Below are 57,671 nucleotides of genomic sequence, written 5' to 3'. Positions count from 1 at the left end.
ATTAATCGCGGCTCACAGTTTATGCTGGCGCTCAAGCCCGATTGTGTTCAGATCGAGCGGGAAGGGCAAGTGTATGTTTCCCGAAAGGTGCTTGTTGGGTTGGACGGCGGCAAACTTGCGACAGATAATGCTTATCAAGCAATTATCCATCCGTCTCTCGTTCAGAACCACCAATAACAGGAAATAGCGCGTATACTAATTTGGGGAGGGATGGGCTGGATGATGCTCGTCAAGTGGAAATTGGTCCTGCAGTTATATTATTATCGGGTTTTATTTTTATTCGGACTAAAAAGCGAACAGATTTATTATATTGGAGGAAGTGAAGCACTCCCGCCTCCCTTGACCCGTGAAGAGGAAGAGTACTTACTCGATAAGCTGCCTTCAGGCGATACGGCGATCCGGGCGATGCTGATTGAGCGCAATCTGCGTCTTGTCGTCTATATTGCTAGGAAATTCGAGAATACAGGCATTCATATTGAGGATCTTGTATCGATTGGAGCTATTGGCCTAATTAAAGCAGTCAACACCTTCGACCCTGAGAAAAAAATTAAGCTAGCAACTTATGCTTCACGTTGTATTGAGAATGAAATATTGATGTATCTGCGCCGAAATAGCAAGACACGGACAGAAGTATCTTTTGACGAGCCGCTCAACATTGATTGGGATGGAAATGAGCTGCTGCTCTCGGATGTGCTTGGGACAGAGAATGATACAATCTATCGCAATATCGAGGAGCAGGTTGATCGCAAGCTGCTGCACAAAGCGCTCGACAAGCTATCGGAACGCGAGAGGATTATTATGGAGCTGCGCTTCGGACTTGCGGATGGAGAAGAGAAAACTCAGAAGGATGTAGCCGATCTGCTTGGTATATCTCAATCCTATATTTCGCGTTTGGAGAAGCGCATTATAAAGCGTTTACGTAAGGAATTCAACAAAATGGTCTAAACACAGGCACAGCGCGGAGCTGCCTCAACGTTGTCTTGGAGAGGAATAAAAATGGGGTCCAAGGAGATAATGTACATTAATGTTTCTCCTTGGGAGGTAATCACGTTGACCCGAAATAAAGTCGAGATCGTTGGAGTGGATACCGCTAAACTGCCTGTCCTAACCAATACCGAAATGCGGGAATTGTTCAAAGCTCTGCAAACCCGCAACGAATTGGCAGCAAGAGAGAAATTAGTAAACGGCAATTTGAGGCTTGTGCTTAGCGTCATTCAGCGGTTTAACAATAGGGGAGAATTTGTGGACGATTTATTCCAAGTCGGCTGCATCGGACTTATGAAGGCGATAGATAATTTCGACCTTAGTCAAAATGTTAAATTCTCCACCTATGCCGTACCGATGATAATCGGAGAAATACGCCGTTACTTACGTGACAACAATCCCATTCGTGTATCACGAAGCTTGCGTGACATCGCTTATAAAGCGCTGCAGGTAAGGGATAGCTTAACGAACCAGAATTCACGCGAGCCAACGATATTCGAAATCTCCGAGGCTCTGAATGTACCGAAGGAGGATGTTGTATTCGCACTCGATGCCATTCAAGACCCGGTATCCCTATTCGAGCCGATCTATCATGACGGTGGAGACCCCATCTATGTGATGGATCAAATAAGTGATGATAAGAATAAAGATGTATCGTGGATCGAGGAAATTGCCCTTAGAGAAGCGATGCATAAGCTTAATGATCGTGAGAAAATGATTCTATCGATGCGCTTCTTCGAAGGGAAGACGCAGATGGAGGTTGCCGACGAAATCGGCATTTCACAAGCACAGGTATCCAGGCTGGAGAAATCAGCTATTCAACAGATGCAGAAGCATGTTAAGACGTAAGCGGTGCCGCAAGGCACCGTTTTTTTCTTACCGGGTAGAGGTTGGCTAAGGCAAGAGTATGAACAGCAGGCTGATTCAGCAGGGTGGATTGTTGGTTAATTGTATGTTAAGTCGTACTAAACCCTAACCAAGTGATCTGGCATGACTTGCATGCAGAGAGGATGTGAATGTATGCTGCTCACAAAACTGGCATCCATACTTATTAGCTGTTTAACCTTAATTCAAGTGATGGGTGGAAGCAGCGATCAGGCCCAGCCTGTATCTGCTGCCGAGCATTCTTCAGCACTCGTACTAGGCGACAACATCATTTACTCGGATGAAGGCCAGCCAACTATTTGGTACACAGAAGGCAAGCAGGACGAAGTCATTAGCGGTGATGAAGAATACCCTTCTCAGCCGATTATTGCTCCTAGCGGATCGAAGCTGGCTTTTATATCCCCCTTTGAATTTGAATTGGTTGGTGAGGTATGGTTGTATGAGCCTGGGAGGGGGAAAAGCCTGCTGATCTCCGAGGATGAACTGCAATATGATGAATCAGCTAAGCAGATACTCTGGCTCGACGAAGATCATCTGCTTCTGCTAACGGGCAACACCTATGGCACTATTACGTCTCATACAAAAGTGGAAGTATATGATCTTGCAGAAGATGAGCGCTATCCATTCATCCAGGTAGAGATGAATCAAGATATTCGTAACATCCGTATTCAAGACAATAAAGTGATTCTGCAGATCGCAACGTATGACGAGGAATTCATGAATGACACCGTTCAGACCGTTGAATACGAGCTTCCTCATGTAGAGGAGTAGGCTTATCTTCACGTAAAGCGAGCGATATCCAATACAATTCCGAGGCTCTCTATGAAGGTATAGAGAGCTTTTTTGTATTGTTTTCGCAAGTCATGTACATTTTGGGCTATTGTTACATATAGATAGTAGAAGAGGGCAAGTGAACCGATAATCCCGCTGGAAAAGTGGTGACTGGGAATGAAAATTTCTGATTTTCAAACGAAGGATGTTATTAATATCGTTGACGGGAAGAAGCTCGGACAGGTTAGTGATCTTGAGCTTGATTTGCGGCAGGGCCGCATTGATTCCATCGTCATTCCGCAATATACAAGGTTTCTGGGGATGTTCGGAGGCGGTGGTACAGAGGTCGTTATTCCATGGCGCAATATTGTGAAAATCGGGACAGACGTCGTGTTGGTTCGTATGGATGAAACGAAGGCACGGCCTGAGGAAGATGATTTGCACACCCGCTCATAACAGAGTAAACTGCTTAAAGAGGTGATGCCCATATGGAATCGTTCAAAGCGGTACAATCGGCGAAGGGACCTTCGCTTTTTTTGTTGTCTTCATGGATGGATAAAGATAAAGAAAAGAATCAGAATGAGGAAGAGCGGCTGACCGCTGGCTTCACTGGAAGAAGCGGCGGAGTAAGCGCAGCACCATGGTCTTCATTGAATGTTGGTCTCCACGTAGGGGACAGAGAGGCGGATGTCATTAGGAATCGGGAGCTCGTGACGGAAGCGATTGATTGGCCGTTTGAAGCATGGACTTCCGCTGAGCAAGTACATGGTAATGCCGTCTATCACGTAACCGAGGCTGATCGCGGTAGAGGAAGAGCATCACGTGAAACGGCAATTGCCGATTCAGATGCGCTAATAACGGATGTGCCAGGTATATTGCTTGCGTCCTTTTATGCGGACTGTGTTCCTCTGTATTTCTATGACCCGGAGCATGAGGCGATAGCGCTTGCGCATGCAGGCTGGAAAGGCACGGTGCTCGAGATAGCCGTTCAAACCGTACAAGCGATGACTGCCAAGTTCGGTACGAGGCCGGAGGCGCTGCTCGGAGCTATCGGTCCATCGATTGGCGATTGCTGCTATGAAGTAGACGGTATCGTCATTAATAAGCTGCAGGAGCTTCAGCAAAGCCTGCTGCAGGATCATGAAGTTTCTACAGATGCGCTGATGAGAATGGCGGAAAACGGTAAAGCTATGGTAAACTTAAAACAATTTAACCGACACATTATGATAAAAGCAGGAATTTTGCCGATTCATATCGAATTAACAGGTTGGTGCACTGGCTGCAGCAGAGAATCTTTCTTTTCTCATCGCATGGAAGGCGGTATGACCGGCCGGATGGCCAGCTGGATCGGCATTCGGGAGAGGTGAAGCAATTGATACTTACCTTACAAGACAGAATAGAAGAAGTAGAGCGGCGCATTACGGAGACTTGCCAGCGCAGCGGGCGAAGCCGTGAAGAAGTAGGCGTCATTGCCGTGACGAAATATGTCTCTTTGGACACAGCTGTAGAAGCTCATAAGCTTGGCCTGAATCACCTTGGCGAGAATCGGTGGCAGGATGCGCAGGCGAAGTGGGAAGCGATTAGCGGGCCAAGCGCCGACGCTGATCGCGAGGCAGGACAAGCCGTGTGGCATTTTATCGGTTCACTCCAAACGAATAAGGTTAAGGACGTCATAGGGAAATTTACATACATTCATTCACTGGATCGGCTGTCCTTGGCTCAGGCGATTGACAAGCGGGCGGCTCAGCTAGGAATCAAGGTTCCGTGCTTCATTCAAGTGAATGTGTCTGGAGAGGATTCCAAGCATGGCGTTGAGCCGGAGCAGCTGCATGCATTCATTACGGAATTAAGATCCCTCTCATCACTGGAGCTCATAGGGCTGATGACGATGGCGCCTCACGAGGCTGAAGCTGAGCAGACTAGACCGGTATTCCGGGCACTTAGAGAGCTTAGGGACGAGCTTAATGCACGTTCACCGCTTGAGAAACCAATAACTGAGCTGTCAATGGGAATGTCGGGAGACTTTGAGGTAGCGATTGAAGAGGGGGCAACTTGGATCAGACTTGGAACCATACTAGTGGGAAAAGAGGGATGAGCAATGAGTGTGATGAACAGATTCATGAATTTTCTAGGGCTTCAAGAGGAAGAAGAAGTGGTAGAACGTGAGAAAGTTGCGCAAGTAGAGGAACAAGATACTGAAACTTCTCCATTCGAGCCACGTAAGAGTACGAAGAGTAATAGTAATAACATTGTCAGCATTCATTCACAGAAAAATGTTCGCGTCGTGTTAAGTGAGCCCCGTTCGTATGATGAAGCTCAAGATATCGCAGATCATCTGCGCTCTCGCCGTGCAGTAATCGTTAATTTACAGCGCGTACGCAATGATCTGGCTATCCGTATCGTTGATTTCCTGAGTGGCACAGTATACGCTCTAAACGGAAGTATTTCGAAGCTCGGACCGAACATTTTTCTGTGCACACCGGACTCGGTAGAAATTCAAGGTGCCATTACGGAAATGCTGGCAGACGATAATGATTATACTAAAATGAGGTGACCTTGAGTTGTTTACTAACGTCTACACACTTGTAATGGGATTGCAAAATATTTACAGCTTTATGATTATTGGTTATGTGCTGCTGTCTTGGTTGCCTAATGCACGTGAGAGCTTCATCGGTGTATGGCTAGGTAAGCTTGTAGAGCCATACCTCGGTATATTCCGGAGATTCATTCCACCAATCGGAGGCATGCTCGATATTTCGCCGATCGTTGCTATCTTCGCTTTGCGTTTCATCGCATTCGGTCTGATTGCTGTGCTTGAGTTTTTGATTAACTTGTTCTAAAGGGAAGGGCTGTACATGAAACCAGTCATATATGAACATTTCCAGCCCGATGAGAAGCCATTCGTCGATCGGGCATGGGAATGGGTAGAGCGGTCCGCACAGCTTCATGAGCTGAAGCGGACCGATTTTTTGGACCCGAGACAAGCCCAGATTGTAACTATGCTCGTTAACCGGAGCGGGGATGTACAGCTGCGTCTTGACGGGGGATATACAGGAGCTGAACGCTGCAGAGCGATTATTGGTCCTGAATACCGATACTTGGATGATGAGCCGGCCGGCATTTCTGTACTAGCCGTGAATGGCGGTGGAGGAACGCAGCTCGAGCTCGATCATGGTGATTATTTGGGCGCTCTGCTAGGCCTAGGGATCAAACGTGACCGTATCGGTGATATTCATGTACATGATACATTCAGTCACATCCTCATTGCGGATGAGATTGCTGATTACTTGAACGTACATCTCAGACAAGTCCATCGTGTCAATGTTCTGACGGATATTGTACCGTTGTCGGCCCTTCAGGCCGTAGTGCCTGAGCTGCAAGAGATGGCCTTCACAGTCGCATCGATGCGTCTTGACGGGATAGCAAGTGATGTCCATCGGATTAGCCGCACCAAGATTGTAGATCCCATACGAGCGGGAAGATGCCGTGTCAATTGGAAGACAGAAGAGGATCCTTCCACGCAATTAAAGGCGGGAGACGTGGTATCTATCCAAGGACTTGGTCGGTTTAAGGTGCAAGAAGTCGATGGTGTGACAAAAAAGGGAAGAATTCGTGTAAAGGTTGGTAAATTTATTTAACCGTTTGCAGGATTTTGGGAGCAGTTGTCGAATCCTTTGCACAACGAATATTTCCGATTGCAGCCGTGAACCCGGCTATTACGTTGAGGAGGTGCACCAATGCCATTGACGCCATTGGACATACATAACAAAGAGTTTGGACGAAGATTGCGCGGATATGATGAGGATGAGGTGAATGAATTCCTCGACCAGGTCATCAAGGATTATGAATCGATCATCCGTGAGAATAAAGAGCTTCAGAATCAAATCCTCAACATGCAAGAGAAGCTGAATCATTTCTCTAATATTGAAGAGACCTTGAGCAAGACCATTATTGTCGCTCAGGAAGCTGCAGATGAAGTGAGAAACAACGCGAAGAAGGAAGCGCAGCTCATTATTAAGGAGTCGGAGAAGAATGCCGACCGTATTATTAATGAGTCGCTCTCCAAATCACGCAAAGTGTCATTAGAGGTCGAGGAGCTTAAGAAGCAAGCTTCGGTCTACCGTGCACGATTCCGTACGCTAGTTGAAGCACAGCTTGAGCTGCTCAGCCAAGATGGATGGGATACACTTGACGGAGGCTCGCAACAGGCATCATCGAATACGACATCTTCGTATTCCACAGAGCAGCTGCAACGGGGTTGATGGGCATTTGTCATTTGACAAGGCAGCAGCTATGAGCTATAAATAATAGTAAATGTATTAATAATGAGTGAAACTTCATTGACGAGAACAAGTACGTTTCCAAGTTTGTCCTTCAGAGAGCCGCGCGATTGGTGCAAGCCGGCGTTCGAACCGAGACCGAATATCATCTCCGAGAAGCAGCGCTGAACCCTTACAAGCATAAGAGCTTTCATTCTTATTGCTTATGGTCACTAGGTGCTGACGGTTTGTCCCCCGTTACAGGGACCGCGAATCGATGATTCGCGCCAAAGTGCCGTACGTATCTGGGCTTGACCAGTATACTTCGGAACAAGGGTGGTAACGCGAGCATGCCTCGTCCCTTCTACAGGGACGGGGCTTTTCTGTCTGTATGTAAGAGGTTTTTTTTGTAGAACATGGATATTCCAGGAGGTATGTAGCTATGCAACGCGTAGATGTCAAAGAAAAAGCAAGAGCTCGTGAGATGCGGGTACTGAAACAATGGGAAGAGAACGATACCTTCAAGAAATCGATTGAGAATCGTGTAGGCAAGCCTAACTTTGTATTCTATGAAGGGCCTCCTACCGCTAATGGCGCACCGCATATTGGACATGTGCTTGGCCGGGTTATTAAAGACTTCATTGGTCGTTACAAGACGATGACAGGCTACCGGGTGGTGCGTAAAGCAGGCTGGGATACGCATGGTCTGCCAGTTGAGCTGGGCGTTGAGAAGCAGCTTGGTATATCGGGCAAGCAAGAAATTGAGAATTACGGTATCGAGGAATTCATTAAGAAATGTAAAGACAGTGTCTTCGTCTACGAGAAGCAATGGCGTGAGCTGACAGAGGCTATCGCTTACTGGACAGACCTCGACAATCCTTATATCACACTCAAGAATGAATATATCGAGAGTGTCTGGCATGTGCTGTCCACGATTCACAGCAAAGGTCTGCTCTACCGTGGACATCGGGTAAGCCCATATTGCCCATGCTGTCAGACGACACTCAGCTCGCATGAGGTTGCTCAAGGGTACGAGGATGTGAAGGATCTGAGTGCTACGGCGAAGTTCAAGCTGGAAGGCACAGGAGAGTATGTGCTCGCTTGGACGACAACTCCTTGGACACTGCCGGCGAACACAGCACTTGCTGTTAATCCTGAGCTTGATTACATCCGTGCTTCCAAGGACGGTGAAGTGTACATCGTTGCGAGTAATCTGGCAGAGAGTGTACTGAAGGAAAATTATGAAATTCTGTCAACCGTGAAGGGTGCCGAGCTGGTTGGACTGCGCTACGAGCCACCATTCAGCTATGTATCGATTGAGAATGGACATTTTGTCATTGCAGGTGACTTCGTCAGTGATACGAGCGGTACAGGTATCGTTCATATCGCTCCTGCTCATGGTGAGGATGACTACAAGGTTGCCCGCCAGAATGGCGTTAGCATGCTAAGCGTCGTGAACACTGCAGGCCGCTATATCGATGAAGTAACAGACTTGGCAGGCCGTTTCGTGAAGGACTGCGATGTCGACATCGTGAAAATGTTAAGTGAACGCGGTCTGCTCTATTCCAAAGAGCGCTACGAGCACAGCTACCCATTCTGCTGGCGCTGCAAATCCCCGCTGCTCTATTATGCGACTGAGAGCTGGTTCATCGAAACAACGAAGGTGAAGGACCAATTGATCGCTAACAATAACACGGTAGACTGGTATCCTGGCCATATTCGTGAGGGACGCTTCGGCAAGTTCCTTGAGAATCTCGTCGATTGGAACATTAGCCGTAATCGCTATTGGGGAACTCCGCTTAATGTATGGGTATGCGAAGCAACAGGGAAGGAATATGCGCCTAGCAGCATTGCCGATCTTCGCGCTATGGCAGTAGATGAGGTGCCTGCGGATATTGAGCTGCATAAGCCTTATGTGGATGCGATCAAGCTGAAATCACCGTTCCAAGAAGGTGCGGTCATGATACGTACGTCGGAAGTGATCGACGTCTGGTTCGACAGCGGCTCCATGCCTTTTGCACAGCAGCATTATCCGTTCGAGAATGAGGAGCAGTTCGCTGATCAGTATCCGGCTGATATGATCTGTGAAGGGATTGACCAGACGAGAGGCTGGTTCTACAGTCTGCTGGCTGTATCGACGCTCTATAACGGCAAAGCGCCTTACAAAGCTGTTATCTCAACAGGACATATTCTGGATGAGAACGGACAGAAGATGTCCAAGTCAAAAGGAAATGTTATCGATCCTTGGGAAATTATTAATGAGTATGGTACGGATGCTTTCCGCTGGGCTCTGCTGGCAGACAGTGCGCCTTGGAACAGCAAACGGTTCTCCCGCGGCATCGTAGGCGAAGCGAAATCGAAGGTTATCGATACAATTGTGAACACACACGCCTTCTTCGCGCTCTATGCATCGATTGATGGGTTCGATTATTCGAAGCATGAAGAGAAGCCTTCGGCTAACAAGCTGGACCGCTGGATTCTCTCCCGTCTGAACAGCCTCATCAAGACGGTAATCAAAGGTCTTGAAGTGAATGACTTCCTGAACCCAGCCAAGTCGATTGAGACATTCGTTGATGAGCTGAGCAATTGGTACATTCGTCGCTCGCGTGACCGTTTCTGGGGAAGCGGCTTAACGGAGGATAAAGTAGCAGCTTATCAAACCCTGCGTCATGTATTGCTGACCCTGTCCCGAGTGATTGCTCCTTATGCACCGCTTCTGGCTGAAGATGTATACGGCAATCTGGGTGGAGAGGGCAGCGTTCATCTGGCGGATTATCCGACAGTTGATGAGTCGGCTATTGACGAGACGCTGGAGTGTGATATGGAGAGCGCGAAGCAGATTGTCGAGCTTGCACGCAATGTGCGTAACGAGACATCTATCAAGACGCGTCAACCATTATCTGAGCTTATCGTATCGCTGGACCGCGAATTTGACGTTGCAGGCTATGAGGACATTGTGAAGGACGAGATTAATGTCAAATCCATTGTCGTTCAGAATAGCGACAGCGGGTTCGTCGATTTCACCTTTAAGCTGAACCTCAAGGTTGCAGGGAAGAAATACGGCAAGAATGTCGGTCCAATTCAAGGCTATCTGAAGAGCCTCACGCCAGAGCAGACACGTGAAGCCATTGCTGGAGGAAGCGTAGCCTTCACGGATTCAGAAGGTGAAGCAATTGCCATTGCAATCGAGGAGCTGCTGGTGGAGAAGCAAGCGAAGTCAGGCTTTGCTTCAGCTTCAGGCAATGGTGTCACGGTTGCGCTCAACACAGATATTACACCTGAGCTTGAGCAAGAGGGCTGGGTACGTGAAGTTATTCGTGCGGTACAAGATATGCGCAAAAAGCTTGATCTGCCAATTGAGAAACGAATTGATCTCGTGCTTGACGTAGATGCTTCTCTACAAGCTGCATTATCTGCATTCCAGAGCGTCCTTCAAGACAATGTGCTGCTCAACAGCGCCCGGTTTGAATCGGCAGACGGAATGGAAAGAGTGCAATTGGGTGAAAAAGAAATCGGTATTCTTATTCGCGGTTAGGCATACAGAAGCTACTTATAGGGATATAGTATAAGGAACATGTACAAGGAAACGAGTGCCTTCTAGCAAGGCCTCGTTTTTTCCTTAGCAGGCAAGTAAATGCTGGCAAGCTGTAGTTACCTGCTTGCTCCATTATACTAAGGAGGCTGCTGTATGAAGCGAATAGGATCTGATCAAGACAATGAAAAAAAGAAGAATAGGACTCCTGTCCACGAGGATAGTATCGAGACCTCGCTGAGCAAGCTGAACCTTCGCCTGATCAAGGTAGCTGAAGACATGGAACGCACACAGATTGCTGACTATGTAGATTTGCTGAATCATCCATTCAAGCTGATCTGGCGCAACATTGTGGCAGGAACCGCAAGGGGAGTCGGAATCGCTATCGGGTTCACATTCTTCGCAGCTACGATTCTGTACGTGCTGCAAATTCTTGGTGCACTCAACTTGCCCATTATTGGAGATTACATAGCAGACATTGTTCGGATTGTTCAAATCCAGCTAGAAGGCAAAACATATTAAGGCGACGCATTGTGCGCCGCCTTTTCTTTTTCTACAAATCGGATTCCAATTCACTGTCGCCTTCACCATGCTCCATATACTCTTTATACTGCCTGTTGCGTATAACCGAGACATGTCTTCCCGTAATATCAGTAGCAACAAAGCTTTCCAGAGCCTCTACGAAACCGTCATTCTCGTCTGATTCAATGCCTACGTGATTATAATCGGTTACCTCGCGATTCTCAGACATGGCAGGTGAATCAGCGTTGCCCCATTGCTCGACAATCTGCCAAGCATCCTCTCCATCGAATCCATTGTAAGAATCATGCTCATCCATACTGCTTCTTCCGAAGGGCTGATGAAGCATCTCCTCTTCAATAGGGCGACGGTCAGATACTTGCTGGCGCGGCGCATGCTGAACACAGTACAAGGTGTCTGGAACAGCTTCAAGTCGTTCTAATGGAATATCATTGCCGCATGTACGGCAGGTTCCGTAGGAGCCATCATCTATGGCATTCAGGGCTGCTGTTATTCGAGCCAGATGCAGCTCCTCTTGCTCAATAAGAGCAATATCCTTCGCTCTCTCGAACATTTCGGTTCCGAGATCTGCTGGATGATTGTCGATAGGGGAGAGCTCGCCGGTATTATCCTTCAATGAGGCGACAAGACCATTATGATCATTGCCCTGCAGCCTGTGCTCGATATCTTGTCTATCTGCTTCTAATCGGCTGCGGAACTGTATGAGCTGTGCAGTCGTGGCAATCGTCATGGAGTAAGCACCTTCCTTATTCACTATAGTACGGCTATGCCGTTCACCTTGGGAGTTAGTGTTAGCTTCTGTCGTATTTTTCATGAAGGACTTCACTGGAAACATCACTCGCAATCCGACTGGCTGAGTAACAGCCCGTTATGCTACAATAGCTTGGGACAAACTAGGAGGGATACGATGCGTTTTTATTATTATTGGATTGCAGTTATCGTATTTGTTGTAGATTATATAACGAAGAAAATAATCGCGACTCAGCTTGAACTAGGTGAACAAATTAGCGTTATTGGAAATTTCTTCATTATTACCTCGCATCGGAACCGCGGCGCCGCCTTCGGCATTTTGCAGGAGCAAAGACTGTTTTTTATCATCGTAACGATAGTCATTGTAGCGGCAATTATCTGGTACATACAAGTCTCCCGTAAGACGAGCAAGCCATGGCTGCTTGTGGGCTTAGGACTTGTACTCGGCGGAGCAGTAGGGAACTTCTTGGATCGTGCGCTTTATGGTGAAGTAGTCGATTTCCTAATGTTCAATTTCGGCAGCTACACATTCCCCATATTCAATGTGGCAGACTCCGGTATTTGTGTCGGTGTCGTATTGATTCTGATCGATACGCTGCTTGCAGCTAAGGAAGACAAAAAAAGGTTGAGCAACAGAGAGGACAAGGATCAAAACGAGCATGAGCAACAGCCTATTTAATGAAAATGAAGAACTGATGGAATTTGTCGTAGAAGAGGAACAGTCCGGAGAACGGATTGATAAATATGTAACAGAGTGCGTGAATGACCCAGCCATATCACGCACACAGGTACAGGAATGGATCAAAGCAGCTGCCGTGGAAGTGAATGGTAAGGTTGTGAAGTCCAATTATAAAGTTTCTGCGAATGATCAAGTAAAGATTCAAGTGCCCGAGCCTGAGGATGCAGCTATCGTCCCAGAGAATATTCCGCTTGATATCGTGTATGAAGACAGTGATGTTATTGTCATTAACAAGCCTCGTGGTTTAGTTGTTCATCCTGCGCCAGGACATCCGTCAGGTACAGTGGTTAACGCTTTGATGTACCATTGCAAGGATTTGTCTGGCATTAACGGGATGGTTCGTCCAGGCATTGTACACCGAATCGACAAGGACACGACAGGACTCCTCATGATTGCGAAGAATGATCTTGCACATGTTTCCTTGGCCCAGCAGTTGAAGGAGCATACGGTAACTCGCAAATATATTGCCTTAGTCCACGGCAACCTGCCGCATGATCAAGGAACAATTGATGCTCCGCTGGGACGTGATCTCAATGATCGTAAGCTGTTCACTGTAACAGAGCACAATAGCAGACATGCGGTTACTCATTTTGTAGTAACAGAGCGATTAGGGGATTATACAGTCGTAGAGCTTCAGCTCGAAACAGGTCGTACCCATCAGATCCGTGTTCATATGAAATACATCGGGCATCCTCTTGCTGGAGATCCGATCTATGGACGCAATAAGACGGTTGCCTTGAAAGGACAGGCTCTGCATGCTGCCGTTATCGGCTTCAAGCATCCACGCAGCGGGGAATATATGCAGTTCGAGGTGCCAATTCCTGCAGATATGGAGCATGTGCTGAATTCGCTTCGCCTTCGTTAAGATGAACGCGATGATGCGCAAAAATGCAAACATTTCACCAGATCGTTCATTATGTCGAATGCAAAAGTAAGCTATTCTATAGCTAAATCGTATTGTAATGGCAGTGCAATGAGCTTTGCGTATCACGTGAATATCTATATTAAGGACAGGTGACTGAACATGACCAATATTAACCACAATTATTTGGAGCTGCAAGGCAGCTATTTATTTAGTGAAATTGCCAAACGTCGTACGAAGTTCGTTCAAGAAAATCCGAATGCAGAAATTATCAGCCTCGGAATCGGCGACGTAACACGCGGTTTGCCGGATGCTGTAACGAAGGCTATGCACGCTGCAGTGGACGAGCTTGCTGTTCCTGGCTCATTCCGCGGCTACGGCCCAGAGCAGGGCTATGATTTTCTCATTCAAGCCATCATTGAGAATGACTACAAAGCGCGCGGTATCGACATTCAATCGAACGAAGTGTTCGTAAGTGACGGCTCCAAGTGTGATGTCGGCAACATTCAAGAAATCTTCAGCCAAGACAGCATCGTTGCAGTCCAAGATCCAGTATACCCTGTATATGTGGACACGAATGTTATGGCTGGTCGTTCTGGCAAGTTCAATAAAGAGACGAATCGTTATGAGAATATCGCTTATCTGGAGTGCACAGCGGAGAACAACTTCACGCCTAGCCTTCCTGACCGCAAAGTAGATATCATTTACTTGTGCTACCCGAACAACCCGACAGGTATGACGCTGTCTAAGGCTGAGCTTAAGAAATGGGTCGACTACGCAAAAGAAAATAACTGCATCATTCTGTACGATTCAGCTTATGAAGCTTTCATCCAAGAAGAGGATGTTCCGCATAGCATTTATGAAATCGAAGGTGCCAAAGAAGTAGCGATCGAGTTCCGCAGCTTCTCCAAGACAGCCGGCTTCACTGGCGTTCGTTGTGCTTATACGGTCGTTCCTCGTGAGCTGAAAGGTCTTGATGCTAACGGAAATATCGTATTGGTGAATGATTTGTGGAACCGTCGTCACACAACGAAGTTCAACGGTGTATCCTATGTAACGCAGCGCGGCGCTGCAGCTATTTACTCACCTGAGGGCAAAGAGCAGATTGCAGCTCTTGTTGACTACTACATGACGAATGCTAAGATCATTCGTGATGGTCTGGCTTCCCTTGGTCTGGAAGTATTCGGCGGCGTTAATGCTCCTTATATCTGGCTCAAGACACCCAATGGCCTTGATTCATGGGCATTCTTCGATAAGCTTCTGTCTGAAGCGAACATCGTAGGTACTCCTGGTGTAGGCTTCGGTCAAAGCGGCCAAGGCTACTTCCGTCTTACAGCTTTCGGAAGCCGTGAGAATACAGAAAAAGCGGTAGAGCGTATTCGCAACCTATCATTGTAATAATTGACCAACAAGCAGCCGTTCTGGGTTCGTATACCAGATCGGCTGTTTTTTTGTGTATATAAGCAGCTGATGATGAGTTGGACTGGCAACGGAACAATTGGAAGTCTTCTGCATGGTTAATGCCCACCGTTCATTCGAATAATAAATCTATGAAGAGCAGGTAATATGATAATATTGGAGAATCTGGAAGAAAGGCGCTGTGAAGCTGATTAATTGGGCTCGAAGCCTTGACAACTTTTGTCGAACGTGGGATAATTCTATTGATATATGGCAGAACCTTTAACTCAGCCCTGTGAGGCTGGCAAGGTAGCGTGAATAACGAATCAGTCAAGCGTAGAATAGGATACCAATTGAGCCGCATCCTGCTGGGATAGCGGAGATTGGATTAAAGCCTCTGCGTGAGATTGATTTCAGGCTCCTTGCGTTCATTAGCAAGGAGCTTTTTTTTGCGAAAACCTTGTGTATGACGCGCTTGAATGGTTGGAATGGTGGAACGGATGGGAGGCAATGGAATGGCGGAAGATGAGTATCTAGTCTTAATGGATGAAACAGCAATTCGGCGAGCGCTCACACGTATAGCCCATGAAATTGTGGAGAAGAACAAAGGAATTGACAACTGTGTTCTGATTGGCATTCGGACAAGAGGTATTTATTTGGCCAGACGGATTGCGGATCGTATCCGTGACATCGAGGGAAAGCCGGTGGAAGTAAGAGAGCTGGACATTACTTCTTACCGCGATGATCGCAAGATCGGAATAGAGACGAATATCGAGATCGCAGCAGCAATCGGAGATCTGGACGGTGAGCCGTTCATGATTGAAGACAAACGCATCATTCTATGCGACGATGTCCTGTACACAGGAAGAACGATTCGGGCTGCAATGGACGCACTGATGGATTGCGGCAGACCGCAGAGTATACAGCTTGCTGTGCTGGTCGACAGAGGCCACCGCGAGCTTCCGATTCGTCCCGATTATGTAGGGAAGAACATCCCTACCTCCAAGCAGGAGGAAATATCCGTGCTGCTGACCGAAATCGATACATTGGATCAAGTTAATATCATACATCAGAGGGGGCAAGCCGGATGACAGTGACACAGTTGAAACAACGGAGTTTGCTCGGGCTTAAGGATCTTGGCAAGGATGAGATTGAATCCATCTTGAATAGGGCTGCTTATTACGAGCAGCATTCTACGAAGACACACACAGTCATGCAGGGTAAGTTCGCAGCTAATATATTTTTTGAGAACAGTACAAGAACAAGATTCTCCTTTGAAGTAGCTGAGAAGAGACTCGGGGCTGAAGTGCTTAACTTCTCAGCTGCGGTGTCCAGTGTGCAAAAGGGAGAATCCATCTACGATACAGTAAGAACGTTAGAGTCAATGGGCATTGACGTAGGCATCATAAGATTGAAGCCGATCGGGGTATTGGCAGAGCTTGCAACTAAAATCAAGGTTCCGCTGATTAACGCAGGTGATGGCAATAACGAGCATCCGACACAAGCACTGCTGGATATGTACACGATGCGCAATCATTTTGGACACTTAAATGGCTTGACGGTCTCCATCATTGGTGACATTCTTCACAGCCGTGTAGCTCGCTCGAATCTGTGGGCATTGCGTCAGATGGGGGCTGAGGTTCGATTCTGCGCACCGCCTAATATGCAAGCTCCAGAGCTTGATGCTCCTTACGTAAGCATGGAGGAGGCGCTTAAATCAGACGTTATCATGATGCTTCGGGTTCAGCTTGAACGCCATGAGAGTGGAATGCTGAACTCGGCTGAGAGCTACAGAGAGCATTATGGGTTAACTGTTGATCGCGCTAGCCGGATTGCTGACCATGCGATTATTATGCACCCGGCACCGATTAACCGGAATGTGGAGATCGATGATGAGCTGGTGGAGGCTCCACAATCACGGATTTTCAAACAAATGGAGAATGGCGTGCCGATACGTATGGCTGTCGTCGAACGGGCCCTTACTTAATTGTGTACAATACTTTATAGTAGGACAACAGGCTGAATAAATTCGGAGGGTGAACAAACAATGTCATTATGGATTATGAACGGTAGCGTATGGAACGAAGCCTCTGGAAGTGTTCAGAAACAGCACATAAGGCTGGAAGACGGTATAATCGCCGAGCTGGTAGATGGAGCAACTAACCCTGACACGGGTTCAGCTGAAGTGATTGACGCAGAAGGCAAGCTGATCTCTGCAGGATTTATCGATATGCATGTTCACCTAAGAGATCCTGGATTCGAACATAAAGAGGATATCGCGACAGGCACGAGATCAGCTGCCAAAGGTGGATTCACAACGATCGCTTGCATGCCGAACACGCGTCCGGTTATCGATACTCCAGAGACCATCAAATACATTTTGGACAAAAATGAAAAAGAAGGCATTGTAAAGGTTCTGCCTTATGCCTCTATTACGAAGAATGAGCTTGGACGTGAGCTGACGGATTTCGCAGCCCTTAAGGAAGCCGGCGCAATCGGATTTACGGATGATGGTGTTGGTGTGCAAAATGCCCAAATGATGAAGGATGCGATGACGCTTGCGCAATCGATGAACATGCCGATTATCGCTCACTGCGAGGATGATACCCTAGTAGTTGGCGGCTTCGTCAGCGAAGGAGCATTCTCCCGCAAGCATGGACTCAAAGGGATCCCGAATGAATCCGAAGCAATTCATGTAGGACGTGATATTCTGCTCGCAGAGGCAACTGGTGTTCACTACCACGTCTGCCACGTCAGCACGGAACAATCGGTTCGACTGATTCGCCTTGCGAAGCAGATCGGAGTGAAAGTAACAGCTGAGGTATGTCCGCATCATCTGCTGCTGTCGGATGAAGATATTCCAGGGTTCGACTCGAATTGGAAAATGAATCCGCCGCTGCGCACGCCGCGCGATGTGCAGGCTGTGATTGAAGGACTAGAGGACGGCACGATCGATATGATCGTAACGGATCACGCGCCGCATAGCGCAGAGGAAAAAGCTCGCGGAATGGAGCTTGCTCCATTCGGTATCGTCGGCTTCGAAACAGCCTTCCCATTGCTCTACACGAAATTCGTGCTGACTGGGAAGTGGACACTTGGCTTCCTGTTGGATAGAATGACGGCAACGCCGGCACGTGTCTTCGGTCTTAAGACTGGACGACTGGAGCAAGGCGCACCAGCCGATCTTACGATCGTCGAGCTGAATACAGAGCGTGAAGTAGATCCATCAACATTTGCTTCTAAGAGCAATAACACACCATTCGGCGGCTGGAAGCTTCAAGGCTGGCCAGTAATGACAATTGTGAATGGTGCTGTTGTCTGGGCTGAGTAATAGAAGTAAGCATAACATATAGGATTGTGCCCCTCATGTAGGCGGCGAAGCGAAACGAAAGACTTGAGGAGTGAAACGGATGCAAGCTAGATTATTGTTGGAAGACGGAACATTATTTACAGGACTTTCCTTCGGTGCTGAGACGCAAACGATGGGTGAAGTTGTATTTAATACAGGGATCACAGGCTATCAAGAGGTTTTATCCGATCCTTCCTACTGCGGACAGATTGTTACGATGACTTACCCGCTTATCGGGAATTATGGTATCTCACGCGATGATTTCGAATCCATTCGGCCATTTATCCATGGCTTTGTCGTAAGACGCCATGAGCCTACGCCAAGCAATTGGCGCGCGCAATATTCGCTTGGACAACTCCTGAAAGAATACAACATCCCAGGTATCAGCGATATTGATACACGGATGCTGACAAGAATTCTTCGCCATCATGGCACAATGAAAGGCATTCTAACGACAGGCAGCGAGCGTGTAGAAGAGCTTCAAGAGCGCCTTGGCTTGTCACCAATTATGACGAATCAAGTAGCCCTTACATCGACTAAGCATGTATTCTCTAGCCCTGGCAATGGAGAGCGTATCGTTCTTGTTGACTTCGGAGCGAAGAGCGGAATCTTGCGTGAATTGACTAAGCGTGGCTGTGATGTAGTCGTAGTGCCGCATGACACAACAGCTGATGAGATTCGTAAGCTTGCGCCGGACGGCATTCAGCTGTCTAATGGCCCTGGGGATCCGAAGGATGTTCCACATGCTGTAACCATGATTAACGAGCTGCTTGGCGAATATCCTATCTTCGGTATCTGTCTTGGGCATCAGCTGTTCGCACTGGCTTGCGGCGCAGACACAACGAGACTGAAGTTCGGTCACCGCGGCGGTAATCACCCGGTTAAAGATTTGGCAACGAATCGCTGCTTCGTTACTTCACAAAACCATGGCTATACGGTGATGGATGAAACGGTGAAGAGCACGGAGCTGTCGGTTACGCATATTAACAATAATGACGGTACGATCGAAGGACTGAAGCATAACATTCATCCAGCATTCTCGGTACAATATCACCCAGAAGCTGCACCAGGCCCATATGATTCCAGTTATTTGTTCGATGAGTTCCTGGAGATGATCCGCACGCACAAGACAAATAACCCGCAAAAGCCTCGTCAAGCCATTTTGGCTGAAACGTTGAAAGGAGAGCTTCAGTATGCCCAAAAATAATGAACTCAAAAAAATTCTCGTAATAGGCTCCGGCCCGATTGTTATCGGACAAGCGGCGGAATTCGATTACGCAGGCACACAAGCTTGCCAAGCGTTGAAGGAAGAAGGTTACGAGGTCGTTCTGATTAACAGTAACCCAGCCACAATTATGACAGACACGAATATGGCTGATAAAGTATATATTGAGCCAATTACGCTCGACTTCGTATCACAAATTATTCGCCAAGAGCGTCCGGATGGTTTGCTTCCGACTCTTGGTGGACAAACGGGTCTTAACATGGCGGTTGAGCTTGCTCGCGCAGGCGTTCTGGAGAGCGAGAATGTGAAGCTGCTAGGAACTCAGCTTACAGCTATCGAGAAAGCGGAGGATCGTGATCTATTCCGTGATCTGATGCGTGAACTGGAACAGCCTGTACCTGAGAGCGAGATTGTAACAACAGTTGAGGCTGCTGTACAATTCGCTAATGAGATCGGGTACCCAATCATCGTTCGTCCTGCTTACACGCTGGGTGGAACAGGTGGCGGTATTTGCGCTAACGAAGAGGAATTGCTGGAGACAGTTGCTTCCGGTATTCGTTACTCTCCGATCAACCAATGTTTGATCGAGAAATCGATTGCGGGCATGAAGGAAGTCGAATATGAAGTTATGCGTGATGCGAACGACAACTGTATCGTTGTCTGCAACATGGAGAACTTCGATCCAGTCGGCGTACATACTGGCGACAGTATCGTAGTAGCTCCTTCACAAACATTGTCTGACCGTGAATATCAAATGCTTCGCTCGGCATCATTGAAAATTATTCGTGCCCTGAACATCGAAGGCGGCTGTAACGTACAGTTCGCGCTTGATCCGTTCAGCTTCCAATATTATGTTATCGAAGTAAATCCACGTGTAAGTCGTTCGTCTGCACTTGCTTCCAAAGCAACTGGCTATCCAATTGCTAAGATGGCTGCTAAAATCGCAGTTGGCTATACACTTGATGAGCTGGTTAACCCAGTAACAGGTCAAACTTATGCGATGTTCGAGCCTACGCTTGATTACATCGTATCAAAAATTCCACGCTGGCCTTTCGACAAGTTCGTGAACGCGAACCGTAAGCTTGGAACGCAAATGAAAGCGACAGGCGAAGTTATGGCTATCGGACGTACCTTCGAGGAATCGATTCACAAAGCGGTTCGTTCGCTTGAGATTGGTGCACATCGCATTCACTTGAAAGAAGCTTCTTCACTTGAAGATTCCGTACTTCGCTATCGCATGGAGAAGCCGGACGACGAGCGCATGTTCCTCGTTGCTGAAGCTTTCAGACGCGGTTATGCACTGCAGGAGATTCAAGATATTACGAAGATTGACTGGTGGTTCCTAGACAAAATCGAGTCCATCATCCAGTTCGAAGCTCGGATTCGCTCAGAAGCTACCCTAACTCGCGAAACGCTGTATGAAGCGAAGCGCAAAGGCTTCTCGGACCGCTCTATTGCTGAAATTCGCTCAGAAGGTTTCCCTAACGGAAGCTATACGAACGAGCATGATATTCGTAAGTTCCGTAAAGAGCTTAGCATCAATCCGGTATACAAAATGGTTGATACTTGCGCAGCTGAATTTGAAGCAACTACACCATATTACTATTCCACTTATGAAGTAGAGAATGAAGTAACACAATCAAGCAAAGAGAAAGTGCTTGTTCTCGGTTCTGGTCCGATTCGTATCGGTCAAGGTATCGAGTTCGACTACTCAACTGTACACGCCGTATGGGCGATTCAGAATGCAGGATACGAAGCGGTAATCATCAATAACAACCCAGAGACAGTATCGACAGATTTCAGTACTTCTGACCGACTGTACTTCGAACCATTGTTCTTCGAGGATGTTATGAATGTTATTGAGCAAGAGAAGCCGATAGGCGTTATCGTTCAATTCGGTGGACAAACAGCGATCAACCTTGCGGCTCCACTTACAAAAGCTGGTGTGCGCATTCTCGGTTCAAGCCTCGAGAGCATCGATGCAGCCGAGGACCGCAAGAAGTTCGAAGCATTGCTTCGGGGTCTGAACATTGCTCAGCCTGACGGCAGCACAGTAACTTCTGTTGATCAAGCAGTTGCAACAGCGCAGAAGCTGGGTTATCCGGTTCTGGTTCGTCCATCTTATGTACTTGGTGGACGCGCTATGGAAATCGTATACTCCGATGAAGAGCTTCTCGGTTATATGGAAATAGCTGTTAAAATCAATCCGGAGCATCCGGTTCTGATTGACCGCTACATGCTCGGCAAGGAAGCAGAGGTAGATGCGATCTGTGATGGCGATACTGTCCTTATTCCTGGAATAATGGAGCATATCGAGCGTGCTGGTGTTCACTCCGGTGACTCCATTGCGGTATATCCGCCACAATCGCTGTCTGACGATATTAAGCAGCAGATCGTGGACATTACTATCAACATTGCCAAAGCATTGAAGGTCATCGGACTTGTCAATATTCAATTCGTTATTCATAACGAAAAAGTATATGTTATCGAGGTTAACCCGCGCTCATCACGTACGGTTCCGTTCCTAAGCAAAGTAACGAACCTGCCGATGGCGAACCTTGCTACCAAAGCGATTCTCGGCACGAAGCTTGCTGAGCTTGGTTATGTAGATGGCCTATGGCCGGAAGATAACTACGTATCGGTCAAAGTACCTGTATTCTCCTTCGCGAAACTGCGCCGCGTTGACCCAACACTGACTCCAGAGATGAAATCGACGGGTGAGGTTATGGGACGTGACGAGCAATACGCTAAAGCGTTGTACAAAGGTCTAATTGGTGCAGGTATGCGCATTCCGATGACAGGAACGATTATTGCAACGGTAGCAGACAAAGATAAAGAAGAAGCGACTGAATTGCTGAGAGGCTTCTACAATATCGGCTACAAAATTATGGCGACTGGCGGAACAGCTACAACTCTGCAAGAAGCAGGCATGATCGTTACGACGGTCAACAAGCTGAGCGAAGGCTCACCTAACATTCTGGACATGATTCGCGAAGGCGAGGTTAACATTGTTGTTAACACGCTGACAAAAGGCAAAACGCCTGAACGCGATGGCTTCCGGATTCGTCGTGAAGCAGTTGAGAATGGCGTCGTATGTATGACATCACTTGATACAGTGCGCGCGCTGCTGCGGATGCTTGAGACGATTAACTTCTCGTCACGCGCAATGCCAGTTCTACAACAGAAATAGAATTAGGAAGCACGGCCAGCGCCGGTTGCTTCGCCAATACGAGCCTTCAGGCTCACTTGGCGAAGCCGGCGTATGGCCGTTTATTACGGAAACGGGTTAAAAAAGGAGGACGGTCATATTATGGGACTGACACGAGAGCAAGCAGCAGGACGAGTAATGGTCGCGCTTGACTATGCCGATGCGGCTTCTGCCGAGCATCTGCTGAATGAGCTGCAAGGAATACCTTGTTACATGAAGGTAGGCATGCAGCTGTTCTATGCGGCTGGTCAGCCCTTCGTGGAAAGCTTGAAGCAGAAGGGCTACCGGGTTTTTCTTGATGTAAAAATGCATGATATTCCGAATACCGTTAAAGGCGGGGCGGGCAGTGTTACGAAGCTTGGTGTAGACATGTTCAACATCCATGCTGCGGGTGGCTCTGCCATGATGGAAGCAGCGCTTGAAGGCGTGGAAGCAGCATTAAGCACTGGACAGAATAAACCAACCGTTATTGCTGTAACGCAGCTTACGAGCACAAGCCTTACTGTACTTAACAATGAGATTAACATTGCGGGCACGGTTGAGGATGCTGTTCTGCATTATGCGAAGCTTGCCAAGCAAGCAGGACTTGACGGCGTAGTTGCTTCACCTGTTGAGGTTGAAGCGATCAAAGCTGCATGCGGTGCAGCCTTCCAGACAGTAACACCTGGCATTCGTCCAAGCTGGGCAGCAGCTAACGACCAATCACGTATTATGACACCTAGAGATGCGCTGAACCAAGGAACTGATTATATGGTAATCGGCCGTCCAATTACAGCAGCAGCTGATCCACGTGCTGCATTGGAATCAATTATTGAGGAGATGATCTAAGATGAGTGAAGTGACATTGACTAGCTTGCCGCGTGAGATCGCAACCAAATTGCTTGAGATAGAGGCGGTAGCACTTCGTCCGAATGATCTTTTTACATGGACCTCTGGTATCAAGTCACCCATTTATTGCGATAATCGCTTAACGATGGCTTATCCGCAAATTCGCGAGCTGATCGCTGATGGTTTTGCGGCAGTTATTAAGGAGCGTTATTCGGATGTAGATGTTATTGCTGGTACATCTACTGCAGGTATTCCTCACGCAGCTTGGGTTGCTCAAAAGCTGAACCTGCCTATGGCTTACATTCGTGATAAAGCCAAAGGCCATGGCAAGCAGAATCAGATTGAGGGGCGTATTGTTCCTGGTCAGAAGGTTGTAGTCATCGAGGATCTGATCTCCACAGGAGGAAGCTCATTGAAAGCTGGTCTTGCTGTACGTGAGGCAGGCGCAGAGGTGCTGTCTGTACTGGCAATCTTCACTTATCAATTCGACCAAGCGATTAACGCATTCGCTGCCGAGAACATGCCATTAGAAACCCTATCTAACTATACGGAGCTCATTCAAGCAGCAGTTGAGATGGGCAAAGTGCAGAGTGCAGATGTAGATACTCTGCAAGCATGGCGTCAAGACCCACAAGCTTTCGGTAAGTAGATCCCATATAAATACTAGTAAGAAGCAAGCTATCCGGATAAGATGGCTTGCTTCTCTTTGTTATATACAAAGAATTCGACAAAAAAATTGTAAAATGTATGATAGGTATCTTTTTTTCGTTCCGCTCATCCGATATAAATTAGTAGAAAACGATGAGAGCAGCAGGACAAAGGGGCGGAATATAAAAATGAGATTTAACTTAAAAATCAAACTAGCTATTGTCGGGGCAATACCATTAGTCATTTATTGTGCTTCAAATCTTTTTTTGGTAGGTGAAATAAAGAAGAATCTGGATCGCATGGTAGCTGGTATATACGAGACGGCAAGCCGAACGTCCTCACTAGTGTTGAATGCCGATCGTGATCTATATCAAGCTTATTCAGCTTATCAATTTCTGGAGTCAGGCCAATTAAGTGAAGCTGACAAGGCCAAATGGAACGAGGTGCTGACAACTAATATTCAAGAAGCTTCTGACCGACTTACTGAGGCTGGGAAGATTGCTGAGGAGAATCATATTATGGATCTTACCTTCGGTGAATCTGAGGCAACGATTAGAGAAGTTTCTGAACAATTCACCATTGATTTCTCCAAATGGACGGAAGTGGTGATGCAGAGCGCTTCTGGCTCCAATGTCTCGATGAATAGTCAGCAAATGTTCGATATGTTCACGGCAGCAAGAGCGGGACTAGATGACATTGGGGATATGCTGGAGCTGTATGCACAAGAACAGATTGATCTGAACTATGAGCAATATAATGAGACTAGAAACTCGATAATGATAGGGTTAGCGGGAATCATCGTGCTGTTGAGCGTTCTTATTATCTATTTGTCAAAAGTCATTATGAGTAATGTTGGCGGCATAATGCGCAAAACAAAGATGGTGGCGGAGGGTGATCTGACCGCCATACCTAGTGAGAAATATAGTAAGGATGAGCTTGGAGATATATCGCGCTCGGTTGACCATATGATTGAAGCGACAAAGCAATTGATATCTGACATTGCTGCCAATGCTACGGAAGTTCGTCAATCTTCTCAGCAGCTATCTACGGCATCGGAGGAGTCAGCAGCAGCCTCTGAGCATGTGGCGCATAACATTCAGGAGGTTTCCAGCAGCTCGGAGCTGCAAGCAAGAGGAGCAGAAGAGGTAGCCAAAGCAATTGAAGAGATGGCCGTCGGTATTCAAAGAATTGCTGAGAATACCTCTGCACTTGCGGATCATTCCAATGATACCTCAAGCGAGACGAACCAAGGGAATGTGTATCTGGAGCAGCTAGTTGAGCAAATGCTGCAGGTGAAGCAAGCTATGGATAAGCTGTCAGAAGTAATAGGAACACTGGAGAATCGTTCCCAAGAGATCGGAACCATAACAGAGAATATTACCGCCTTCGCGAATCAGACGAATATTTTGTCGCTTAACGCTTCTATTGAGGCTGCACGGGCAGGGGAGCATGGCAGAGGCTTCGCAGTTGTTGCTGAAGAGATTCGTAAGCTTGCTGCAGGTTCGCTTGAATCTGCACAAGGCATTCATCAGCTGGTTGTGGAGACACAGAATGAAATTGCTGGAGCATCTGTCTACATGAATGCAACGATGAGGGAAGTCGAGGCAGGCAGCGATAGAGTGAAAGAAGTCCAACAGAGTCTAACAGGAATTGCTGCATCGGTTAATCAGATGACAAGTCAGCTTCAAGAGAATGCGGCTATAACGGAGCAAATGTCGGCAAGCTCTGAGGAAGTATCTGCCTCGATTGAGCAATCGGCTTCAGCAGCATCGAGGAATCTGGAGAAGACAGAGAGTGTCGCTGCAGCAACAGAAGAGCAGTTGGCCCTAATGGACAATATCTCCTCTTCTGCTAAGCATTTGGATCAAATTGTAGGGGAGCTCAATCGCGTTATCTCCCATTTTAAAGTGAAATAAAGGGATATTCATAGAACTGAATTCGATGAACCCGTAAAGGGCTTAACGGGTTCAGTTTTTGTTTTTGTGCTAAGGAAGCTGACAAAAGAAATTTTTGGTGAAATTAATGTTAAAGTGTGTAACTTTTTGCATACATGGTACGTCTAACGTTAGACAATGAGAATTATGAAAGAGATAGGGGAGGTATTGCAACCGTTCATGGCAGCATTTATAGGGAAAACAAAGAAAAAGGACGGGCAACGGGCTGAAGAAGAATTACATAATGGTAAGTTACTTTCTGTGGTGAGTGTGGAGCGTACTTTCCAAGCAGGAGGTGCGCCGCTGCGTGTATTGAAGGGGCTCGATATGGAGCTTAAGGCTAATCAGCTCGTCATGCTTCGCGGCAGATCAGGCTCTGGCAAGACAACGCTGCTCAATTGCCTGGGAGGGCTGGATACACCAAGTAAAGGAGAAATATGGTTCAATGGAAGAGCCTTCCACAAGCTGAGTGACAATGATCGAACGTTAATAAGACGTAAAGAAATGGGATTTATCTTTCAAGCATTCGCGCTGATGCCGTTACTGTCTGCATGGGAGAATGTGGAGCTGTCGCTGCGAATGGCCGGAACCCCTCGGGGCCAATGGAAGGAGCGTGTTGCTCATTGCATGGAGCTTGTAGGGCTGGAGAAACGGATGCATCACCGTCCCTTCGAGCTGTCAGGCGGTGAGCAGCAGCGTGTTGCTATTGCCAAGGCCATTGCACATAAGCCAATTCTGCTATTAGCGGATGAGCCGACGGCGGAGCTCGATTCGAATATGTCCGCTCAAATTATGGCGGTTTTCCAGAATATTATCCGTACAGAGGAAGTTACGATTTGTATGACTACACACGATCCTACAATTTTGGAGGTTGCCGATCATGTCTATGAAATGGTTGACGGGAAGTTTATTTAAACATTCCGCTGTTATATTGCTATCTGCATCTTTATTATTCGCGAGTGGCTGCTCGCTGCTGCCGGACGAGGATGAAGAGGAGGTTCTGCCTTCCATCGCACCGCCGCAAATATCCAAGAAGCCAGAATATGAAGTTACTACGGCGACACTGGAGACTAAGGTACAAGTAATTGGGAAGCTCTTGTCCCTTCAAGAGGAGACCATCTATTTCACGCTTGATGGTCAGCATCTGAAGGAGCTCAATGTGAAATTGGGTGACAAGGTTGAAGCCGGTCAAACGATCGGTGAGCTGGATGTTGACTTAATGACACGGGATCTCCGCAACAAGCGCTTAGCCTTCCGCAAGGAAGAAGCGACGATGAAGGAGACTCTTCGCGGCAAGGATGAGATGGACCCGATTGAATTCGAGGGGTTGTCGATTGCCTTTGAAGAGAAGAAACAGGAAATCTCCGATCTGGAGGCGGAGCTTGGCAAGGCGGTTCTCAAAGCTCCATTCAGTGGAACGATCGTTACCTTGAATGTGAAGAAGGGCGACGCAATCAAAGCATATGCCCCTATTGCGGTTATCGCAGATACAAGCAAGCTATCGCCTGCAGCGAAATTAAGCAAGGATGAGCTGGCGAAGGTAGCCGTTGGCATGCCGATCGTCGCTGATTTCGGCAGTGCTGGCAAATTCAACGGAACAGTAAAGGTTCTTCCGGTTGCAGGTACTGACCAATCAGGCGGCAACAATGGCGGTGGCAATGGTGAGCCGGAGAAGGAGCGTCCTGAGGATTTCCTTATTGTAGACATCAAGGATATGCCTAAAAATTTAACACGCAATACTCCTATTTCGATAAGCATTATTACGAACAGAAAAGAAAATGTGGTTGTGATTCCGCCATCTGCATTACGCTCAATCGGCTCGCGAACCTATGTGCAGGTCGTTGATGCAGACGGCAAACGAGAGGTGGATGTAGAAGTCGGACAGCAGACCGCAACTCAGGTTGAAATTGTGCAGGGGCTGACGCCGGGGCAGAAAGTAGTAGGTCGATAACCTATGGGAATACCACTGTTTCGATTTATATTCCGCAAGATGTGGAATACGAGGTGGTTGACGCTTAGCACACTGGCAGGGCTAACCCTTGCAGTAGCATTTGCCACCAGTATTCCAATGTATGCGGACGGAGCATTGAAACGCGTTGTAGCTGAGACGCTGCAGCAGAAGAGCACTGGGCTTCCAGCAGGCTCCTTGCTAATGCGTTATCAATCGCCTGGGGCGGCCAAGACCGATCTCCCGTCGCTTAATCAGGTCAGTCAATATATTAAAGATGAAGTACCAAGTGAAATCGGGTTTCCATATGACACCTATGTGAAAAGCTACTCTATCCGTAGTGCTGACGTCATACCTGAGGATTCCACGAAGGTAGATGCTAGTCGCAGTCGTCAATTGACGATTATGTCTATGTCTGGTATTGAGGAGAAAACGGAGCTGGCACAAGGCCGCTGGTTCAACAAAGAGGCTGGAGACGGAGATCTGCTGGAAGCAGTCATGATTGAGGATGCAATGTACCGCAACGATATTCATATCGGTGATGTATTCGAATATCCAGTGTATGGTGGACTTGATTTGACGCTGCGCGTCAAAATCGTCGGTGCTGTTAAGCCGCTAAACGATACAGATCCTTATTGGTATCAAGGGCTGGAAGGCCTGATGAATACACTCCAGATAAGTGAATCAACTTTCTCTACTGCATTGATGGAGAAAGCAGGAATTCCGATTAATAACGCCAGCTGGTATTATGCATTTAATCTTTCTGAGATCCAGACGAGCCAGCTGTCACCGCTTGGCCGTACGCTTGAGCGCTTGAACATTGAGCTGTATCAGAAGCTCAAGGATACGAAGGTCGAAATTTCATTCGCATCTACGCTCAATGAGTTCAAGAAGCAGAGCTTGCAGCTGCAGACACTGCTGTTCACTCTCGCAGCGCCAATGATCGCAATGGTGTTTTACTTCATCGCTATGAATGCACGCCAATCCTTGGATAAACAGCGCAGTGACATCGCGGTATTGCGAAGCAGAGGCGCAGGAACAAGACAGATTATTTGGATTTATTTATTAGAAGGGCTGCTGCTTGGCGGGGTTGCGATTGTTATCGGTCCGTTAATCGGATGGTTTATGGCTAAGAGCATCGGTTCTGCTAACGGCTTCCTATCCTTCGTCAATCGCAAATCGATACCAATCGGCTTCTCGACTGATGCGATTATTGCCGGCGGCGCGGCTGTATTGCTAGCGCTTCTGTCGACGATTATCCCGGCAGTCATCTATGCAAGGTCATCAATCGTCAGTTACAAGAGAGATCTTGCTCGCTCGGACCGCAGTCCATTCTGGCAGCGCTGGTTCCTGGATGTTCTGCTTCTGGGAGCAGCTGGTTACGGCTGGTATATGTTCAATGAACGACAAATGCTGACCTTCCAGACGGGAATGACTACCGATCAGCTGAATGTACAGCCATTCCTGTTCTTCGTGCCCGCGCTTTCTATCTTTGCGCTTGGGCTCGTGTGTCTCAGGTTATTCCCTTGGCTGCTGAAGCTGTTCAATTGGCTCGGGCGTCGGTTCCTGCCGGTACCTTTGTATTTGACGCTAACCCAGTTGTCACGGTCTTCCAAGGGGTATTACCCACTTATGATTCTACTGATTCTAACGCTTGGTCTTGGCGTATATAATGCATCTGCGGCAAGAACAATTGAACTGAATTCAACAGAACGAACGTTGTACAAATACGGCTCTGACGTTATTATCACCTCTGTGTGGGAGGGCACGCCTGAGATTACGAATACAGGCGGTAATAACGGAGGAGGCAGTGGCGGTAACGGCGGTGGCAATGGTGGATCTGGCGGTTCAGGCGGATCTGGCGGCGGTGCTGGAGGTGGTGCAGGTGGCGGTGCAGGTGGCGGCGGTCAGACCGTACCAAGCCGCATTCTGTATAGTGAGCCTCCATTCGAGGTGTTCCGTAAGCTTGAGGGTGTTGAAGCAGCCGCGCGCGTGCTGCAGACCAAAGGCAATGTCGTCGTATCGGGCAAATCGATTGGTCAGGGGACAGTTATGGGAATCGATAATGTTGATTTCTCAAAGGTAGCCTGGTTCCGTAATGATCTGTTCCCGCAGCATCCTTATTATTACTTGAATAACCTAGGCATGTATGAGCAAGCCGCACTTATTCCATCGAAGGTTGCAGAGAAATTCCAACTCAAGACAGGTGACTTAATTTCTGTAGGATTCCCGGAAGGGATGCTTGACTTCGTCATCGTCGGCATATTGCCGTATTGGCCGAGTCAATACCCGGATCAATCACCGTTTATCATTACGAATCTGGATTATATATATGACCAGCTTCCGATTATTCCTTATGAGGTGTGGCTGAAGATGAAGCCGGATGCCAAGGTGGCTCCAATCATCGAGGAGCTGCAGAAGAATGGTATCGATCTAGCCACTGTCAAGGACGTTCGCACAGAGCTAATTACACAAGGGAAGCACCCGACTAGGGGCGGCGTATTCGGTATTCTAAGCCTAGGCTTCCTCGTATCCGTCATTGTCACATTGACCGGTTATGTGCTCTATTGGTTCTTCAACCTATCGGGTCGTGTTGTACAGTTCGGTGTGCTAAGAGCAATGGGACTGTCACGCAAGCAATTGACTGGCATGCTGCTGCTAGAACAGCTGTTCACTGCAGGGCTGTCTATTGGGCTTGGGGTGCTGATTGGTAAAGTAACGAGTATACTCTTCCTTCCATTCCTGCAGACAGCAGAGAATGTAGCAGATACCGTCCCACCATTCCGCGTCGTGTTCGATTCGAAGGATACGATGCAGCTGTATTTTGTAGTAGGCTTCATGATGCTGACTGGAGCTGCGCTGCTTCTCCTGCATATCCGCAGGCTTAAGGTACATCAAGCGGTCAAAATGGGAGAGGAGCGGTAGCATCTATGATCGATTGCGAAGGACTTGTCAAAATATACAAAACAGACGAACTAGAGGTTGTCGCTCTGCAGGGGCTTAATTTGAAGGTAGAGGATGGCGAGCTGATGGCCATTATCGGCAACAGCGGCAGCGGGAAGTCTACACTGCTCAACATTCTCGGCGGGCTGGATCATCCATCTGCTGGTACGGTGACCGTAGGACCTTGGAATTTGCTCAAAATTACAGAGGAAGAGCTGGTTAAGTACAAACGGGAAACCGTTGGCTTCATCTGGCAAAATAACGCAAGAAATTTGCTTCCGTATTTAACGGCGCTTGAGAATGTTGAAATGCCGATGATGCTATCCGGCAAGGTTGATCGCGCCTATGCGAAGCAGCTTCTAGAATGGGTAGGACTCAAGGAGAGAATGTACAACAAGCTCCATCAGCTGTCAGGCGGTGAGCAGCAGCGTGTCGCCATTGCGATCTCGCTATGCAACCGTCCTAGGCTTCTCCTTGCCGATGAGCCTACGGGCTCGGTAGATACAGCTACCTCTGATCTGATCATGGGCATATTCCGCAAGCTGAACCGTGAGATTGGCATTACAATCGTTATCGTTACCCATGATTTGACGTTAGCAGGCAAAGTCGATCGTGTAGTCGCCATACGTGATGGATTAACGAGTACAGAGTTTATTAAACGTAACCCGAATATGATTCCGGGTGGAGGTGAGGAACAGCATACAGGCAAAGGACTTCAAGCCGTTCATGAAGCTTATGTTGTAGTCGACCGCGTAGGTCGGCTGCAGGTTCCTAAGGAGTATTTGAATGCTCTCAATATTACAGACAAGGCAACGATGGAATTTGATGGTGAGCGTATCGTAATTACGCCGCCTAAATCATTGGGGGGTTAGGAACAAATGGATAATGGGGTAAAAGGGAAACAAGTGAAGAAATGGGTTGCACTCACTTTATTAATGACGATGGCCATAACGCTATTGGCAGCATGCAGCAAAGGTACAGAAAGCTCAAGTGAAACGAGCGTTGTGCGTATTGGGGTATTGTATGGCAGCTCTGATAATGATCCTTACTTCCGTCAGCAGTATACAGACATGTATGAAATGTTGAATCCTGGTGTCGAGTTCGAAATTGTGAACGCCATTAATTACAATGACCAACGCTATGAAACACCGGGACCAGACGGCAGCACGACACAGCCTGATCCTTATGAGAAGATGAAGGAGCTGCTGACTGGTCAGAATCCGGTTGACGTGGTTGTTCTGGATTACAGCATGCTGCGCCGTCTTACTCAGGATAACCTGCTGCAGCAGCTTGATCCGCTCATTCAACAGAGCAAATTCGACCTAAGCGATTATGTACCAGCTGTACTTGACGGTATCAAATCGGCTGGCGATAACAATATTTATGCACTAACGCCGACATTCACAGCTTCTGCTCTTTATTACAACAAGAAGATCTTTGCAGATGCAGGAATTGAGCCTCCTACTGATAAAATGACTTGGGATGATATTATCAACAAAGCTCGTCAAGTAAGCAAGGGTGAAGGTGCTGATCGTACGTTCGGTCTATCCATTAATCGCTGGGCAGGGGATGGCTTCTACGATACTCAGACCTATAGCGCTCCACTTCAGCTCAAGATGTGGGATGACAAAGGCGAGAAGATGCTTGTGAACACGGACCAATGGGAAGCTGTCTGGACTACAGTAGCTAATCTCTACAAGGAAAAAATCACACCAAGCCAAGAAGACATGAGTGCTATTCAAGAGAAAATTGCAGCAGCAAGCGGAGATTCCATGTATTATAACCCTGTCCAAGGTGATTTGTTCTTGGGTGGTAAAGTAGCGATGACGGTTGCCGAATACGGATATATTAATGAAATTAAAAACACGATGAACAACGCAACTAAAATTAAAGATTTCGAGCCGTTCGAGTGGGATGTCGTTACACCTCCTACCCATGCTAGCAATCCGAATGTTGGCGGCAATGTGTACTTCAGCCAGCTGATGGGTATTAATGCGAACGCACAAAATGCGGAAGATGCTTGGAAGTTCATTCAATTCACGAACAGCAAGGAATGGGCGGAGCTGAAATCCCGGAGTACGTATGAGCTTGTATCACGCAAGGAGTTTTTACAGCCTAAGGATGGAATGAGCTATAATGTTGAGGCATTCACAACACTACAGCCAATTCCACCACAAAGCTCTGATGCTGAGAAGCTGATGCGTGAGAAACAAGGCATCTGGGAAGCGCAGCAGCCAGCTTATGAACTATTCCAGCAAGTCATTAAGGGCGATAAAACTGCCAAAGAAGCATTGCAGGAATGGGAAACAAAGGGCAATGTCGTATTAGAGAAATTGAAGAACGCTCCAACGACTGGCACTGAAGGAGACGGAGGCGGCATCATAGAGCCTATGCCTCTGGAGGAGCCGGCAACTGATGAAGTTTCAGTGGAGGCCATAGCACGCTAGATCATGTAAGAAGACCCGTATAAGGCGCCTAAAGGCCTTATACGGGTCTTTTATTCATAGGGCCACCCTAAGTATACAAAGCTCTGGAGAGGTTAAATTAAGTATGGCAATTCTGCTTGATTTATCCGAGTTTGGGGTAATCTAAGTGGCGAGGGGGGATAGCAATCGTGAGATGGATCTATTGGGTCAGGCTGTATGAAACGAAGTTCCAAGCCGGCTGTCTAGTTCGAAGAATGGAGAATGATTGGTGGGTATATGGCTACGAATGCCCGCAGGAGATTGAAGTATTCCGTTCACGAAAAGGGCGCTATGGCGTTCGTTTTCTACCATAAATGCAAGGACAGCTCATCTGAAATGCACGTATGCAAAGGGTGCGTACATTTTTTTCTATATTAATTCAATAAAATGCTTGACTATATAATAGCGGATATTGTATATTAATTGATGTCGCCATTTCAAAAAGATGTTTTTACCAAATGGATACGTCGCGGGGTGGAGCAGCCCGGTAGCTCGTCGGGCTCATAACCCGAAGGCCGCAGGTTCAAATCCTGCCCCCGCAACCAACCTTTCGATTAAACGTCATTCGGACGTTTGCGAGGGCCCTTAGCTCAGTTGGTTAGAGCGGTCGGCTCATAACCGATTGGTCGGGGGTTCGAGTCCCTCAGGGCCCACCATTTGAAACAAACATCACACATGCCGGGGTGGCGGAACTGGCAGACGCACAGGACTTAAAATCCTGCGGTGGGTGACCACCGTACGGGTTCGATTCCCGTCCTCGGCACCATTCCTTTTACTGCTTACCTAATAGGTCAGTAAATACGAATCAGATTCACCCAAATAAGTACATGCATAGTCTAATAGTAAGGAATGACTTACTGGACTAACAAACCCCTTTCTCATGACTTGCATAAGTCAAGATGAAGGGGTTTTTACTTTATACATACTAGAGAAGAAGGCGGGAGTCTAACAATGGCAGCAAGCAAGCATTATGTTGTATGGGTTGGGAAGCAGCCGGGAGTGTATGGGACTTGGAAGGAATGTCAGGAGCAGGTCAACGGCTATCCAGAAGCCAAGTACAAATCCTACGAGACAAAGGAGCTAGCTGCTGCTGCGTATAGGGATGGCTGGAAGAGCCATTGGGGGCAAGGTAAATCTTCAAGTACAGGTTCAACTGCAAGCAAGGGGAAGCCGTCAATGGGCGTCAAGAAGCAGGCAGTGCCTGCTAGCGAGCAAGCTATTGATTACGACAGTATCTCTGTAGATGTGGGTACGCGCGGCAATCCAGGCCCGGTCGAATATAAAGGCGTTGATACACAGACTGGTGATATTTTGTTCTATGTAGGCCCTATACCGAATGGTACGAATAATCTGGGTGAATTTATCGCTGTGGTACATGCGCTGGATTATTTGAAGAAGAAAGGGAGTAAGCAGACCATCTATAGCGATTCCAGAACGGCATTAAGCTGGCTTCGTAACAAGAAGGTCGCCTCTACACTCAAACGAGATTCCTCAACAAAACAAATATGGGAACTGACAGATTGGGCTACGAAGTGGCTCCACACGAATAGCTATGAGAATAAGGTTGTGAAATGGAATACCGAAGAGTGGGGAGAAATCCGAGCTGATTTCGGTCGCAAATAGGAGGTAGTTACATTGGTAATTGCAACGGGGAATGACTGGGAGCAAGTGCTTGGAGATGAGCTGAATGAGCCTTATTATGAGCAACTGAACGCTTTTTTGACAGAGGTGTACGAGTCCAAGACGATCTATCCGGATCGATCACATATTTTTAATGCCCTTCAATGTACCTCCTATGAACAAACGAAGGTCGTCATACTTGGACAAGATCCGTATCATGGGCCTAAGCAGGCACACGGGCTTAGCTTTTCCGTACAGCCAGGTGTTAAGATTCCGCCATCACTCAAAAATATCTATAAAGAGCTTCATGAGGACTTAGGCTGTCCGATTCCAGAGCATGGATCCTTGCTCAACTGGGCTAAGCAGGGGGTGCTGCTCTTGAATACCGTATTAACGGTGGAAGAGGGAGCTCCGAGTTCCCATCAGGGACTTGGCTGGGAACGATTCACCGATCGCATTATTGCAGCACTGAATGAGCGTGACAAGCCTGTTGTGTTCATCCTGTGGGGCAAGCATGCCCAGCAGAAGGCAGGAGCTATTCAAGCGGACAAGCATTATGTTATCGAATCACCGCATCCGAGCCCGTTTGCGGCTCGTAAGGGCTTTTTCGGCAGCCGTCCGTTCTCAAGAACGAATGAATACCTACGCAGCATTGGAAGCCCGGAGATTGACTGGAGAGTCCCTGAAGTTGGAGAGACAGAGTGAATGGCTTTGAACATATTATTAACGAAACGAAAAAGCCTCTTATGCCGACTGGTCGGAATAAGAGGCTTTGGATTACTATTCAGCGCTGCTGCTGACTGGTTGATCTGGATTGAATAGCACAGGCTTAAGCGCCGCGTCTACATAAGTTACTACTTGGATGTCAGTGATAACCTGAGGATACATTTTATCAGGGTCAGGTTGAACAGTTTCGGCGTGGATTACAGCTTGACTATCCTCGAAGCTGATGGATACAATGCGAAGGCCATAACCAGGGTGAGGAGCTTGACCCGTAATCGTCACCTTGTTCACTTCATCATTAACAGCTGTAACATCAAGCTTTAAGTTCAAGTTCGGATGCTCCTCTGTCGTTACTGGCGGGGTGTCGCTTACGAATGCAAGCCCGTCATGGAGCCAAGCTGCAGCGTCTCCGCGCGTAATAGCTGTTGTTGGATAAAAGTTTTGTTTCTCATCTAGGCTCGCGATCTTGCTGATTAGAAGCTTCTGGATGCTGTCCATATAATCAGCATTGACATCCTTCTCGTCATTTATGAGCATGAACATCTCGATGAAAGCATAATCGCCTTGCTTGGCAATGGCTTTGAATAAATGATGGGCGAATTGCTCACGTGTCATTTCGTCTTCTGCTTTTACATCCTTCGGAATTTCCAATCCGTTGTAGTGTGCGATAATGATGGCATCAGAGTACCATGCGTCGTCCTTGAGATTGGTATAGTTGTCAGTGACCTTTGGCGCTTTGATGAAGCGCAGATTGTCAATGTTGAGGCCGAAGCCCTTGACCAGCATAGAGATGCCTGAAGCATAAGTCAGCTTGCCTCTAGAATTGAACTTGCCGTCCTTCTCGCCACTTAGTATACCTTGCTTCTGCAGTGCAGCAATTTTTTGTTCGTTCGGATCATTTTTAATGTCACTGAATGCCGAGACAGTCTGTCCCAGAGTCAAGATTAAGAGCGCAGCCATTACTAGAATAAGTAGTGGTTTTTTCTTCATGGGTATCACCTCTTCTGAAATTTTGCTATGCATGTAGTCTGACGGAGCACAGCGCCATATTGTTGCACAAAATTTAGCAAAAAATAAAAGACGGCAAGAATCACTTCCCTAGCAGGAGGAGATTCTTACCGTTCTAGCTTACACCTTAATGTCCAAATTGTTACCTACGTTCGGATTTACACTTGATTCCATCATTTTGATTAGTCCCTGACCTTGCTGCTCCATCTGCTGCTTGCCCATCGACAATACTTTAATAGAAGCTGCTTGCGACAATGAGGCTTGGCTTAGTGAAGTTGATAATGCTGCGATATCCATCTTGTCTGATCACCTCCAACCTCTATATCGGCAAATTCTGTATAGAGTTGAATGGGAGAAGGGAATCAATCGCCGCCGCCGCCGCCCCCGCCATCACTACCGCCCCCGTCGCTGCTGCTGCCATGATCGTGAGAGTGGTCGTTATGGTGGTGATGATGACCGTGATGCTTATCATGATTGCTCGCGGTCGAGTCTGAGAAGAAGAAGGAATCTTGTCCGCTGCGTCTTTTTCTGCTGGTATTCTTATTCCGATTGTCTTTCATGATTAGTGAAATAATAATCCATAAGAATGCGAATAGGAATATAATGATGAAGAATACATCCATAGGTAACCATCCTTATTCTTTATTTTGTTATATTTTACCTCATTAAAAAGGATATTCCTATAAGAAAATGGTGGAATCGATTAGAACTGCTTAGTCGGTATATGTAGTCGAAAAAAACGCTTGATTTCAATTATTAATTTATGGTATTATAATTTCTGTTGCAGGACGGTAGCTCAGCGGGAGAGCACTACCTTGACAGGGTAGGGGTCATGGGTTCGATCCCCATCCGTCCTATACCATTTCTCAATGTAAAACCCTTATTCTATAAGGGTTTTTTTGTTGTCTATAATTCCCGGAAAAACTCTCTAGGTTATTGGGGGGGCATATCAGGGGGCATTGCTTATGTTGCAAGACGTGTCCCATTTCACTATGAAGCTAAACGATATCGCCACTATAAGGTCGTCTAAGCTGATGTGTGCAAAAGCTAATGGTCTAAGTACTAAGATTAAGGAATGTGTCATAAAACTATCAGACAAGGTAAGAGAAGAATATGAACTAAAATACCAAAGTAGGTTTTCTTCATAAAATTGAGGTTAGCCTTATTTTAGTTTCATTTGTGACAGAAAGTGGGACATACTTCCTAATAGGATTTAAATTATTGAAGTGATAGTCGTAGGAGTCATTTAGGTATTCGCTTCTTTGAAAGTAATTTGTTTACTACAATGTCGTGTGAAAGTAAAAACATATTAAATACTATTAGGCTATTACCATCACTTAAAATTCATCTCTAACATATAATTATCTTAATTTCCTTTCAGGATGGTGATAAGCGTGGGTAAAGATGGATTAACTGGTCAGACTGGACTGACTGGATTAACTGGATTAACTGGTTCAACTGGACTAACTGGTCCAGCTGGTCCTCCGGGACCAGTGTTTGCATATGGATCATTATTTGCAGACAGTATAGAAAAGCAAGTAATCGTAGGGGCGAATCTAGACTTTCAATTTAGTGGCCCATCATCCAATATAATTGCAGATACTGCTACAAACTCCCTTACTCTTGTTAATGCAGGAGTATACCAAATTACATTTGATGGTACTTTTCAACAACTTACAAGTACACCTTTCATTTCCATGGCAATTATGAATGGCGTCACATTTATTGCACCGCCTTTCCAGGTAGTGTTGCCCGACAATACACTTACTACTGTTGCAGCTGTAAGGCAAGTATCTGTTGCAGCTGGTAATGCCATCTCCGTGCGGGTAGTGGTTCTTTCAGGAGGAACAGCCTTATATTCAAATTTATCTTTAACAGCTATCCGACTGGCATAATTCTTCTTTAAATCACCTCTTCCTGACAAAGAAAATTGCGTTTGGTTCTCATCGTGCACATCTTTGCACCGTCTTAGCACATATGCGCAGACTTGTTTGTGTGTCCAAACCTGTTTCCGTTGGGGGGCACATCATGTTCCAGCCAGATTGATAGATTCGGCTCTTATACGTTGCAAATGATTTTGCTTTGCGAGCTCAACAATTTCCCTTGGGATCTTCCATCTTGCAGCTGCTGCGATTGCTTGAGCATCGAGGAGCGGCGTCGTTGCCGCCCTCTCTGGCTCCCAGCGTGTTGATTCACTAGAGCATAAAAGGTATTGTCAGAAACTCCGTTTTGCTTTGCTACCTCTTGCCAGTGTACATACGACCGTTTATGGCGCGATGCTCTCGGCCAAGCAGTCCCGGGCAATCGCCTGCACCAAGTTCTCCTCCGGGTCCTGCTGGACCAGTTAAACCGACCATACCGGTCACGGCAGGTGGTCCAGGAGCCCCTGAGGTCCTGTCAATCCAGTAAGTTCAGTTAGTCCTGTTTCTCGCACAATCTATCACTCCCGTACTTTAATATTTAAAATAAATGTAAGGGAAATCTACGCTTAACCTTCCTTGTCTTCAACTAGCTCGTCTTGATCACTTCCCCAAATATAATCATAACCAGACTTTGGAGTAGTGTCTGTATCTTTTTATGACTATGATTTGATTCTTTGGTTCATCTAATTCTAAATCACTATCTTTTTCTAACCGGGTCATAATAATTCTCCTTTGTTTAAGTTTATCCAAAGTAATTTACCCGAGAGTACCTTTAAATATTCAGGCGATATCAGAAATACATGGAAGGAATCTTCAAAATGGACTATAAAAAGCTAACCACCGATCTCATAGAAGTCAATCAAACAGCCTTTGCACTAAGGCCACCGATATCAGTAAGACTGTTTGCCGGCGATATGTACAAGGACAATAATGATTAGATTCTATTGATTTAAGGCACACTCGTGTTGTGATGTTGCTGGAGATGCGTGAAACAATAGGAGAAAAGCCTTTAAATATGCGGTTTTTGAGCACATTAGTATTGGTAGGCAATGAGCGCCTCAATCTTGACACGGTAGGGGTCATTGATTCGATCCCCATCCGTCAGAAGCCTTGATAGACAAATAATATTACGAGGGTCTAACTTTAACGTTCAACAGAATAGTATTTTACATCATGAATGTTACTATCTAGTGGATGGCAGCAGGATAAGAGGGTTTGCCCAGAAGTAGATAGTTACTACTTCCAGGCAAACCCTTTTTAATACGCTTATTTACAGCAGTCTAAGACTGATGCGGGATATCGCATTTGTTCCGAATGAACTGAATCTGATTCTGGAGGCGATTGATTTCCTCTTGCTTGCTGCTGTCCGTATGCCCCTCGAAGGAGCTACTTCAAGCTGTTGCAACAGCTCGGGTAGATCGGAGGATGCGTTAGAGCAATTGTAGTCACTGCTGAGATTATCGACCATAAGCAAGTTGTCTCCATTTCGTAGGTATGGTGTTGAAGCTCGAAACCCGTAATAGTATGGGCGGGAGGAGCGATCATGATGCAAACTTGTGATTTTTTTGTGAACGGAACAAACAGAATGCAGTATGGAGAATCCTAGTCACGCATACATATATATAAGCCTTAAGAACTCGATGTTTACGAAGTTAGTTTTGCTACGCAAAACGAAGCCCATGCTTACGAAGTAAGTTTTGCTACGCAAAACGAAGCTCATGCTTACGAAGTTAGTTTTGCTACGCAAAACTTTGAGGAGGAGCTATATGGCAGAGGGATATGCTATTCTAACGATGTGGGTTATTGGTCTGTTAGGTGTTGTTGCAGTCGTAATCACTTGCACGGCAGAGCTTATTCGTAAAGATTCCTTCACCTATGATGAGCAGTTCGTATGGATGAGGAAGCTGCCACGCAAGGACTAGGACTAAGGAATGGATAAGTCTGCTGTGCGGATATATCGGTGACGGTATTGTCTGCTATTGCAGGCTTTTTTAATAGGCTTGAATAAGGATGAGGGGGGGCGGGCATGCTACTTTTTGATGCCATTCGGGCGGGTGTGCATATGACCTGTCCAACTAATAGGGAGAGTGTATACGGTGAGCCCATTCGAGAGTTCGAACGTTCAACGCGAACAGATTGTTGCCGTGCAAAAAAGCGGAGACGGGGACCTGACTTCATTCAAGACGTCCTCAGGCCGGATACTTGATTATCAGACAGCCCTTCAAGAAGTACAAGCTGGCCAGATCGCTGGCGTTAATGCATTCAAAGGAAGAGACGGAGAGACTTATATTCGCGGTGATGCGGATGGCGATCCAACAAACAACTTGGATCAGCTTCCACTATTCTAGCATAGGTTATATGGAGCGGGTGCTGCAGCGCTGGGAGCTGCTGGTGCCCGCTCTTTTTGGCATGCTATAGATCGTAGGTGAGATTCTGCTGGACGAACTGCATAGCGCCCGTATGTCCCTTGTATTCCTCCATAGTATCCCCGTAATGCATCAGCTTCACTTTTGATTGAATCGCTTCAGGCAAGGTCATAAGTTCTTCTAGGCTCGCATGTACGACGCCCGGAGACTGCAGTTGGCAGTCATGGAATATGGCCTGGACACCATTTGCCACCAGCTCCTCCAGAAGGGAACCGTTAAATTTCATATCCGCCGAATAGAAGAAAGTGCGATTGAATAGCAAGGAATAACTGTTCTTGTCTTCGATATGTTCAGTCCGAATCAGCTTCACAGACAATCCAGGGGCTATTGTGGCTTCCACATCTTCCTCTAGAGGTCTAACGTCAAAGAAATCCTCCAATGCGTTCAAAGGCCCCTGAGTTAACCCTCCTCTAAGCGTGTTCTCCCATAGCGGCTCCACCAGCGTTGAAGCGATGAATAAGACAGGCTTCTTGCCATGAACGAACATCATTTGGAAAGCATATTCTTCTAACCCGCCAACATGATCACCATGAATGTGGCTGATGAGAACGGCATCAAGCTCATGGAAGGAGAGCCCCTCTGTATGCAGTGCTCTCGGAAGCGTTATGCCGCAGTCCACCAGCAGCTTATAATCGTTAACTTCAATTAATGCGTTGTTATTGTTGTATTTTTTGGCAAAAGCACTGCCTGTCCCTAACATCGTGATCTTCATAACTAACCTCCGTCTATAATTATCTTATTCCAATGTATCAAATGTACGGAATCCATACAAACCCCAGATGCACATTCGCCCGGATGAACATATAATGCATTAGCGTTATGGCGGAGAGGGGCAGGAATAAGATGAGCAAAGGGAAGGGCAAGACCGCTAAGAAAAAAAAGGTGTCCAGTGACAGGAAGCAGTACCACTACAAATTAGTGCTCTCCAGCACTTGCGCCGTATGTAAAACACCTTGCGAGCGGGGAATTAGCTATTGGGAACGGATGAAGGAGCCAGGCGCGGTTGGCAAAGGAGTCCCTTGTGTATTGACTCGTACGTATGGGTAATAGAGACATTTCCCGGGAAAGCGCAGCAATAGGCAAGGTATGACAAATTCGGCGCGAATCGCAGCTTCAAAAAAGTTCAACGATTCGCGCAACTTTGAATGAAGCAGTGAGTATAACCTAACATCCAGACAAACCGGATGGAGGGTTTTCAGATATGAAGTACAAGAAAGTAGCTATCTTGCTTCTCTTGCTGTCGGTGTGCGGAGGAACCTTGATGTTCGCTGATGCGGCAACACAGAAGGTGCGGGTCATTCTCAACGGTGGTGAGCTTGATGAGGGCGGTATTATTGTAGACGGCAAAACCTATTTGCCGCTAAGGCAGATCGCAAGTGGTCTGCAGGCAGTTGTGAATTGGGACAATCAGAGTAAAAAAGCAACGCTATATAAGCCCAATGTGCATATGATTTTGTTCCAGGATAAGGTTGTATTCGGTAACGTAGATAAAGGAAATCGCTATACCTTCAATGTTCTCTCACAGATCGACAACTTAACGACCGCTGTATCAGCAGTTAAAGTATCCATTACAGACCCATACGGCACCGAGAAGGTTATTCAATCACAGACTGTGAATATTACCAAGGATAACTTCTGGTATCGTACCGAAGACATTAAGTACAACTTCGAGTATGCAGGCAAGTATGCGGTTCGATTTTATTTGAAGACTAGCTCCTCGGAAGATTGGACAGTCGTCTCTGAGAAGCTCATTACCTCCCAATAATGTTCGAATGCCTCTGGTGCTTCTATATGAAGAACTGGGGGTGTTTTCGTTTGACCGGACTACAGACTCATGGTACGATACGTAAGGTATGTATTTATAACTGAAATGGGGTATATCGCATGAGTGAACATCAACATGGTGCAGACTGCGGCTGCGGAGAAGATCATGATCATGAAGAGCATGTGTTCATAGTAACGGACGACGAGGGCCAGGAACGTGAAATGGTCATGGTGTATACGTTTGAATCGGAAAATAAAGTGTACGCGGTACTATTGGATCGCAATGATCCGGAAGCGGACGGCGTTATTTTCCGTATTGAAGAAGAGAATGAAGAAGCATTCTTGGTCGGAATTGAAGACGATGAGGAATGGGATCGCGTAACAGCGATTTATGAAGAGATTGCTCGCACAGAGAACGAATCCAAAGAGTAGTTAATTCTAAGCATTGAACAACACCTGCCATATACAGGAGTGCACACTAGCTGCATAATCCTCGTACAGGCAGGTGTTTTTTGTGTAAATTGATTATTTGCGCGGGTTATAATAAATCGTTCGACCATTGAACATCGTAAGTGCTGCCTGCAGCTGCTTAGCCAAGTATTTGCACAGCTCATTTGCCTTTGCTTTATCTCCGTGCGTAGCTTCCTCAGGCAGGACAACTTGTATCGTTGACAAGCTGTCCCCATGGCCCCAAATCATATATTTGTATAAAGGATTAGAGCCTTTCAAATAAAACCACCTGTCATCTTCCTTCGTTTCGATCGTGTAGGGGAAAGCCGCTTCAGAATAATTCCAATCGAGCTGCTTGCCAGTAAGAGCAGTCTGTTCACGGTATTGCAGCAGCTTCTCCTTCAACTGCTCCAGCGGGAGCTCGGTTACTGTGGAGCCTTGTACCAGCTTAATGAAAGCGCTCTGACTCATTCATCCCACCTCCAATCCCATCATAGCATGGGCATTCTTCCTTTTACAATAAGTGGAATCCTCTATCTGGGTATAAAATAACGCCGGCTGAGCTGCCTATGAATAGGCGGCTATAGCCGGCGTTATGCTGGAGTGTAATCTCATTTACTTAGGAGATGGCCGTTTCTTCTACAATAACTTTAACGAATTGAATGCTGCGGTCCTCCGGGCCTTTGACCGGCAATCCAACCTCAACATGATCCACAATGTAATCAATATTTTTCTGAGAAATAACTTCACCAGGCAGTAGAATCGGGATGCCTGGCGGATAGACATAGATGAACTCGGCAATAATCCGTCCGGCAGACTCCTTAAATGGCAGAACTTCTGTCTCTCCATAGAAGGCATCACGAGGTGTGAGTGACAGCTGTGGGATATCTGGAATTTTGACAACAAGCTCACGAGCTTCAGCGCCTTCATGGAAATGCTCGGACAGCCCGCGAAGCGATTCAATTAATTTATTGACGGAATCAGAGGTATCTCCAGGCGTAACTAGGCAAAGAATGTTATACATATCACTCATTTCGATTTCCACATTATAGTGATCACGAAGCCAGTTCTCTACCTCATAGCCAGTAACGCCAAGATGGCGGATGTGGATGGATACTTTGGTCGGGTCGTAGTCGTAAGTGGCTTCACCGCCCAGTATCTCCTCCCCGAAGCTGTGCAAACCTGGAATTTCATTGATCTGCTGCCTGGCGAATTCAGCAAGCTCGATAGCTTTCTCCGCAATATCATGGCCGTTAATCGCTAGGTTCCGTCTCGAGGTATCCAATGAGGCGAGTAGGATATACGAGGTTGAGGTCGTTGTCAGCATACTGATTATCGTCTGTATACGATGCGGATTAACGCGGCCTTTGCGCACATTCAGAACCGAGCTTTGTGTCATAGAGCCGCCCAGCTTGTGCACGCTCGTAGCAGCCATGTCTGCGCCTGCTTGCATTGCTGACATCGGCAGCTTCTCATGGAAATGGATCAGCACACCATGAGCTTCATCGACTAGGACGGGAATGTCATAGCTGTGCACGAGGTCAACGATTTCCTTCAAGTTGGTGCAGATGCCGTAATAAGTCGGGTTAATGACGAGAACGGCTTTGGCATCAGGATGCTTGTCGAGTGCCCGCTTCACGGAGCGGGTCGTAATGCCATGATCGATACCAAGCTCAGCGTCGCGTGCCGGAGAGATGAATACAGGCCGAGCACCGGCAAAAATAATAGCAGCCATAATGGATTTATGAACATTACGTGGAACGATGATCTTATCGCCTGGCGCGCATACGGTCATAATCATCGTAATGATGGCACCGCTCGTTCCCTGTACGGAGAAATAAGTATAGTCGGCACCGAACGCGTCAGCGGCCAGCTTCTGAGCTTCTTCAATAACACCGGTCGGCTGATGTAAGTCATCAAGCGGAGCTATATTGATCAGATCGATCGACAACGCGTTGTCGCCGATAAATTCGCGAAATTCTGAATCGCTTCCCAGACCTTTTTTATGACCAGGAATATGGAATTGTACCGGATCATTCTCCGCATGGCGGCGGAGGGCGCTGAAGAGCGGGGTTTTGTTATGGTCCACTGCTTTCATCCCTGCCTTTCGTCTTTCATCAATTGTACAAACAAAGTTGAGTATAGCAAAAACAAGTGGGAATGCAAGCTTCATTTTGCTGGAGAGCGGTTATTCCCCGACTGGAGTGGCAACTTGTGAATGAATCAATAGCTCTAAATAAACGCAAGGACAAGGTGTGGAAGTCCCCCTTCGTCATGCAGCTTCTCGTCATTATGTTCGTTATCGAATTTGTAAAGGGAGCGCTCGTCGTATCTATATTGCCCGTATATATGGGGTCGGTACTCGGCCTGTCAGCTTATTCGGTAGGCTGGTCGCTGGCACTCTTATACATTGGGGATAATGCCTTCCGCAGTCCAATAGGCTGGATGATTGACCGAATCGGCTATCGCTATGTGATGCTGTTCGGAGTGGTTGTTACCTTCCTATCCGTCTTGATCGTCACCTTCATGCATGATATCGGCTGGATTGTAACGGCGTGCTTGCTGCTTGGCATTGGGACATCGCCACTATGGCCGTCTGTCATTACGGGGGCAACAGGTGTTGCGGGGAAGGAAGCAGGCGGGACGGTCATGAGCATCGTCTATATGTCGTGGCTGACAGGTATTGGCTGTGGCCCGATTATTATTAATTTCTTCCTTGCGAATTCGTACACGATTGCCTTCCGTGTGTTGATTGGAGCTATGGTCGCAGCTTTAATCATCACGTTGTTCTTGCCGATCCGACATCAGAAGTCTGAGTCTATAGCAGCTGAAGAACGTACAGCTCAGACTCAACGGCATGATGCGTTTAAAAGGTCGCTCTACGAGCGGATTAACGCCTATTTTGTTAAGCTGCGCGAATCCCTCCATGTGAGCAAGCTTCTATACCCGGCGATGTTCACGCAGAATTTCGCGCTGGGGCTGCTGACTCCTATATTGACATTGTATGCGAGGACGGTTTTGCAGCTATCACCTCAGCAGTACAGCATGTTCTTGGTGGCAGGAGGAGCTGTTACCGTGCTTGGGCTTATTCCTGTTGGCAAGCTTGTAGATCGTTATGGTACCCGATGGATTCTACATACTGGGTTCATTATGGCGGCCATCTCTCTGCCGCTGCTTGGGATGACGAGGTCGCTGCCTGCTGTTCTTGTCATCGTTGCTCTTGTCGGCATTGGCTATGCCTGTATAATTCCGGCGTGGAATGCCTTGATTGCAGAAGCGATACCCAAAGAGGAGCGTGGAGCGGTATGGGGCTTCTTCCTAACCATTGAAGGTCTCGGTATGGTGCTGGGCTCGATTATGTCCGGGAGACTGTGGGACAGCTTCGGCCCGCACATGCCTTTTGCGCTGAGCGGCGCAGTTATGGCACTATTATTTGTTCTCCATTTGTTCATAACTAAGCGACAGCGGCTTATGGTACGATAGTTGTTGGAGGGATAAGACATGATGAAAGACAAACGAATACTTATTGTAATGGCTATATTAATGACAACCTTTATTGGATTCGGGATTATCATCCCAGTTATGCCTGAAATCATTAAAGCGGCAGATCCTGTAGGTGCGGAAAAGCATACCGGCTTCATGCTAGCTATCTATTCTGCGGTATCTTTTATACTATCGCCTTTTTGGGGCGGGCTATCAGATAGGATCGGCAGACGTCCAATCATCTTGATTGGCGTAGCAGGCTTCGCATTAAGCTTCCTCTTATTCGGATTATCCTCCGGTGATTTGACGTTAATGTATGCATCAAGGGTACTCGGTGGTTTGTTCTCTGGAGCAGTTACCTCCGTCATTGTAGCTTATGTGGCAGATATTACACCGCCTGAGTATCGAACGAAAGGAATGGGACTTGTCGGAATGTCCATCGGATTAGGCTTCACCGTTGGTCCGGGCTTCGGCGGTCTGCTCAGTCTTGTATCGCTAGAGACACCTTTCTACGCTGCAGCTGGACTAGCTCTCATTACGCTTATTCTGGCTTGGATCAAGCTCAAGGAATCGCTGCCTCCAGAGCAGCGGCGTTCTGCGAACGAGCCTAGGCCATCGCGATGGTCTGCCTTCACGGGACCGCTGAAATATTTGTATGTGCTGGCGTTCTTCGTTACCTTCACGCTTGCTGGGATGGAAGCAACCTTGCAATTCTTCGGAATGAGACGCTTTGATGTTACTCCGCTTCAGGTCGGTATCTTGTTCTTTGTATGCGGATTTGTAGGTGCGCTTGTCCAGGGAGGCATCGTTCGGCGCAAAATTAAGACAGGCCAGGAGTCGATGTATATCGGTATTGGGCTAGTCATCTCGGCTATAGGGTTCTTCTTGCTGCTCGGTGCGCATTCGCTATGGTGGGCGACGACAGCACTTGCTGTATTCGGTATTGGCAACGCCTTGATCCGGCCTTGTGTCACTTCGCTGATTACTCAGAAAACAACGGTTGGCAAAGGTGTGGCTTCCGGATTAAGCTCTTCTATGGATAGTCTGGGACGTATTATCGGGCCACTAGCTGGTACATTCCTCTTTACATACGATTTACGTCTGCCGTATGTATCAGGTGGTATTCTATGTCTAGCAGCGCTGCTGCTGCTCGTCCGATTCCGCAAGCTGGACGTGATTAGAGATCAGAGCTTAGTAACTGAGAAAGCATAGCTTTAACGCAAAAGAGGCAGTCTCGAACAAGTCAATGGACTTGAGGAGACTGCCTCTTTCTATGGAGCCAGACCTTTCATAATGAATGTAATTGTCGCCTCGCGCTCATTCAATCCCCGTCTTAAGTCTTGGTTGTTATCGGACTTCAGGCGTGAACAAAGAACCGCCTCCAGACCTTTTTACAAAACTTTCCCAGCCTTTATGCTTATGAAGACGAAAACAAAGAAATCCGTATGGGGAGAAGGAGCAGGAAACAAATGAGTAAGTTGACGGAATGGTCTTTCCGCAATAAGGCAGCCATTATTCTAATTGTGATCATGGCGCTGGTTATGGGGGTGGTCAGCTATTTGAAGCTTCCGATGGGGTTCTTGCCGGAGGCGGATAACCCGCAGGTTATGGTTACGGTAATCGGACCAGGCTATGATGCCAAGTCGATGGAGCAGCTGGTAACCGGTCCATTGGAGAAGGCAGTAACGTTCACCAAAGGAAAGACGGACATGTTCTCCACCTCTGGCAATGGATATGCCCAGATCAATCTGAATTTCGATTCGAAGACGGATATGAAAGAGGCCAAAGAGGAAGTGGAGAAGACTACTTCACTCGTACAGCTGCCGGAAGGTGTGATGAAGCCCTTCGTCGTTCAATTCAATACGTCCATGATTCCGATTAGCTGGATTACACTGACATTCGAGGATGGAATGAGTGAACAGGAGAAGGATGAGAAGCTTGAGCTGGTCACCACAGAGCTGCAAAAGGCAGAAGGTGCAGGTCAGGTTAGCGTTAGCGGCAAGACGACGCCAACGATTCATGTTACTCCGCTCACGAGTAAGCTGGCTGAGAAAGGAATAGCCGTACAGACGCTGATGGGGGTGCTGCAGGGCCGCGGAGTGTCAGCGTCCATAGGCGAAAAGACGATTGATGGAGCCGCAGGCAATATTAACGTTTATGATGAGATAACAGAGCTGGAGACGCTCCGCAAGCTGCCTGTTGCACCTGGCACGAAGCTTAGTGATGTAGCGGTGGTGGAGCTGGCGAAGGAGCAAGAGAGCATAAGCCGGATGAACGGCAAGGATGCGGTAATGTTCACGATATCGAAGGCAGCTGATGCGAATGCGGTAACTGCTGGCAATAATATTGAAGAGGCTGTAGCCAAGCTGAATACAGATGTACGGGGAATTGAGGCTTCGGTTATTCTAAGCACCTCTGAATCTGTCGTGACCTCCGTCAACAGTATGCTTCGTGAAGTGCTGTTAGGAGCATTATTCGCGACGATTGTGATCTTGCTGTTCATGCGTAACTTCAAGGCGACTATTGTTACGATCGTATCCATACCATTATCGCTAGGCATCACGTTGTATTTGCTTGATTTGTCTGGTGTATCGCTGAATATTATTACGCTTGGGGGAGTTGCAGTTGCAGTCGGGCGGTTAGTCGATGACAGTATCGTCGTCATTGAGAATATTTATAGAAGACTTCAGAAAGAGTCCTTCTCAGTGGCGGTAATTACAGATGCAACGAAGGAGGTTGCCTCTGCTATTACGGCATCTACTCTAGTAACTGTAGCGGTATTTCTGCCGATGGGTTTATTGCGGGGCTCGCTTCAAGCGTTCCTGCTGCCATTTGCGCTGACGGTTGCTTATTCGCTGCTGGCATCCCTGCTTGTCGCATTGACAGTCGTACCGCTGCTAAGTGCTGTCATGCTGCGGAATACGAAGGAGCATGTGCATAAGGGTTCACCACGCTTCGCGGCGTTCATAGGGTGGAATCTGCAGAAGAAATGGGTTCCTCTTACGATTGCGCTCTTGCTGCTTGTAGGCTCGTTAGGCGCTTATTTCGTAATGCCCAAAGGAGCGCTGGATTCCTCAAGCGCTGAGAATGTCAATGTGTCATTGGAGTATCCAAGCGATACACCAGCTGACACTGTGTTAGCGGAAGGGAAGAAGCTTGAAGCCTTCCTAACCGGTGAGAGTGACGTTGATTGGGTTATGATGTCCATGGGCAATAGTGCTGATGCAGCCCAATACGGAGGTGTATCTTCTCCTACGCTGATCAGTTATATCGTTGATCTCCAAGAGGGTGCAGATGCTGAAGCATTTATTGAATCGGTGAAAGGTCAGAAGGCCAACTATGGTGAGGCCGATCTCGCTGCTACAGCAACTGATCTGATTATGGGTGGAGGCTCATCACAAATCTTCATCGATGTAACAGGTGATGATGAAGAGCAGCTTGGTCAGACAGCAGAGAAGCTCATCGCTGAACTTAAGCCTATTGAAGGTGTGCTGAAGGTACAGAGCAATCAGGAGCAGCTGAAGCCCGTATATAGCTTCCAAGTCGATCCGACGCTGGCAGCAGGACAGGATATAGCGATGCAGCTGCAAAGTCTGCTGAATCCGCTCCCGATTGGATCTATATTGGTGGAAGAAAGAGATACGCCTGTTATTCTTCAGCCTGTTCTTAATCCGACTTCGGAATCCGAGCTGAAGCAGCTGACAGTCATGACAGCAGCAGGACCAGTTCAAGTGTCATCCTTAGCTAAGCTAGTTAAATCAGAAGAGCCAAGTCTCTATTATCATAAAGAAGGTAAGGCCTACATTCGAGTTACCGCTGATGTGGAGCCGAGCAAACTATCGATCATTGGCACAGAGATTTCTGAAAAGGCTAATGCTCTTGAATTGGCAGCTGGAGTGAGCTTGGCTGTGGGTGGAGCATCAGCTGATCAGAGCAGTGATTTCGCTGATCTAGGATTAACCGCACTCATCTCCATTGGTATCGTATATTTGATTATGGTGCTCACATTCAAGACGCTTCGTGCTCCGCTAGCGATTATGTTCTCTCTGCCGCTAGCAGCAATTGGGGCAGTTGTAGGTCTGCTAGTATCTCGTGTGACACCAGACTTCACAGCTATGTTCGGTGCCCTTATGCTCATTGGAATCGTCGTGACGAATGCGATCGTGCTTATTGATAGAGTGAAGCAGAACGAGAAGACCATGTCGATTCGCGAGTCACTGATCGAAGCGGCTACGACAAGAATGCGTCCCATTGTAATGACAGCAATAGCGACGATATCAGCGATGCTGCCGCTTGTGTTTGGTTCTCATGAGTCCTCCAGCATCGTGTCGCAGAGCCTAGCCATTGTCGTTATTGGCGGACTAACGGCTGCTACATTCTTGACCCTCATTATTGTTCCATGTATTTATGAATTGCTGTTCTTCAGAACGTCACGCTCGCAGCGCCGGGCTGGACATTCTGCGGTAACGCCAGCAGCTGTCAAGACTGCTGAGCTGCAATAATCTAGGGCTAACAACACAATAAGGGCTGCTTCGAACCATCCAAGGATGATTCGAAGCAGCCCTTTGTGTATGCATTCAAAGGCGGTTATTCATAAGCCAGTCGATATAAGGGCATAAGCGTCTCGAAGGTGGAGGAAGCGAACTCGAACAGGGCCTCGCCATCCTTCAGAAGCGGGTCACCGGCAGCAATATGACGGCCTATTAGCAGCTCAGCCTTCTGCACATCGCGGAAGCGAATGAGTGCATCTCTGAATTCCTGCTCTGACATCTCGCCTACTAGGGTAGATTCTTTCTTCGTATGATCAAGCGACAGCCTGTAGTCACTTGGGATAGCGGCCATAACTTCATCTATACGGTTCAAATAGGTGGCTGCCATGCGTTTTTTATTCGGTACTTCATAGATAAGCGCCATCCACAGAAAGAGATGATCGTCGAACAAGCCGAGCTGGAAATGCGGATGCGCTTTGTAGCCCCGTTTGTTATCGCAGATAGCGAGCCAAGTATCCTTGGGAGGATTGACTGTACGGCGTGCATGTCTCGCAATATGCAAGAACATTTCATTGCCTGCATGAGCAGCTAGGTCGCCTGTCAGCTTCTCACCGATGGCACGGAATTTAGGCTGTATGCGTTCTTGAATAGCGGTCATCCGCTCCTCCAGGCCTTCAAGCTGGAACGTATCGAAGTCGGATTGCGCGAAGCCAGTGAAGTCTGTAGTCGTTGTTTCAGTTGTCATGTTCTTATTCTCCTTGTCGGTAATTATTCCGTCTAGTTAGGTAATTTCAAATAAAAAATAGCAATTTGTGTACGGTCGCGAAGCTCAAGCTTATCTAGTATTTCTGAAATGTAATTTTTGATCGTGCCCTCGCTCAAGAATAGCGACGCTGCAATCTCTTTATTCGACTGTCCATCGGCAATATGCTGGACAATCTGCTGCTCGGCTGCTGTTAAGCCGAAGGGAGAGAGATCCTTAATCGCTGAATCGTGAACAGCATTCGGGGCATTGCCAGTACGGGGCTGCTCAATCATGCCCGCCAGCTTGCGTGCGATTTCGGGATGGATAAGAAGTGAGCCCTCATGAACGGTTTTGATTCCGCTAATAATTCGACTTGGCGGAACATTCTTGAGCAGATAGCCATTGGCACCGTTGCGAATTGCCTGAGCGATATATTCATCATCGTCAAAGGTCGTTAAGATCAAGACAGCAGGGGGCTTCTCAAGCTTCTTCAGGAGCTTCGTTCCTTCAACACCGTCACAGATCGGCATGCGGATATCCATAAGCACGACATCAATGTGATTGTGCTGTGCGAAGTTCACAGCCTCATGTCCGTTGGCACAAGTGCCAACGACATGCAATTGTTCATCCAGATCCAATATAAGCTGCATACTTTCTCGAATAAAAGGATCATCATCTACGACTAATACTTGAATCACCTGTTTGATTCCTCCTATTTGCTAGTCTGACAGGAACAACCTATTACCCTAGTAGAGGCATAATCGTTGTAACGGAGAATTGATCTCCAGCCTGCCATTCGAGCTTGCCTCCTATGAGTGCAATTCGCTCGCGCATCCCCTTCATGCCAAGTCCGGCCTCAATAGGCTCTCTAGGCACAGTGCCATTATTGGAGATGGTTAAGGCGATATTGTCTGCTCGGAAATCAAGCATGACGGCTACTTCTGTAGCTTCACCATGCCGCAAGGCATTCGTAATCGCTTCTTGCGCGTTCTTGAACAGAATAAACTCTAAGCTTGGATATAGGGGCCTTGGGATGCCTCTCACTTCAAAAAGCACCTTTATGCCGAGAGACTCCCCAGATTCAGCGACAAGGCGATCCAGGGCATAACGGCGATTATCGCTTTCATCTGGTGCGGCAAGCCTGCGAACCGTACGTCGCATCCGCTCCATGCTGTCTTGCAGCTGATCTCTTATTTGCTCGACTAGCTTATGTGCACGATCCGTGTCGGAATGGAACAGCTGAAGGGCGGCTTCTGACATCATTTTGACCCGTATAAGCCGGTGCCCCAGATCATCATGAATATCCTTGGCTATTCGATTGCGTTCCTCTGTCTGAGCATATTGCTCAATCTGAGAGGCGTATTCAAGCATCCTCCGCCTGGCGGACTCCAGCTCTTCATGACTTTGTGCTAATGCCTCATATAAATCCTCTACTTTATGCTGCCTGCCCTCATATTGGTTAGCCGCATAGAGGACCGCAGCCGTAACAGCCCATAGCAGCAAGGCAGTCGTTATGACTTCTGGTTCTCGACCAGGGAGGCTTATCAGGAGTATGACAGCACCGCCTATCGTCCAGGCTGCGGATGCGCTGGGCTGTGGCCTGCTGCAGAATGCTCCAATCAAGGTAGAGAAGATCAGCAGGAACAACACGCCGCCATAGACATGAGACAGCCATCCAAAACCAATGAGCTCGACGAAGAGAAGCAGTCTGGAGGCGGCAGGATAGAAACTTCCAGCCTTCGTTCCAATCAAGGCGAGCAGAATGAAGCTGGTATATGCGGCGTACGTATTAATCGGGGTGGATATGATCGTAATGGTCGCTGGTGCGACAATAAGCAGAATTCGAATTCGGTATAGCAGTAGGTTCATCTCTGATAAGCTCCCGCAACTGAATTTGCTTCATTATAGCACAACCCTGATTAGAGGTACGACAGCAGAATGACAATGCATGGCATAAGAGGTGACTTAAGTCACCTGCAATACATGACTTTGTAGAGCTGATCTTCTCGAGGAAGGGAGGTACAATGAAGACAAATGAAACATTGGAAGGATGAGGAAAATGAGTCTGGTATCATTTCGCGAGGTCGTTAAGAAATACGATACGGCACTAACGGTGAATCACCTAACATTCGATATTGGCGAGGGAGAAATCTTCGGACTGCTCGGACCGAATGGCGCTGGCAAGAGTACGACCATTCACATGCTGTCGGGATTGCTGGATATGACTGCGGGCGATATTACAGTAGGTGGTCATTCCATTCGGAAGGAGCCGCTTGAGGTGAAACGCCAGATTGGACTGGTTCCGCAAGAGCTTGCGATCTATGAAGGTCTGACAGCAAGAGAGAACGTAACTTTTTTTGCTAAGCTGTATGGATTAAGAGGGAAGCTGCTGCAGGAGCGAGTAGACGAAGCATTGAAGTTCGTTGGTTTGCTGGAGAAAGCAAAGGATAAGCCTGCTACCTTCTCTGGTGGGATGAAAAGAAGATTGAATATAGCATGTGCGATTACGCATCGTCCTAAGCTCATTATAATGGATGAGCCAACGGTGGGCATTGATCCGCAATCACGTAATCACATTCTAGAATCTGTGAAAGAGCTGAACCGGCTCGGTTCCACTATTATTTATACAAGTCATTACATGGAAGAGGTTGACGCTATCTGTTCTAGAATTGGGATCGTCGACAAAGGCAAGCTGATTGCATGCGGCTCGAAGGAGCAGTTGAAACGGCAGTCGGGACAAGAGGAAAAGCTCGTATTCGAGATTGATCGTCATTATGAGGTAGCGTTCGATGAAATGCTTGAGCATCCTGGTGTGAAACAGCTGGAGAAGCGGGAAGAGGGCAAGCTGGTGGAGGTAACGGTGAAGGATTCTCCCTCTATTCTTCAGGATTTATTGTTCATTCTCCACAAGCATGGTGTTCTGCTACGTAGACTGACACGTGTAGAGCCGAATCTGGAATCCTTATTTCTACAAATGACAGGGCGCAGCCTGCGCGATGAATAGGAGGATAAGTCATGCGTGAATGGTGGACAGCTGCGAGCTATGAGCTATTGAGATTAAGCCGGATGCGATCTGTGCTTATGTTATTAATTGGATTGCCGTTATTGCTTATTCTCTTATTAGGGAGTGCCTTCAACTCGGAAATTAGACCAGCAGAGGTAGCTGTATATGCCGCAGATCAAGGTGAAATGGCGGAGGACGCTGCTGTTTTCCTGACTAGTGAGTCTATTCGGCCTTATATTCATGTTACTCAAGCTGATTCTGAGCAGCAGGTGAAGGACTGGCTGCGCGAGGGACAGACGGACTACGGTATTATCATTCCGAAGGAGTACTCAGATAAGGTAAGGTCAGGAGAAGCGGTCAGCTGGCGAACTTATCCTGGGCGTTATGAAGAACGGAATATAGCAGCGAGAGCGATTGTGGACAGCTACATGGCTAATGTGAAGCTTCAGCTGGCTGCTTATTCAACGCTCGGTACAGCTCCAATGAGTAATTCGGCGGGAGAAGATGAAGACAGAGCTTCTCTTGTGAGGGTTGGAAATTTGGAAGCGGGGGAGCGTGATGTGTTTAAATCGGTATCCTCGATGCAGTACTATTCAGCGGCTTATTTGATTATGTTCCTCTTGTATGCAGGTATGACGGGAGCCATCTCCTTGTTGGAACAAAAGAAGAATGGGACGCTGCAAAGGCTTTATGCGATCCCTAAGCCTTTTTATCGAGTTGTATTAGGGATTATAACCGGGTCAGCGATGCTGGCCGTTCTGCAGGCTGTCGTTATTATCGCATTCACGGCTTATGTATACGGAGTGGATTGGGGCGGGAGATTTGGCTGGATCGCGCTTATCTGTTTCTTAACAACGGCAGCGGGACTAGGTCTTGCTATCACCATTGCTTCTATTGGAGGTACGGTCAAGACAACACAAACCCTATTCGGAATTGCCGCATTCACAATGACCTTTCTTAGCGGAGGGATGGTTGCTGATATTGATTCTGTTATCGGGAGTGCAGGCAAGTTCACGATTAACTACTGGTCGAACAAGAGTCTGCGTGCCATTATGAATGGGAACGACCTCTCAGGTGTATGGGATGATATTGGGGTGCTTGCTATTATTGCTGTTACTCTGTTCATTATTGCAGCAGTTAGGCTGCCGAAGGTGGTGAATCGCCGTGCGTAATCCTATTCAAATTGCTGTCCATCTGATTCGTCGAACGATGGGATCAAGGCGCGGAATCATTCTTAATCTGGTCTTGCCGGCTATACTGCTGGCTGTTATCGCAGGTCTGTTCGCAGGCTCTGGCAGCCAGAGGGCCATTATACTATTGAATAATCAGGATGAGGGAATATTGGGGGCTTCTATAGCCAATTCGCTGATGAATGAGAACTTATATGAGGTTCAAGAAGCCCCAGACGTTACAGAGGAAGAGCTTATAGCTGTAGTGAAGGGTGGAGAAGCGGATGCTGCCATCTTCATTCCAGCAGATTACACGAATCAACTGGTTGCTGGCAAAAGGCCGCAAGCAACCGTCTATCGTATGAATGAACAACTGTGGAATGCATCCTTGATTACAAGGCTTGAAGCGGAGACCAATCAGCTGGCCGCAGCAGTTCATATCATAAGCAGTTCGGGGTCTGGCTATGATTCCGTGAAGCTTGCGAAGCTTCTGGAAGAAGAGGCCAGCAATAAGGTTGGCTATGTTGAGGAGGAAATGAAGCTCGGCAAGACGCTCTCTCATCCGGAGATGATCGGTATTATGCTGATGTTCGTCATGCTGCTTGTCAGCCAATCCATCAGTTTCATTATGGAGGATCGGGAGCAGCGGACCATGGCGCGCATGTATGCGGCGCCAATTCGTTCAATTGACATCGCGGCTGGAAATTTTATGGGAAGCTTGCTCGTGGGCACCCTCCAGCTGCTCATATTGCTTAGCTTAACGTACTTTGGCTTCGGGTTTATGAACGACGTTGCGTTCGGCTCACTGCTCATCGTACTGGAATGCTTCTTGCTTGCAGCAGTGGGGCTTGCTTCTCTTCTTGGCGGCTTGGTGAAGAATAGTACACAGCTTGGTCAAATCAACAACCTATTTATTACGCCATCCTGTATGATCAGCGGCTGCTTCTGGCCCCTGTCGATGATGCCTGACTTCATGCAGAAGCTGGCTAATTTCACCCCTCAGAAATGGGCGATTCAAGCCGTGGATCGTCTGGGAGGAGGCGGAACGATTATTGATATTTGGCTCCCCCTGACGATTCTTCTCCTGTTCGCAGTCATGCTGATTGCCTTCGGAGCTGCGGTGCTGAAGCCAAATCAAGCAAGCAGCTAGCTAATAGTCATGATTAACGTTATTGCTCCAGCCTAATGTGCTTGACTTCCGGAGCGTTGTATATTAAGTTGATTCAAAGTCATTATTCCAAAATTCAACAGCGCCGACCAAGATATAATGCGCAGTTCAGCGTCCGTCACAGAGAGGGAGCCCTAGGCTGTAAGGCTCCTATGAGCTACTGAGCAGTCCCAGACTTGCGAGCTGCAGAGGCAAATCTATTACAGAAAGTCTCTGCCGGGATGAGAATCCCGTTATCCAATGAAGAGTCGCTGCTGTTTGCTATGCGGCTGTATGAGGGTGGTACCACGAACGCATTCGTCCCTTACGAGTGCGTTCTTTTTGGTGCGCCCAGCATGGGCGCTATCTCTAGGGTTCAAGTCCCGAATGGCGAAGGCAGTAGTAGCCATAGCTTAAGGCAAGGGTGTCCATCGTGAGGTGGAATCTGAAGG

The 57,671-nt window shown here is 47.4% G+C and carries 55 protein-coding genes, 4 tRNA genes and 1 other annotated feature (1 of these 60 running past the window's edge); of the genes, 49 read left to right on the top strand and 10 right to left on the bottom strand.

The window, feature by feature from the left end:
* The 13 genes from spoIIGA to AC6ESP_RS16040 all read left to right on the top strand — a co-directional run.
* Positions 1-177: the end of a sigma-E processing peptidase SpoIIGA gene (gene spoIIGA, locus AC6ESP_RS16100; RefSeq protein WP_497097740.1), read on the top strand. The gene continues 747 nt to the left of window position 1, outside the view; 177 of the gene's 924 nt are visible here — the last part of the coding sequence; its start codon lies off the left edge, out of view; the stop codon is at positions 175-177.
* Positions 178-222: 45 nt separating this feature from the next.
* Complete coding sequence (gene sigE / locus AC6ESP_RS16095; RefSeq protein WP_497097845.1) at positions 223-945, top strand: RNA polymerase sporulation sigma factor SigE; 723 nt, start codon at positions 223-225, stop codon at positions 943-945.
* A gap of 105 nt (positions 946-1,050) precedes the next feature.
* A complete protein-coding gene (gene sigG / locus AC6ESP_RS16090) occupies positions 1,051-1,833 on the top strand; it encodes an RNA polymerase sporulation sigma factor SigG (RefSeq protein ID WP_497097739.1) in 783 nt (260 codons plus the stop codon).
* Between the two features lie 171 nt (positions 1,834-2,004).
* Positions 2,005-2,640: a DUF4652 domain-containing protein gene (locus tag AC6ESP_RS16085; protein ID WP_497097738.1), complete on the top strand. Its 636-nt coding sequence runs from the start codon at positions 2,005-2,007 to the stop codon at positions 2,638-2,640.
* A 177-nt stretch (positions 2,641-2,817) separates the two neighbouring features.
* Entirely contained in the window at positions 2,818-3,096 is a 279-nt protein-coding gene (locus tag AC6ESP_RS16080) for a PRC-barrel domain-containing protein (RefSeq protein WP_497097737.1), read from the top strand.
* A gap of 32 nt (positions 3,097-3,128) precedes the next feature.
* The gene (gene pgeF, locus AC6ESP_RS16075) at positions 3,129-4,007 is read left to right on the top strand and encodes a peptidoglycan editing factor PgeF (protein WP_497097736.1); all 879 of its coding nucleotides are present in this window, start codon (positions 3,129-3,131) and stop codon (positions 4,005-4,007) included.
* A 5-nt stretch (positions 4,008-4,012) separates the two neighbouring features.
* A complete protein-coding gene (locus AC6ESP_RS16070) occupies positions 4,013-4,735 on the top strand; it encodes a YggS family pyridoxal phosphate-dependent enzyme (protein WP_497097844.1) in 723 nt (240 codons plus the stop codon).
* A gap of 3 nt (positions 4,736-4,738) precedes the next feature.
* Positions 4,739-5,194 (top strand): cell division protein SepF, encoded by a 456-nt coding sequence (locus AC6ESP_RS16065; RefSeq protein WP_497097735.1) that lies wholly within the window; start codon positions 4,739-4,741, stop codon positions 5,192-5,194.
* Positions 5,195-5,201: 7 nt separating this feature from the next.
* Positions 5,202-5,480: a YggT family protein gene (locus AC6ESP_RS16060; RefSeq protein ID WP_497097734.1), complete on the top strand. Its 279-nt coding sequence runs from the start codon at positions 5,202-5,204 to the stop codon at positions 5,478-5,480.
* A 15-nt stretch (positions 5,481-5,495) separates the two neighbouring features.
* Positions 5,496-6,278, top strand: coding sequence for a YlmH family RNA-binding protein (locus tag AC6ESP_RS16055; protein ID WP_497097733.1), 783 nt, complete (start codon positions 5,496-5,498; stop codon positions 6,276-6,278).
* 99 nt (positions 6,279-6,377) lie between these two features.
* A complete protein-coding gene (locus AC6ESP_RS16050) occupies positions 6,378-6,902 on the top strand; it encodes a DivIVA domain-containing protein (protein ID WP_497097732.1) in 525 nt (174 codons plus the stop codon).
* A 69-nt stretch (positions 6,903-6,971) separates the two neighbouring features.
* Positions 6,972-7,265 (top strand) — a binding site (T-box leader).
* Positions 7,266-7,341: 76 nt separating this feature from the next.
* Positions 7,342-10,434: an isoleucine--tRNA ligase gene (ileS, locus tag AC6ESP_RS16045; protein WP_497097731.1), complete on the top strand. Its 3,093-nt coding sequence runs from the start codon at positions 7,342-7,344 to the stop codon at positions 10,432-10,434.
* 153 nt (positions 10,435-10,587) lie between these two features.
* Positions 10,588-10,953, top strand: coding sequence for a DUF5665 domain-containing protein (locus AC6ESP_RS16040; protein ID WP_497097730.1), 366 nt, complete (start codon positions 10,588-10,590; stop codon positions 10,951-10,953).
* Positions 10,954-10,984: 31 nt separating this feature from the next.
* Here the strand turns inward: AC6ESP_RS16040 and AC6ESP_RS16035 are convergent, their stop codons facing one another.
* Entirely contained in the window at positions 10,985-11,701 is a 717-nt protein-coding gene (locus tag AC6ESP_RS16035) for a TraR/DksA C4-type zinc finger protein (RefSeq protein WP_497097843.1), read from the bottom strand.
* A gap of 177 nt (positions 11,702-11,878) precedes the next feature.
* On the opposite strand from AC6ESP_RS16035, the gene lspA reads away from it, so the two are divergent.
* From lspA to AC6ESP_RS15925, 22 genes are all read left to right on the top strand, one after another.
* Positions 11,879-12,400 (top strand): signal peptidase II, encoded by a 522-nt coding sequence (gene lspA / locus AC6ESP_RS16030; protein ID WP_497097729.1) that lies wholly within the window; start codon positions 11,879-11,881, stop codon positions 12,398-12,400.
* A 16-nt stretch (positions 12,401-12,416) separates the two neighbouring features.
* Complete coding sequence (locus AC6ESP_RS16025; protein WP_497097842.1) at positions 12,417-13,325, top strand: RluA family pseudouridine synthase; 909 nt, start codon at positions 12,417-12,419, stop codon at positions 13,323-13,325.
* 159 nt (positions 13,326-13,484) lie between these two features.
* The gene (locus AC6ESP_RS16020; protein ID WP_497097728.1) at positions 13,485-14,720 is read left to right on the top strand and encodes an LL-diaminopimelate aminotransferase; all 1,236 of its coding nucleotides are present in this window, start codon (positions 13,485-13,487) and stop codon (positions 14,718-14,720) included.
* A 515-nt stretch (positions 14,721-15,235) separates the two neighbouring features.
* On the top strand, positions 15,236-15,811 hold the full coding sequence (gene pyrR / locus AC6ESP_RS16015; RefSeq protein ID WP_497097727.1) for a bifunctional pyr operon transcriptional regulator/uracil phosphoribosyltransferase PyrR: 576 nt from the start codon (positions 15,236-15,238) through the stop codon (positions 15,809-15,811).
* Positions 15,808-16,707, top strand: coding sequence for an aspartate carbamoyltransferase catalytic subunit (locus tag AC6ESP_RS16010; protein WP_497097726.1), 900 nt, complete (start codon positions 15,808-15,810; stop codon positions 16,705-16,707). Before pyrR ends, AC6ESP_RS16010 begins: the two co-directional genes overlap by 4 nt.
* A gap of 60 nt (positions 16,708-16,767) precedes the next feature.
* Positions 16,768-18,051: a dihydroorotase gene (gene pyrC, locus AC6ESP_RS16005; RefSeq protein WP_497097725.1), complete on the top strand. Its 1,284-nt coding sequence runs from the start codon at positions 16,768-16,770 to the stop codon at positions 18,049-18,051.
* Between the two features lie 79 nt (positions 18,052-18,130).
* On the top strand, positions 18,131-19,276 hold the full coding sequence (locus AC6ESP_RS16000; RefSeq protein ID WP_497097724.1) for a carbamoyl phosphate synthase small subunit: 1,146 nt from the start codon (positions 18,131-18,133) through the stop codon (positions 19,274-19,276).
* Positions 19,263-22,484: a carbamoyl-phosphate synthase large subunit gene (carB, locus tag AC6ESP_RS15995; RefSeq protein ID WP_497097723.1), complete on the top strand. Its 3,222-nt coding sequence runs from the start codon at positions 19,263-19,265 to the stop codon at positions 22,482-22,484. The genes AC6ESP_RS16000 and carB overlap by 14 nt, the downstream gene beginning before the upstream one ends.
* 120 nt (positions 22,485-22,604) lie before the next feature.
* A complete protein-coding gene (gene pyrF, locus AC6ESP_RS15990) occupies positions 22,605-23,330 on the top strand; it encodes an orotidine-5'-phosphate decarboxylase (protein WP_497097722.1) in 726 nt (241 codons plus the stop codon).
* A gap of 1 nt (position 23,331) precedes the next feature.
* The gene (gene pyrE / locus AC6ESP_RS15985) at positions 23,332-23,979 is read left to right on the top strand and encodes an orotate phosphoribosyltransferase (RefSeq protein WP_497097721.1); all 648 of its coding nucleotides are present in this window, start codon (positions 23,332-23,334) and stop codon (positions 23,977-23,979) included.
* 187 nt (positions 23,980-24,166) lie between these two features.
* Positions 24,167-25,894, top strand: coding sequence for a methyl-accepting chemotaxis protein (locus AC6ESP_RS15980; RefSeq protein ID WP_497097720.1), 1,728 nt, complete (start codon positions 24,167-24,169; stop codon positions 25,892-25,894).
* A gap of 198 nt (positions 25,895-26,092) precedes the next feature.
* The gene (locus tag AC6ESP_RS15975) at positions 26,093-26,827 is read left to right on the top strand and encodes an ABC transporter ATP-binding protein (protein ID WP_497097719.1); all 735 of its coding nucleotides are present in this window, start codon (positions 26,093-26,095) and stop codon (positions 26,825-26,827) included.
* Positions 26,793-27,863: an efflux RND transporter periplasmic adaptor subunit gene (locus AC6ESP_RS15970; RefSeq protein WP_497097718.1), complete on the top strand. Its 1,071-nt coding sequence runs from the start codon at positions 26,793-26,795 to the stop codon at positions 27,861-27,863. The genes AC6ESP_RS15975 and AC6ESP_RS15970 overlap by 35 nt, the downstream gene beginning before the upstream one ends.
* A gap of 3 nt (positions 27,864-27,866) precedes the next feature.
* Positions 27,867-30,785, top strand: a complete 2,919-nt coding sequence (locus tag AC6ESP_RS15965; RefSeq protein ID WP_497097717.1) for an FtsX-like permease family protein — start codon at positions 27,867-27,869, stop codon at positions 30,783-30,785.
* Between the two features lie 5 nt (positions 30,786-30,790).
* The gene (locus AC6ESP_RS15960) at positions 30,791-31,675 is read left to right on the top strand and encodes an ABC transporter ATP-binding protein (RefSeq protein WP_497097716.1); all 885 of its coding nucleotides are present in this window, start codon (positions 30,791-30,793) and stop codon (positions 31,673-31,675) included.
* A gap of 6 nt (positions 31,676-31,681) precedes the next feature.
* Positions 31,682-33,250, top strand: coding sequence for an ABC transporter substrate-binding protein (locus AC6ESP_RS15955; protein WP_497097715.1), 1,569 nt, complete (start codon positions 31,682-31,684; stop codon positions 33,248-33,250).
* 167 nt (positions 33,251-33,417) lie between these two features.
* Positions 33,418-33,582, top strand: a complete 165-nt coding sequence (locus tag AC6ESP_RS15950) for a hypothetical protein (protein ID WP_497097714.1) — start codon at positions 33,418-33,420, stop codon at positions 33,580-33,582.
* A gap of 154 nt (positions 33,583-33,736) precedes the next feature.
* Positions 33,737-33,813: transfer RNA gene (locus tag AC6ESP_RS15945), tRNA-Met, on the top strand.
* A 34-nt stretch (positions 33,814-33,847) separates the two neighbouring features.
* Positions 33,848-33,924: transfer RNA gene (locus AC6ESP_RS15940), tRNA-Ile, on the top strand.
* Positions 33,925-33,945: 21 nt separating this feature from the next.
* Positions 33,946-34,034, top strand: a tRNA-Leu gene (locus AC6ESP_RS15935).
* 185 nt (positions 34,035-34,219) lie between these two features.
* A complete protein-coding gene (gene rnhA / locus AC6ESP_RS15930; protein WP_497097713.1) occupies positions 34,220-34,891 on the top strand; it encodes a ribonuclease H in 672 nt (223 codons plus the stop codon).
* A gap of 12 nt (positions 34,892-34,903) precedes the next feature.
* The gene (locus tag AC6ESP_RS15925; protein WP_497097712.1) at positions 34,904-35,593 is read left to right on the top strand and encodes a uracil-DNA glycosylase; all 690 of its coding nucleotides are present in this window, start codon (positions 34,904-34,906) and stop codon (positions 35,591-35,593) included.
* Between the two features lie 75 nt (positions 35,594-35,668).
* Here AC6ESP_RS15925 and AC6ESP_RS15920 read toward each other — a convergent pair whose 3' ends face one another.
* The 3 genes from AC6ESP_RS15920 to AC6ESP_RS15910 form a co-directional block, all read right to left on the bottom strand.
* A complete protein-coding gene (locus AC6ESP_RS15920) occupies positions 35,669-36,601 on the bottom strand; it encodes an S-layer homology domain-containing protein (RefSeq protein WP_497097711.1) in 933 nt (310 codons plus the stop codon).
* Positions 36,602-36,739: 138 nt separating this feature from the next.
* Positions 36,740-36,916, bottom strand: coding sequence for a YjfB family protein (locus tag AC6ESP_RS15915; RefSeq protein WP_497097710.1), 177 nt, complete (start codon positions 36,914-36,916; stop codon positions 36,740-36,742).
* 65 nt (positions 36,917-36,981) lie between these two features.
* Entirely contained in the window at positions 36,982-37,242 is a 261-nt protein-coding gene (locus tag AC6ESP_RS15910; protein WP_497097709.1) for a YxzE family protein, read from the bottom strand.
* Between the two features lie 162 nt (positions 37,243-37,404).
* On the opposite strand from AC6ESP_RS15910, the gene AC6ESP_RS15905 reads away from it, so the two are divergent.
* From AC6ESP_RS15905 to AC6ESP_RS15885, 5 genes are all read left to right on the top strand, one after another.
* A tRNA-Val gene (locus tag AC6ESP_RS15905) sits at positions 37,405-37,476 on the top strand.
* A 537-nt stretch (positions 37,477-38,013) separates the two neighbouring features.
* Positions 38,014-38,514, top strand: coding sequence for a hypothetical protein (locus AC6ESP_RS15900; protein ID WP_497097708.1), 501 nt, complete (start codon positions 38,014-38,016; stop codon positions 38,512-38,514).
* Positions 38,515-39,830: 1,316 nt separating this feature from the next.
* Complete coding sequence (locus tag AC6ESP_RS15895; RefSeq protein ID WP_497097707.1) at positions 39,831-39,986, top strand: hypothetical protein; 156 nt, start codon at positions 39,831-39,833, stop codon at positions 39,984-39,986.
* A gap of 321 nt (positions 39,987-40,307) precedes the next feature.
* Entirely contained in the window at positions 40,308-40,463 is a 156-nt protein-coding gene (locus AC6ESP_RS15890; protein ID WP_497097706.1) for a hypothetical protein, read from the top strand.
* Between the two features lie 174 nt (positions 40,464-40,637).
* On the top strand, positions 40,638-40,889 hold the full coding sequence (locus tag AC6ESP_RS15885; protein WP_497097705.1) for a DUF3892 domain-containing protein: 252 nt from the start codon (positions 40,638-40,640) through the stop codon (positions 40,887-40,889).
* 64 nt (positions 40,890-40,953) lie between these two features.
* On the opposite strand, the gene AC6ESP_RS15880 is transcribed toward AC6ESP_RS15885, so the two are convergent.
* Positions 40,954-41,679 (bottom strand): MBL fold metallo-hydrolase, encoded by a 726-nt coding sequence (locus AC6ESP_RS15880; RefSeq protein WP_497097704.1) that lies wholly within the window; start codon positions 41,677-41,679, stop codon positions 40,954-40,956.
* 131 nt (positions 41,680-41,810) lie between these two features.
* Between AC6ESP_RS15880 and AC6ESP_RS15875 the strand changes: the two genes are divergently transcribed.
* The 3 genes from AC6ESP_RS15875 to AC6ESP_RS15865 all read left to right on the top strand — a co-directional run bounded on the left by AC6ESP_RS15875 (position 41,811) and on the right by AC6ESP_RS15865 (position 43,163).
* The gene (locus tag AC6ESP_RS15875; protein WP_497097703.1) at positions 41,811-42,014 is read left to right on the top strand and encodes a hypothetical protein; all 204 of its coding nucleotides are present in this window, start codon (positions 41,811-41,813) and stop codon (positions 42,012-42,014) included.
* Positions 42,015-42,168: 154 nt separating this feature from the next.
* Positions 42,169-42,732 (top strand): stalk domain-containing protein, encoded by a 564-nt coding sequence (locus AC6ESP_RS15870; protein WP_497097702.1) that lies wholly within the window; start codon positions 42,169-42,171, stop codon positions 42,730-42,732.
* Between the two features lie 119 nt (positions 42,733-42,851).
* The gene (locus AC6ESP_RS15865; RefSeq protein WP_497097701.1) at positions 42,852-43,163 is read left to right on the top strand and encodes a DUF1292 domain-containing protein; all 312 of its coding nucleotides are present in this window, start codon (positions 42,852-42,854) and stop codon (positions 43,161-43,163) included.
* Between the two features lie 93 nt (positions 43,164-43,256).
* Here AC6ESP_RS15865 and AC6ESP_RS15860 read toward each other — a convergent pair whose 3' ends face one another.
* Together AC6ESP_RS15860 and AC6ESP_RS15855 are read right to left on the bottom strand one after the other, a co-directional pair.
* Positions 43,257-43,652, bottom strand: coding sequence for a DUF1885 family protein (locus AC6ESP_RS15860; protein WP_497097700.1), 396 nt, complete (start codon positions 43,650-43,652; stop codon positions 43,257-43,259).
* A gap of 148 nt (positions 43,653-43,800) precedes the next feature.
* Positions 43,801-45,270, bottom strand: a complete 1,470-nt coding sequence (locus AC6ESP_RS15855; RefSeq protein WP_497097699.1) for an aminotransferase class I/II-fold pyridoxal phosphate-dependent enzyme — start codon at positions 45,268-45,270, stop codon at positions 43,801-43,803.
* Between the two features lie 125 nt (positions 45,271-45,395).
* On the opposite strand from AC6ESP_RS15855, the gene AC6ESP_RS15850 reads away from it, so the two are divergent.
* The 3 genes from AC6ESP_RS15850 to AC6ESP_RS15840 all read left to right on the top strand — a co-directional run bounded on the left by AC6ESP_RS15850 (position 45,396) and on the right by AC6ESP_RS15840 (position 51,166).
* Complete coding sequence (locus tag AC6ESP_RS15850) at positions 45,396-46,664, top strand: MFS transporter (RefSeq protein WP_497097698.1); 1,269 nt, start codon at positions 45,396-45,398, stop codon at positions 46,662-46,664.
* A 21-nt stretch (positions 46,665-46,685) separates the two neighbouring features.
* Positions 46,686-47,876 (top strand): MFS transporter, encoded by a 1,191-nt coding sequence (locus AC6ESP_RS15845; RefSeq protein ID WP_497097841.1) that lies wholly within the window; start codon positions 46,686-46,688, stop codon positions 47,874-47,876.
* Between the two features lie 257 nt (positions 47,877-48,133).
* On the top strand, positions 48,134-51,166 hold the full coding sequence (locus AC6ESP_RS15840) for an efflux RND transporter permease subunit (protein WP_497097697.1): 3,033 nt from the start codon (positions 48,134-48,136) through the stop codon (positions 51,164-51,166).
* 85 nt (positions 51,167-51,251) lie between these two features.
* On the opposite strand, the gene AC6ESP_RS15835 is transcribed toward AC6ESP_RS15840, so the two are convergent.
* Genes AC6ESP_RS15835 through AC6ESP_RS15825 form a run of 3 tightly spaced genes read right to left on the bottom strand, consistent with a single transcriptional unit; the run spans position 51,252 to position 53,768 of the window.
* Positions 51,252-51,899, bottom strand: a complete 648-nt coding sequence (locus AC6ESP_RS15835) for a YktB family protein (RefSeq protein WP_497097696.1) — start codon at positions 51,897-51,899, stop codon at positions 51,252-51,254.
* Between the two features lie 32 nt (positions 51,900-51,931).
* Complete coding sequence (locus AC6ESP_RS15830; RefSeq protein ID WP_497097695.1) at positions 51,932-52,597, bottom strand: response regulator transcription factor; 666 nt, start codon at positions 52,595-52,597, stop codon at positions 51,932-51,934.
* 43 nt (positions 52,598-52,640) lie between these two features.
* The gene (locus AC6ESP_RS15825; protein ID WP_497097694.1) at positions 52,641-53,768 is read right to left on the bottom strand and encodes a sensor histidine kinase; all 1,128 of its coding nucleotides are present in this window, start codon (positions 53,766-53,768) and stop codon (positions 52,641-52,643) included.
* 190 nt (positions 53,769-53,958) lie between these two features.
* Between AC6ESP_RS15825 and AC6ESP_RS15820 the strand changes: the two genes are divergently transcribed.
* From AC6ESP_RS15820 to AC6ESP_RS15810, 3 genes are read left to right on the top strand one after another with little or no spacing between them, the layout of a single operon-like run.
* Positions 53,959-54,903: an ABC transporter ATP-binding protein gene (locus AC6ESP_RS15820; RefSeq protein ID WP_497097693.1), complete on the top strand. Its 945-nt coding sequence runs from the start codon at positions 53,959-53,961 to the stop codon at positions 54,901-54,903.
* An 11-nt stretch (positions 54,904-54,914) separates the two neighbouring features.
* Entirely contained in the window at positions 54,915-56,075 is a 1,161-nt protein-coding gene (locus AC6ESP_RS15815) for an ABC transporter permease (protein ID WP_497097692.1), read from the top strand.
* Positions 56,068-57,222 (top strand): ABC transporter permease, encoded by a 1,155-nt coding sequence (locus AC6ESP_RS15810; RefSeq protein WP_497097691.1) that lies wholly within the window; start codon positions 56,068-56,070, stop codon positions 57,220-57,222. Before AC6ESP_RS15815 ends, AC6ESP_RS15810 begins: the two co-directional genes overlap by 8 nt.
* The last annotated feature ends 449 nt before the right edge of the window (positions 57,223-57,671 follow it).

The sequence above is a fragment of the Paenibacillus xinjiangensis genome (assembly GCF_059686975.1).
Note: the sequence above shows the minus strand (reverse complement) of the source record. Positions and strands in the feature narration are given on the sequence as shown.

What these genes read in the sequence shown, in the direction of transcription:
- sigE (WP_497097845.1), top strand. Translation starts at nt 223, where the DNA reads ATGCTCGTCAAGTGGAAATTGGTCCTGCAGTTATATTATTATCGGGTT.
- AC6ESP_RS16085 (WP_497097738.1), top strand. Translation starts at nt 2,005, where the DNA reads ATGCTGCTCACAAAACTGGCATCCATACTTATTAGCTGTTTAACCTTA.
- AC6ESP_RS16080 (WP_497097737.1), top strand. Translation starts at nt 2,818, where the DNA reads ATGAAAATTTCTGATTTTCAAACGAAGGATGTTATTAATATCGTTGAC.
- pgeF (WP_497097736.1), top strand. Translation starts at nt 3,129, where the DNA reads ATGGAATCGTTCAAAGCGGTACAATCGGCGAAGGGACCTTCGCTTTTT.
- AC6ESP_RS16065 (WP_497097735.1), top strand. Translation starts at nt 4,739, where the DNA reads ATGAGTGTGATGAACAGATTCATGAATTTTCTAGGGCTTCAAGAGGAA.
- AC6ESP_RS16055 (WP_497097733.1), top strand. Translation starts at nt 5,496, where the DNA reads ATGAAACCAGTCATATATGAACATTTCCAGCCCGATGAGAAGCCATTC.
- AC6ESP_RS16050 (WP_497097732.1), top strand. Translation starts at nt 6,378, where the DNA reads ATGCCATTGACGCCATTGGACATACATAACAAAGAGTTTGGACGAAGA.
- ileS (WP_497097731.1), top strand. Translation starts at nt 7,342, where the DNA reads ATGCAACGCGTAGATGTCAAAGAAAAAGCAAGAGCTCGTGAGATGCGG.
- AC6ESP_RS16040 (WP_497097730.1), top strand. Translation starts at nt 10,588, where the DNA reads ATGAAGCGAATAGGATCTGATCAAGACAATGAAAAAAAGAAGAATAGG.
- AC6ESP_RS16035 (WP_497097843.1), bottom strand. Translation starts at nt 11,701, where the DNA reads ATGACGATTGCCACGACTGCACAGCTCATACAGTTCCGCAGCCGATTA.
- lspA (WP_497097729.1), top strand. Translation starts at nt 11,879, where the DNA reads ATGCGTTTTTATTATTATTGGATTGCAGTTATCGTATTTGTTGTAGAT.
- AC6ESP_RS16025 (WP_497097842.1), top strand. Translation starts at nt 12,417, where the DNA reads ATGGAATTTGTCGTAGAAGAGGAACAGTCCGGAGAACGGATTGATAAA.
- AC6ESP_RS16020 (WP_497097728.1), top strand. Translation starts at nt 13,485, where the DNA reads ATGACCAATATTAACCACAATTATTTGGAGCTGCAAGGCAGCTATTTA.
- pyrR (WP_497097727.1), top strand. Translation starts at nt 15,236, where the DNA reads ATGGCGGAAGATGAGTATCTAGTCTTAATGGATGAAACAGCAATTCGG.
- AC6ESP_RS16010 (WP_497097726.1), top strand. Translation starts at nt 15,808, where the DNA reads ATGACAGTGACACAGTTGAAACAACGGAGTTTGCTCGGGCTTAAGGAT.
- pyrC (WP_497097725.1), top strand. Translation starts at nt 16,768, where the DNA reads ATGTCATTATGGATTATGAACGGTAGCGTATGGAACGAAGCCTCTGGA.
- AC6ESP_RS16000 (WP_497097724.1), top strand. Translation starts at nt 18,131, where the DNA reads ATGCAAGCTAGATTATTGTTGGAAGACGGAACATTATTTACAGGACTT.
- carB (WP_497097723.1), top strand. Translation starts at nt 19,263, where the DNA reads ATGCCCAAAAATAATGAACTCAAAAAAATTCTCGTAATAGGCTCCGGC.
- pyrF (WP_497097722.1), top strand. Translation starts at nt 22,605, where the DNA reads ATGGGACTGACACGAGAGCAAGCAGCAGGACGAGTAATGGTCGCGCTT.
- pyrE (WP_497097721.1), top strand. Translation starts at nt 23,332, where the DNA reads ATGAGTGAAGTGACATTGACTAGCTTGCCGCGTGAGATCGCAACCAAA.
- AC6ESP_RS15980 (WP_497097720.1), top strand. Translation starts at nt 24,167, where the DNA reads ATGAGATTTAACTTAAAAATCAAACTAGCTATTGTCGGGGCAATACCA.
- AC6ESP_RS15975 (WP_497097719.1), top strand. Translation starts at nt 26,093, where the DNA reads ATGGCAGCATTTATAGGGAAAACAAAGAAAAAGGACGGGCAACGGGCT.
- AC6ESP_RS15970 (WP_497097718.1), top strand. Translation starts at nt 26,793, where the DNA reads ATGTCTATGAAATGGTTGACGGGAAGTTTATTTAAACATTCCGCTGTT.
- AC6ESP_RS15965 (WP_497097717.1), top strand. Translation starts at nt 27,867, where the DNA reads ATGGGAATACCACTGTTTCGATTTATATTCCGCAAGATGTGGAATACG.
- AC6ESP_RS15960 (WP_497097716.1), top strand. Translation starts at nt 30,791, where the DNA reads ATGATCGATTGCGAAGGACTTGTCAAAATATACAAAACAGACGAACTA.
- AC6ESP_RS15955 (WP_497097715.1), top strand. Translation starts at nt 31,682, where the DNA reads ATGGATAATGGGGTAAAAGGGAAACAAGTGAAGAAATGGGTTGCACTC.
- rnhA (WP_497097713.1), top strand. Translation starts at nt 34,220, where the DNA reads ATGGCAGCAAGCAAGCATTATGTTGTATGGGTTGGGAAGCAGCCGGGA.
- AC6ESP_RS15920 (WP_497097711.1), bottom strand. Translation starts at nt 36,601, where the DNA reads ATGAAGAAAAAACCACTACTTATTCTAGTAATGGCTGCGCTCTTAATC.
- AC6ESP_RS15915 (WP_497097710.1), bottom strand. Translation starts at nt 36,916, where the DNA reads ATGGATATCGCAGCATTATCAACTTCACTAAGCCAAGCCTCATTGTCG.
- AC6ESP_RS15910 (WP_497097709.1), bottom strand. Translation starts at nt 37,242, where the DNA reads ATGGATGTATTCTTCATCATTATATTCCTATTCGCATTCTTATGGATT.
- AC6ESP_RS15895 (WP_497097707.1), top strand. Translation starts at nt 39,831, where the DNA reads ATGCGGGATATCGCATTTGTTCCGAATGAACTGAATCTGATTCTGGAG.
- AC6ESP_RS15890 (WP_497097706.1), top strand. Translation starts at nt 40,308, where the DNA reads ATGGCAGAGGGATATGCTATTCTAACGATGTGGGTTATTGGTCTGTTA.
- AC6ESP_RS15880 (WP_497097704.1), bottom strand. Translation starts at nt 41,679, where the DNA reads ATGAAGATCACGATGTTAGGGACAGGCAGTGCTTTTGCCAAAAAATAC.
- AC6ESP_RS15875 (WP_497097703.1), top strand. Translation starts at nt 41,811, where the DNA reads ATGAGCAAAGGGAAGGGCAAGACCGCTAAGAAAAAAAAGGTGTCCAGT.
- AC6ESP_RS15870 (WP_497097702.1), top strand. Translation starts at nt 42,169, where the DNA reads ATGAAGTACAAGAAAGTAGCTATCTTGCTTCTCTTGCTGTCGGTGTGC.
- AC6ESP_RS15865 (WP_497097701.1), top strand. Translation starts at nt 42,852, where the DNA reads ATGAGTGAACATCAACATGGTGCAGACTGCGGCTGCGGAGAAGATCAT.
- AC6ESP_RS15860 (WP_497097700.1), bottom strand. Translation starts at nt 43,652, where the DNA reads ATGAGTCAGAGCGCTTTCATTAAGCTGGTACAAGGCTCCACAGTAACC.
- AC6ESP_RS15845 (WP_497097841.1), top strand. Translation starts at nt 46,686, where the DNA reads ATGAAAGACAAACGAATACTTATTGTAATGGCTATATTAATGACAACC.
- AC6ESP_RS15840 (WP_497097697.1), top strand. Translation starts at nt 48,134, where the DNA reads ATGAGTAAGTTGACGGAATGGTCTTTCCGCAATAAGGCAGCCATTATT.
- AC6ESP_RS15835 (WP_497097696.1), bottom strand. Translation starts at nt 51,899, where the DNA reads ATGACAACTGAAACAACGACTACAGACTTCACTGGCTTCGCGCAATCC.
- AC6ESP_RS15825 (WP_497097694.1), bottom strand. Translation starts at nt 53,768, where the DNA reads ATGAACCTACTGCTATACCGAATTCGAATTCTGCTTATTGTCGCACCA.
- AC6ESP_RS15820 (WP_497097693.1), top strand. Translation starts at nt 53,959, where the DNA reads ATGAGTCTGGTATCATTTCGCGAGGTCGTTAAGAAATACGATACGGCA.
- AC6ESP_RS15815 (WP_497097692.1), top strand. Translation starts at nt 54,915, where the DNA reads ATGCGTGAATGGTGGACAGCTGCGAGCTATGAGCTATTGAGATTAAGC.